The sequence below is a fragment of the Methylobacterium sp. SD274 genome (assembly GCF_017355285.1).
In the GTDB taxonomy this organism is placed as follows: Bacteria; Pseudomonadota; Alphaproteobacteria; order Rhizobiales; family Beijerinckiaceae; genus Methylobacterium.
Genome location: NZ_JADIJP010000003.1, coordinates 1 through 55,380 on the forward strand (window position 1 = coordinate 1; position 55,380 = coordinate 55,380).

General features: G+C 67.8%; 55 protein-coding genes and 3 pseudogenes (1 of these 58 only partly in view). 24 read left to right on the top strand and 34 right to left on the bottom strand.

Features of this window, described 5'->3' with window-relative positions; all coding sequences use genetic code 11:
* Positions 1–162, bottom strand: a pseudogene (locus IPV08_RS24420) (oxalate/formate MFS antiporter); the annotation flags it as partial.
* A gap of 329 nt (positions 163–491) precedes the next feature.
* On the opposite strand from IPV08_RS24420, the gene IPV08_RS03445 reads away from it, so the two are divergent.
* The 3 genes from IPV08_RS03445 (at position 492) to IPV08_RS03455 (ending at position 2,224) form a co-directional block, all read left to right on the top strand.
* A complete protein-coding gene (locus IPV08_RS03445; protein WP_056251411.1) occupies positions 492–704 on the top strand; it encodes a CsbD family protein in 213 nt (70 codons plus the stop codon).
* Positions 705–921: 217 nt separating this feature from the next.
* Complete coding sequence (locus IPV08_RS03450; protein WP_207410782.1) at positions 922–1,359, top strand: CsbD family protein; 438 nt, start codon at positions 922–924, stop codon at positions 1,357–1,359.
* Between the two features lie 88 nt (positions 1,360–1,447).
* Positions 1,448–2,224, top strand: a complete 777-nt coding sequence (locus IPV08_RS03455) for a creatininase family protein (RefSeq protein ID WP_207410783.1) — start codon at positions 1,448–1,450, stop codon at positions 2,222–2,224.
* A 16-nt stretch (positions 2,225–2,240) separates the two neighbouring features.
* Here IPV08_RS03455 and IPV08_RS03460 read toward each other — a convergent pair whose 3' ends face one another.
* On the bottom strand, positions 2,241–2,762 hold the full coding sequence (locus tag IPV08_RS03460) for a YcgN family cysteine cluster protein (protein WP_156467750.1): 522 nt from the start codon (positions 2,760–2,762) through the stop codon (positions 2,241–2,243).
* Between the two features lie 312 nt (positions 2,763–3,074).
* Between IPV08_RS03460 and IPV08_RS03465 the strand changes: the two genes are divergently transcribed.
* From IPV08_RS03465 to IPV08_RS03485, 5 genes are all read left to right on the top strand, one after another.
* Positions 3,075–5,303: a PBP1A family penicillin-binding protein gene (locus IPV08_RS03465; RefSeq protein WP_207410784.1), complete on the top strand. Its 2,229-nt coding sequence runs from the start codon at positions 3,075–3,077 to the stop codon at positions 5,301–5,303.
* Between the two features lie 73 nt (positions 5,304–5,376).
* A complete protein-coding gene (locus IPV08_RS03470) occupies positions 5,377–6,024 on the top strand; it encodes a DUF1214 domain-containing protein (RefSeq protein ID WP_082470592.1) in 648 nt (215 codons plus the stop codon).
* Positions 6,012–6,623: a hypothetical protein gene (locus IPV08_RS03475; RefSeq protein ID WP_200919079.1), complete on the top strand. Its 612-nt coding sequence runs from the start codon at positions 6,012–6,014 to the stop codon at positions 6,621–6,623. The genes IPV08_RS03470 and IPV08_RS03475 overlap by 13 nt, the downstream gene beginning before the upstream one ends.
* Before the next feature lie 109 nt (positions 6,624–6,732).
* Positions 6,733–7,437, top strand: a complete 705-nt coding sequence (locus IPV08_RS03480; RefSeq protein WP_207410785.1) for a YafY family protein — start codon at positions 6,733–6,735, stop codon at positions 7,435–7,437.
* An 86-nt stretch (positions 7,438–7,523) separates the two neighbouring features.
* Positions 7,524–7,898: a VOC family protein gene (locus IPV08_RS03485; RefSeq protein ID WP_207410786.1), complete on the top strand. Its 375-nt coding sequence runs from the start codon at positions 7,524–7,526 to the stop codon at positions 7,896–7,898.
* 25 nt (positions 7,899–7,923) lie between these two features.
* Here IPV08_RS03485 and IPV08_RS03490 read toward each other — a convergent pair whose 3' ends face one another.
* Entirely contained in the window at positions 7,924–8,742 is an 819-nt protein-coding gene (locus IPV08_RS03490; RefSeq protein ID WP_246747768.1) for a hypothetical protein, read from the bottom strand.
* Between the two features lie 72 nt (positions 8,743–8,814).
* On the bottom strand, positions 8,815–8,991 hold the full coding sequence (locus tag IPV08_RS03495) for a hypothetical protein (RefSeq protein ID WP_200919078.1): 177 nt from the start codon (positions 8,989–8,991) through the stop codon (positions 8,815–8,817).
* Between the two features lie 602 nt (positions 8,992–9,593).
* On the opposite strand from IPV08_RS03495, the gene IPV08_RS03500 reads away from it, so the two are divergent.
* Positions 9,594–9,884 (top strand): hypothetical protein, encoded by a 291-nt coding sequence (locus IPV08_RS03500; RefSeq protein ID WP_056426933.1) that lies wholly within the window; start codon positions 9,594–9,596, stop codon positions 9,882–9,884.
* 219 nt (positions 9,885–10,103) lie between these two features.
* Complete coding sequence (gshB, locus tag IPV08_RS03505; protein ID WP_207410787.1) at positions 10,104–11,051, top strand: glutathione synthase; 948 nt, start codon at positions 10,104–10,106, stop codon at positions 11,049–11,051.
* An 84-nt stretch (positions 11,052–11,135) separates the two neighbouring features.
* On the opposite strand, the gene IPV08_RS03510 is transcribed toward gshB, so the two are convergent.
* The 4 genes from IPV08_RS03510 to IPV08_RS03525 form a co-directional block, all read right to left on the bottom strand.
* Positions 11,136–11,645 (bottom strand): OsmC family protein, encoded by a 510-nt coding sequence (locus IPV08_RS03510; protein WP_056426926.1) that lies wholly within the window; start codon positions 11,643–11,645, stop codon positions 11,136–11,138.
* Between the two features lie 91 nt (positions 11,646–11,736).
* Positions 11,737–12,510 carry an ABC transporter ATP-binding protein gene (locus IPV08_RS03515; RefSeq protein ID WP_056426923.1) on the bottom strand — a complete coding sequence of 258 codons (774 nt, stop codon included), beginning with the start codon at positions 12,508–12,510 and terminating at the stop codon, positions 11,737–11,739.
* A 37-nt stretch (positions 12,511–12,547) separates the two neighbouring features.
* The gene (locus IPV08_RS03520) at positions 12,548–13,288 is read right to left on the bottom strand and encodes an ABC transporter permease (protein ID WP_210348203.1); all 741 of its coding nucleotides are present in this window, start codon (positions 13,286–13,288) and stop codon (positions 12,548–12,550) included.
* A 156-nt stretch (positions 13,289–13,444) separates the two neighbouring features.
* Complete coding sequence (locus tag IPV08_RS03525; RefSeq protein WP_246747792.1) at positions 13,445–14,359, bottom strand: aliphatic sulfonate ABC transporter substrate-binding protein; 915 nt, start codon at positions 14,357–14,359, stop codon at positions 13,445–13,447.
* A 242-nt stretch (positions 14,360–14,601) separates the two neighbouring features.
* On the opposite strand from IPV08_RS03525, the gene IPV08_RS03530 reads away from it, so the two are divergent.
* The 3 genes from IPV08_RS03530 to grpE all read left to right on the top strand — a co-directional run bounded on the left by IPV08_RS03530 (position 14,602) and on the right by grpE (position 18,230).
* The gene (locus tag IPV08_RS03530) at positions 14,602–17,391 is read left to right on the top strand and encodes a [protein-PII] uridylyltransferase (protein WP_207410790.1); all 2,790 of its coding nucleotides are present in this window, start codon (positions 14,602–14,604) and stop codon (positions 17,389–17,391) included.
* A 111-nt stretch (positions 17,392–17,502) separates the two neighbouring features.
* A complete protein-coding gene (locus tag IPV08_RS03535) occupies positions 17,503–17,640 on the top strand; it encodes a hypothetical protein (protein WP_207410791.1) in 138 nt (45 codons plus the stop codon).
* Positions 17,637–18,230, top strand: a complete 594-nt coding sequence (grpE, locus tag IPV08_RS03540; protein ID WP_207410792.1) for a nucleotide exchange factor GrpE — start codon at positions 17,637–17,639, stop codon at positions 18,228–18,230. Before IPV08_RS03535 ends, grpE begins: the two co-directional genes overlap by 4 nt.
* Positions 18,231–18,304: 74 nt before the next feature.
* On the opposite strand, the gene IPV08_RS03545 is transcribed toward grpE, so the two are convergent.
* From IPV08_RS03545 to IPV08_RS03565, 5 genes are all read right to left on the bottom strand, one after another.
* Positions 18,305–19,276, bottom strand: coding sequence for a hypothetical protein (locus tag IPV08_RS03545; protein ID WP_207410793.1), 972 nt, complete (start codon positions 19,274–19,276; stop codon positions 18,305–18,307).
* A 309-nt stretch (positions 19,277–19,585) separates the two neighbouring features.
* Positions 19,586–20,224 (bottom strand): 2,3-bisphosphoglycerate-dependent phosphoglycerate mutase, encoded by a 639-nt coding sequence (locus tag IPV08_RS03550; RefSeq protein WP_056143159.1) that lies wholly within the window; start codon positions 20,222–20,224, stop codon positions 19,586–19,588.
* A gap of 105 nt (positions 20,225–20,329) precedes the next feature.
* A complete protein-coding gene (dapB, locus tag IPV08_RS03555) occupies positions 20,330–21,127 on the bottom strand; it encodes a 4-hydroxy-tetrahydrodipicolinate reductase (RefSeq protein WP_207410794.1) in 798 nt (265 codons plus the stop codon).
* A 120-nt stretch (positions 21,128–21,247) separates the two neighbouring features.
* Entirely contained in the window at positions 21,248–21,937 is a 690-nt protein-coding gene (locus tag IPV08_RS03560) for a MarC family protein (protein ID WP_056426902.1), read from the bottom strand.
* 59 nt (positions 21,938–21,996) lie between these two features.
* Complete coding sequence (locus IPV08_RS03565) at positions 21,997–22,731, bottom strand: class I SAM-dependent methyltransferase (RefSeq protein ID WP_056426899.1); 735 nt, start codon at positions 22,729–22,731, stop codon at positions 21,997–21,999.
* Between the two features lie 195 nt (positions 22,732–22,926).
* Here IPV08_RS03565 and gloB point away from each other — a divergent pair, with 195 nt between their 5' ends.
* From gloB to IPV08_RS03610, 9 genes are all read left to right on the top strand, one after another.
* Positions 22,927–23,706 carry a hydroxyacylglutathione hydrolase gene (gene gloB / locus IPV08_RS03570; protein ID WP_207410795.1) on the top strand — a complete coding sequence of 260 codons (780 nt, stop codon included), beginning with the start codon at positions 22,927–22,929 and terminating at the stop codon, positions 23,704–23,706.
* A gap of 169 nt (positions 23,707–23,875) precedes the next feature.
* Entirely contained in the window at positions 23,876–24,526 is a 651-nt protein-coding gene (locus IPV08_RS03575; RefSeq protein WP_244478182.1) for a TetR family transcriptional regulator, read from the top strand.
* 290 nt (positions 24,527–24,816) lie between these two features.
* Positions 24,817–25,779: a malate dehydrogenase gene (gene mdh / locus IPV08_RS03580; protein WP_018045796.1), complete on the top strand. Its 963-nt coding sequence runs from the start codon at positions 24,817–24,819 to the stop codon at positions 25,777–25,779.
* Between the two features lie 114 nt (positions 25,780–25,893).
* Positions 25,894–27,090, top strand: a complete 1,197-nt coding sequence (gene sucC / locus IPV08_RS03585) for an ADP-forming succinate--CoA ligase subunit beta (protein ID WP_207410796.1) — start codon at positions 25,894–25,896, stop codon at positions 27,088–27,090.
* Between the two features lie 8 nt (positions 27,091–27,098).
* On the top strand, positions 27,099–27,983 hold the full coding sequence (gene sucD, locus IPV08_RS03590) for a succinate--CoA ligase subunit alpha (RefSeq protein WP_056426894.1): 885 nt from the start codon (positions 27,099–27,101) through the stop codon (positions 27,981–27,983).
* A gap of 183 nt (positions 27,984–28,166) precedes the next feature.
* The gene (locus IPV08_RS03595; RefSeq protein ID WP_056426891.1) at positions 28,167–31,154 is read left to right on the top strand and encodes a 2-oxoglutarate dehydrogenase E1 component; all 2,988 of its coding nucleotides are present in this window, start codon (positions 28,167–28,169) and stop codon (positions 31,152–31,154) included.
* 56 nt (positions 31,155–31,210) lie between these two features.
* Positions 31,211–32,536, top strand: a complete 1,326-nt coding sequence (gene odhB / locus IPV08_RS03600; RefSeq protein ID WP_207410797.1) for a 2-oxoglutarate dehydrogenase complex dihydrolipoyllysine-residue succinyltransferase — start codon at positions 31,211–31,213, stop codon at positions 32,534–32,536.
* Positions 32,537–32,650: 114 nt separating this feature from the next.
* Positions 32,651–34,051, top strand: coding sequence for a dihydrolipoyl dehydrogenase (gene lpdA / locus IPV08_RS03605; RefSeq protein WP_207410798.1), 1,401 nt, complete (start codon positions 32,651–32,653; stop codon positions 34,049–34,051).
* A 145-nt stretch (positions 34,052–34,196) separates the two neighbouring features.
* Positions 34,197–34,919, top strand: coding sequence for a glutathione S-transferase (locus IPV08_RS03610; protein ID WP_207410799.1), 723 nt, complete (start codon positions 34,197–34,199; stop codon positions 34,917–34,919).
* On the opposite strand, the gene IPV08_RS03615 is transcribed toward IPV08_RS03610, so the two are convergent.
* The gene (locus IPV08_RS03615) at positions 34,873–35,820 is read right to left on the bottom strand and encodes a tyrosine recombinase XerC (RefSeq protein WP_246747793.1); all 948 of its coding nucleotides are present in this window, start codon (positions 35,818–35,820) and stop codon (positions 34,873–34,875) included. The two genes, IPV08_RS03610 and IPV08_RS03615, sit on opposite strands and share 47 nt — an antisense overlap.
* A 249-nt stretch (positions 35,821–36,069) precedes the next feature.
* Here IPV08_RS03615 and IPV08_RS03620 point away from each other — a divergent pair, with 249 nt between their 5' ends.
* Entirely contained in the window at positions 36,070–36,654 is a 585-nt protein-coding gene (locus tag IPV08_RS03620) for a histidine phosphatase family protein (protein ID WP_207410801.1), read from the top strand.
* Positions 36,655–36,702: 48 nt separating this feature from the next.
* On the opposite strand, the gene IPV08_RS03625 is transcribed toward IPV08_RS03620, so the two are convergent.
* From IPV08_RS03625 to IPV08_RS03670, 10 genes are all read right to left on the bottom strand, one after another.
* Entirely contained in the window at positions 36,703–37,416 is a 714-nt protein-coding gene (locus IPV08_RS03625) for a hypothetical protein (RefSeq protein WP_207410802.1), read from the bottom strand.
* A 97-nt stretch (positions 37,417–37,513) separates the two neighbouring features.
* Positions 37,514–38,530 (bottom strand): nickel transporter, encoded by a 1,017-nt coding sequence (locus tag IPV08_RS03630; protein WP_207410803.1) that lies wholly within the window; start codon positions 38,528–38,530, stop codon positions 37,514–37,516.
* Positions 38,521–39,225: a DUF1007 family protein gene (locus tag IPV08_RS03635; protein WP_207410804.1), complete on the bottom strand. Its 705-nt coding sequence runs from the start codon at positions 39,223–39,225 to the stop codon at positions 38,521–38,523. Before IPV08_RS03635 ends, IPV08_RS03630 begins: the two co-directional genes overlap by 10 nt.
* A 123-nt stretch (positions 39,226–39,348) precedes the next feature.
* Positions 39,349–41,028: a methyl-accepting chemotaxis protein gene (locus tag IPV08_RS03640; protein ID WP_207410805.1), complete on the bottom strand. Its 1,680-nt coding sequence runs from the start codon at positions 41,026–41,028 to the stop codon at positions 39,349–39,351.
* Between the two features lie 171 nt (positions 41,029–41,199).
* Positions 41,200–41,559: a hypothetical protein gene (locus tag IPV08_RS03645; RefSeq protein ID WP_207410806.1), complete on the bottom strand. Its 360-nt coding sequence runs from the start codon at positions 41,557–41,559 to the stop codon at positions 41,200–41,202.
* 305 nt (positions 41,560–41,864) lie between these two features.
* The gene (locus IPV08_RS03650; protein WP_246747769.1) at positions 41,865–42,332 is read right to left on the bottom strand and encodes a cytochrome c-type biogenesis protein; all 468 of its coding nucleotides are present in this window, start codon (positions 42,330–42,332) and stop codon (positions 41,865–41,867) included.
* Positions 42,329–44,338 (bottom strand): heme lyase CcmF/NrfE family subunit, encoded by a 2,010-nt coding sequence (locus tag IPV08_RS03655; protein WP_207410807.1) that lies wholly within the window; start codon positions 44,336–44,338, stop codon positions 42,329–42,331. The genes IPV08_RS03650 and IPV08_RS03655 overlap by 4 nt, the downstream gene beginning before the upstream one ends.
* Before the next feature lie 31 nt (positions 44,339–44,369).
* A complete protein-coding gene (ccmE, locus tag IPV08_RS03660) occupies positions 44,370–44,891 on the bottom strand; it encodes a cytochrome c maturation protein CcmE (RefSeq protein ID WP_056426855.1) in 522 nt (173 codons plus the stop codon).
* A gap of 205 nt (positions 44,892–45,096) precedes the next feature.
* A complete protein-coding gene (ccmI, locus tag IPV08_RS03665; RefSeq protein ID WP_207410808.1) occupies positions 45,097–46,611 on the bottom strand; it encodes a c-type cytochrome biogenesis protein CcmI in 1,515 nt (504 codons plus the stop codon).
* 165 nt (positions 46,612–46,776) lie between these two features.
* Positions 46,777–48,192 (bottom strand): ATP-binding protein, encoded by a 1,416-nt coding sequence (locus IPV08_RS03670; RefSeq protein WP_207410809.1) that lies wholly within the window; start codon positions 48,190–48,192, stop codon positions 46,777–46,779.
* A gap of 92 nt (positions 48,193–48,284) precedes the next feature.
* Between IPV08_RS03670 and IPV08_RS03675 the strand changes: the two genes are divergently transcribed.
* Positions 48,285–48,506 carry a type II toxin-antitoxin system VapB family antitoxin gene (locus IPV08_RS03675; RefSeq protein WP_207410810.1) on the top strand — a complete coding sequence of 74 codons (222 nt, stop codon included), beginning with the start codon at positions 48,285–48,287 and terminating at the stop codon, positions 48,504–48,506.
* A 36-nt stretch (positions 48,507–48,542) separates the two neighbouring features.
* Here the strand turns inward: IPV08_RS03675 and IPV08_RS03680 are convergent.
* From IPV08_RS03680 to IPV08_RS03725, 10 genes and pseudogenes are all read right to left on the bottom strand, one after another.
* Positions 48,543–49,016: pseudogene (locus IPV08_RS03680) on the bottom strand (RES domain-containing protein); the annotation flags it as partial.
* A complete protein-coding gene (locus tag IPV08_RS03685) occupies positions 49,013–49,465 on the bottom strand; it encodes an antitoxin Xre/MbcA/ParS toxin-binding domain-containing protein (protein WP_207410812.1) in 453 nt (150 codons plus the stop codon). The pseudogene IPV08_RS03680 and the gene IPV08_RS03685, both read right to left, overlap by 4 nt.
* 77 nt (positions 49,466–49,542) lie before the next feature.
* Positions 49,543–50,220, bottom strand: a complete 678-nt coding sequence (locus tag IPV08_RS03690) for a response regulator transcription factor (RefSeq protein WP_056143225.1) — start codon at positions 50,218–50,220, stop codon at positions 49,543–49,545.
* 68 nt (positions 50,221–50,288) lie between these two features.
* The gene (locus tag IPV08_RS03695) at positions 50,289–50,663 is read right to left on the bottom strand and encodes a PepSY domain-containing protein (protein WP_056426845.1); all 375 of its coding nucleotides are present in this window, start codon (positions 50,661–50,663) and stop codon (positions 50,289–50,291) included.
* Between the two features lie 143 nt (positions 50,664–50,806).
* Positions 50,807–51,013 carry a hypothetical protein gene (locus IPV08_RS03700; RefSeq protein WP_207410813.1) on the bottom strand — a complete coding sequence of 69 codons (207 nt, stop codon included), beginning with the start codon at positions 51,011–51,013 and terminating at the stop codon, positions 50,807–50,809.
* A gap of 72 nt (positions 51,014–51,085) precedes the next feature.
* The gene (locus IPV08_RS03705; RefSeq protein ID WP_207410814.1) at positions 51,086–51,436 is read right to left on the bottom strand and encodes a hypothetical protein; all 351 of its coding nucleotides are present in this window, start codon (positions 51,434–51,436) and stop codon (positions 51,086–51,088) included.
* A gap of 406 nt (positions 51,437–51,842) precedes the next feature.
* Positions 51,843–52,367, bottom strand: coding sequence for a hypothetical protein (locus IPV08_RS03710; RefSeq protein WP_207410815.1), 525 nt, complete (start codon positions 52,365–52,367; stop codon positions 51,843–51,845).
* A gap of 42 nt (positions 52,368–52,409) precedes the next feature.
* Positions 52,410–53,105: a lysozyme gene (locus IPV08_RS03715; RefSeq protein WP_207410816.1), complete on the bottom strand. Its 696-nt coding sequence runs from the start codon at positions 53,103–53,105 to the stop codon at positions 52,410–52,412.
* Positions 53,106–53,184: 79 nt separating this feature from the next.
* Positions 53,185–54,750, bottom strand: coding sequence for a DUF2793 domain-containing protein (locus IPV08_RS03720; protein WP_207410817.1), 1,566 nt, complete (start codon positions 54,748–54,750; stop codon positions 53,185–53,187).
* Between the two features lie 25 nt (positions 54,751–54,775).
* Positions 54,776–55,380 (bottom strand): annotated as a pseudogene (locus tag IPV08_RS03725) (glycoside hydrolase/phage tail family protein); it runs 3,296 nt beyond the window's last position.

The window sequence follows — 55,380 nt, forward strand, 5'->3', positions numbered from 1 at the left end:
CGGCACGAAGAACGTCCAGCCGTATTGCAGGTTGGCGATCATCACCATGCAGATCACGCCGATCACCAGCTGACCCCAGCGCCCGAAAGGCGGTGCGGACGCCGTGCCCAGGGTCGGATGGGTGGTCCCGCCCGAACGTGGGATGGCGGCGCGAACGGTCATGACCGTCTTCCTCGGTGTCTCGTCTGTTGTTTGCCGAGTTCTAGCCGGGAATATTTTGAATTCAAGAAACTTTGCTGGCAATGGCGTCGCAAGCCGAAACAAAAAATTTGGATCACGCGTATAAAAAATTCAAACTCTTGCTGCGGAGGCCTTTAACTTCACGTCAGTGCTCAGCTGCGGAGTTCCTCACCCGGATCAGTCGGGAATCGTACAATTCCATGGCCTCGAATCGGAACATTTCAGCAATTGTTATCGTTCGGCCTTCGACTTCGCGGTGCCCGGCGCATGCCGCGTCCCGGCCTCCCCGAGCGATCATGAGGATCATTTCGATGAGCAGCACCACCGACAAGATCAAGGGTCTCGCCAACGAAGCCGTCGGCAACATCAAGCAGGGTGTCGGCTCGGCCACGGGCAACGAGAAGCTGCAGGCCGAAGGCAAGGCGCAGGAACTGAAGGGTGAAGCCCAGAAGACTGTGGGAGACGCCAAGGACGGGATCAAGGGCGCGGCTCAGAGCGCCGCCGACGCCGTCAAGAAGATCTGACGATCCGGCCCGATGGCCAGTCCGGTGAGGGGAGTTTCCGTCCCCTCACCGTAGATCGACGTCCATGCGACGTCCGGCTGAGACAGAATCAAAGACCGAACAACGATTCCGAGGGCCGGGACCGGGACCCCGATTCAGGGCCAACGCCCGGATCGGTGCGACGGCAGGATGGATCGGGCCCACGCCCTTCCATCGGCTCGCGAATGGAGATGTGTCCATGAACAGAGATCATTTCGACGGTGGCGTCCGTAATCTGCAGGGTCGCGGCAAGACGGCCATCGGCGCTGTGACGGGCCGCGCGCGCCAGCAGGTCGAAGGCGCATACGATCAGGCCGCCGGCGCAGCGCAATACGCGTATGGCGAAGCACGCGACACCGTGAACGACCTGCGCCGCGATGGCGAACGCTTCATCGGTGAGGCGAGCTCCCGCGCCCATGCCCTGGCCGACGAAGCCGAGCAGCGTCGCCAGGCGATCGCCGACCGTGGGTATGCGCTCGCCGACGAAGCTCAGCGCCGCGGCCGTCACTACCGGGGTGAAGCTGTGTGGCACGGCCGGGCGGTGGCGGCTCGGGCGGACGAGAACAAGGCCGTCACGCTCGCTCTCGTGGCGGCGGCAGCCTTCGGGCTCGGATGGCTGTTGCGCCCCTCGCGCTGAGTCCGAGATCCGGACACCCTTCTTGTGAGGGCCTATTCGGCCTAGAAGACCACCCTGGCGGCGCGGGGCCGCAAGGGACACGACGACCATGGCGGTGCGGAACTGGTTCGATCTCACGACCGGCGAGATCGAATCCGCCATCGGCCACTCCATCGCCATCCTCCCCGTGGCGGCAGTGGAGCAGCATGGCCCGCATCTGCCATTGTCCACCGATGTCACCATCGCCGAAGGCTATCTCGCCAAGCTGGCCGAACTCGATGCGAGCGACCTCGACATCCTGGTCCTGCCGGTCCAGAGCGTCGGCAAATCGGACGAGCACGACGCGTTTCCCGGTACGCTCACGTTAACGGCCGAGACGGCCCTGCGAGCCTGGGGCGAGATCGGCCGCAGCCTCCATCGCGCCGGATGCGGCAAGCTCGTCATCGTCACCTCCCATGGCGGCAATAGTGGTCTCATCGACCTCGTGGCGAGCGATCTGCGCAGTCTCGGCATGCTCGCCGTCACCACGGCCTGGAGCCGGTTCGGCTACCCGCCGGGCCTCTTTCCCGAAGACGAAATCAGACATGGCATCCATGCCGGCGCCGTCGAGACGGCGCTGATGCTGGCGCTGAAACCCGATGCGGTGCGTCGGCAGGCCATAGCCGATTTCGAGCCTCGCTCAGTCGCGATGGAGCGCGACTTCACTCACCTGCGCGCCGGCCGCCCAGCCGCCTTCGCCTGGAAGTCGCAGGACCTCCATCCTTCGGGTGCCATCGGCAACGCGACTCTCGGCACGCGCGAAGCCGGCCTCGCGGCCCTCGATCACGGTGCGCGAGCCTTCCTCGATCTCCTGCGCGACGTGGATCGCTTCCGTCTCGATCCGTGAGGCGCCTTCGCGGCGCCTAATCCTCGTCCTCGGTCTCCGGGGTGCGGCCGGGCCAGGTGACGATCTGGTCGAGGAGTTCGTCGGTGGTGAACTCCTCTTCGTTGCCCGAGATCCGGCCGCGCACCGAGATGCCGGCTTCGTGGACGCTGGCCTGACGGCCTGAGACGAGGGGATGCCACGGATAGAGATCCTGGCCGTCTCGCACGAGGCGATAGGCGCAGGTCGGTGGCAGCCACGGGATGGTGCGGACCGCCTCCGGCGTCAGGCGGACGCAATCGGGCACCCGTCTCTGGCGGTTGACGTAATCGCGACAGTTGCAGGCGAGCCCGTCGAGAAGGGTGCAGCCGACATCGGTATGGTAGACCTCGCCGGTATCGTCATCCTCGAGCTTGAGCAGGCAGCACCGGCCGCAGCCGTCGCACAGGCTTTCCCACTCGGACGACGACATTTCGTCGAGGGTCTTCTCCCGCCAGAACGGCTTCGATGGCTCGGGCGCCATTGGGTCCGGGGCAAGGAGGGGGGATGTGCGGTCCCTCATCGGGAGCACCTTCGGGGTTCGAAACGGAGGGCGGAGCGCGCAGGCTCCTTGACGCATGTGGGCCTGATCGGCAAGCCGCGCCACCTCCGCGCCCCATTCCCGGATCAAGGTTGACGAAGGGTTATTCTCGCCGACGTCGCGACGTTTTCGCTTTCCGACGCATTATGGTGCGGACCGTCCGCGTTCTTCCCCTGCCGAAGGGCGGGTGGTGTGGATTGCCGGGCCTCGCGAAGACGCGCGGAGCTTGGTAGTGCTTGACCTGCGGCATCGGTGAGCGGTGCCGGCCGTGCGTTGAGGGACAGAGATCACGTCGTGCGCCTGCCCAAAGCCACCTCGCTTCTGACGCGCCTGAAACACGCCGCCCTCGGCTTCGATGCCTGGGTGAATGCGAGCCTGTACGACAGCGGCCGCTCCACCGCCGAGACCTACGAGCGTTTCCAGGAACGCATGCAGATCTTCTCGGTGCGCGGCTGGAAGCGTGTCGCCCTCGATCTCACCAGCGAAGCGGTGACGCTCGGGACCGGCGGCGCCGTTCTGATGCTGGCCCTCGCGCAACCCGCCTTCAACCTCACCAGCGAGAACTGGCTGAAGCAGCAGGATCTCGCCGTCACCTTCCTCGACCGCTACGGCGTCGAGGTGGGGCGGCGCGGGATCAAGCACGACGACTCGCTGAAGCTCGACGACTTTCCCGACAGCATGATCAAGGCGCTGGTCTCCACCGAGGACCGGCGCTTCTACGAGCATTGGGGCATCGACCCGATCGGCACGGCGCGCGCGCTCGTGTCGAACTCGCGCGGCGGCGGCAACACGCAGGGCGGCTCCTCCATCACCCAGCAGCTCGCCAAGAACCTGTTCCTCACCAACGAGCGCTCGCTGGAGCGCAAGGTGAACGAGGCGTTCCTGGCGCTCTGGCTGGAGAGCCATCTCAGCAAGAACGACATCCTCAAGCTCTATCTCGACCGCGCCTATATGGGCGGCGGCACCTTCGGCGCGGTGGCGGCGGCCGATTATTATTTCGGCAAGCCCCTGAAGGACGTGAGCCTCGCCGAGGCCGCGATGCTGGCCGGCCTGTTCAAGGCGCCGACGAAATACGCGCCGCACGTCAACCTGCCGGCGGCCCGCGCCCGCGCGGTGGACGTGCTCCACAACATGGTGGAAGCTGGCTTCGTCACCGAAGGCCAGATCCAGACGGCGTTGCGCAACCCGGCGACGCCGGTGACCCGCACCCGCGACATCACCGCCGATTACTACCTCGACTGGGCCTTCGGCGAGATCAAGGGCATGGCGGATGCCGGCAAGCTGCGCGGCGATCGCGTGCTGATCGTGAAGACGCCCCTCGACATCGGTATCCAGAAACGTGCCGACCAGGCGGTGGAGAACATCCTGCGGCAGTACGGCGACCAGTACGACGTGGACGAGGCTGCCATGGTCATCCTCGATCCGGACGGGGCGCTGCGCGCCATGGTCGGCGGGGCCGATTACGGCGAGAGCCAGTTCAACCGGGCCACCGATTCCCTGCGCCAGCCGGGCTCGTCGTTCAAACCCTACGTCTATGCGGCGGGTCTCGCCGCCGGCCTCTACAGGCCAGACACCCGGGTCGTCGACCGGCCGATCTGCCTCGGCAATTGGTGCCCGCAGAATTACGGCCGCTCGTTCTCCGGCGCCACCAACCTCACCGTGGCGGTGGCGAAATCCATCAACACGATCCCGATCCAGATCTCGGTCGCACTCGGCAAGGCCATCGGCATCAAGGGCGACTTCCCCGCCGCCAAGGCCGGACGCGCCAAGATCATCGACATGGCCCATCGCATGGGCATCACCACCCCGCTCACCGATTCCGTCTCGCTTCCCATCGGCTCGGCAGAGGTGAACGTCATCGATCAGGCGGCGGCCTATGCGGTCTTCGCCAATGGCGGCCGCAAGGCCAAGCCCTACGCGGCCATGGAGGTGAAGAACTCCTCCGGCGAGGTGATCTACCGCCATGCCGACGAGAAGCCCGAGCAGATCCTCTCCCCCCAGGTGGTGGCCGACATGAACTTCATGTTGAACAAGGTGGTGGAGGAGGGGACCGGCCGTCGCGCGCAGCTCGACGGCATCAAGGTCGCGGGTAAATCCGGGACGACCAACGCCTACAAGGATGCCTGGTTCGTGGCCTATACCGGCAATTACGTGGGCGCCGTCTGGTTCGGAAACGACGATTCCACCTCCACCAACAAGATGACCGGTGGCTCGCTGCCCGCCATGGCCTGGCACGACGTGATGGAAACGGCTCACCAGGGCATCGAGTTGAAGGCGATGCCGGGCCTCAAGGAGAACACGCGGCCGGTGGCGCAGGCCGGGTCGTCCTTACCACCCAACGCCGCCGCCAGTGCGGCCGGCAAGCTCTCGCGGCGCTCGTTCGAGGTCATCGGCAGCATGAACGGACTGTTCCGCACCGTGGAGGCGGGGACGCCCGCCGGCGCCCGCGCCGCCGCTGGGGAGACCACGGGCGCCGTCGCCGATGGCGCCCGCCCGGTCGGCGGCCGCATTGGCATCCCGTAGCGACGGTGTCCAACGGCCCCAGGATGTCAGCCGCCGCATGAGCACCACAGATCACCCTGCCCGGTCCGGCGCGATGCCGGGCATCGCGGGCGTCGCCGGCCGGGGAAGCCGCGCCTTTCGGGCCGTCCTGCGCCGGACGTCCCGCGTCGGGCTCGTCTTCTATACGCTCGCCCTCGGCGCGGGCTTGGGGTTGGCGACGGCAGATTATGCCACGCGGGGCGGCTATCCGTTCGGCGGCGTTTCGGTGGGGAGCTGGATCGCCTGGCCGCGCACGGGCTCGCTCGGCGCCGATCCGTATGCCCGCGCGGTGAATGCCCGGCGCGGTGAGATTCCCCTGGCGGTGGGGGAAGGCCTGCTTCTGACCGCCTCCCAGGACGACGAGGGCCGCGCCCTCAATGCCGCCTGCACCTACCGGATCGCCGGCGCGACGCCTCCTGCACGGGCCTGGACCATCACCGTCGCCGGGCGCGGCAAGCGTGACCCCGACCGGCCTGTGATGCGCGAAGGCTTCACCTCCACAGAGGTGCTGCGCGACGTGGACGGGCGCTTTTCCATCGTCCTCGCCCCGGACGTCCAGCCCGGCAACTGGCTGCCCATGCCGCGCGCTGCCGGCCCGGTGCGGCTGGCGCTCCGCCTCTACGATACGCCGGTGGCGGCCAGCGCCGGCACGGTGGAGCGATCCGCGGTTCCCACGATCTCCCGCACGGAATGCGCGGAATGAACCCGACCGGCCGTTTCCTTCTCGCGACCCTCGCCGGCCTCGTCCTGGCCGGGCTGGTGCATATCGTCGTCGTGCTGGCGATCCCGAGCCTGTCGGAATCCGACGCGCTGACGAAGGCACGCACCAGCGAGACGCTCGATCACGCGATGCCGGTCTACACTCTGGCCACCGGCATCAACCCGGCTCCAGCCGAGGCGTGGCTGCCCATTCCCGATCCCTCCGTCGCCGTGGGGATCTGCGCCTACAACCTCGCCGAGGGTCCGATGCGCGTCTCGGCACGGACCGGCGCGCTGATGCTGTCCCTGGCCGTTCATGGCCGGCGGGGGGCCTTCTACGCCGTCACCGACCAGGCGGCGGTGCGCGGCGCCCTCGACCTCGTGATCCTCACCCGCGCCCAATACGACGAAGCCTTGGCCAACGAGGACGAGAACGATGTGAGCCGCGACGTGCGGATCGTCGCCACAGAGCGGGAGGGCTTCGTGGTGGTGCGCGTGGTCGCGGCCCTTCCGAGCCAGCGGCAGGCGGCGAACGAGGCGGTTCAGGCCGTTTCCTGCACCATCGACAGCCCGACCGAGGACGCTGCGAAATCCGGCGGCTGAAAGCGTCCCGGCTCTCCTCGTCCGGCAAGGGCTCGAACGCGAGGCGTGTGAACGGGTAATAGAGGGTATCCCGCCGCTGTCCGGCGTCCGGTTGGAGAGTGCGTACTCGATGTCTCGAGCCGAACGTCTCTTTGATCTGCTCCATGCCCTGCGCCGGCATCGGCGGCCAGTGAGCGGCAGAGTGCTGGCGGACGAGATCGGCGTCAGCATCCGAACGCTTTATCGCGACATCGCCAGCCTTCAGGCACAGGGAGCGACGATCGAGGGAGAACCGGGCGTCGGCTATGTCCTGAGGCCCGGCTTTACCCTGCCGCCTCTGATGTTCCCCATCGAAGAGATCGAGGCACTCGTCCTTGGTTCCCGCTGGGTGGCCGATCGAGCGGACGATCGGTTGCGTGATGCGGCGCAGAGCGCGCTCGCACGGATCGCGGCAATCCTCCCGCCCGACCTGCGGGACGATCTCGACGCCTCGACCCTGCTGATCGGGCCGGGCACCGGTATGCCCTGCGATATCGTAGATCCTGCGCTGCTGCGCAGGGCGATCCGCGCCGAGCTCAAGCTGTCCCTGTCCTATCGCGATGCGACCGGCACGATCTCGCAACGCACTGTCTGGCCGTTCGCTCTCGCCTTCTTTGACTCCGTCCGAATCCTGGTCTGCTGGTGCGAATCGCGGCAGGCCTTCCGTCATTTCCGTACCGATCGGATGATCGCGGCCAACCTTGCCAACGGCCGCTATCCAAAGCGCCGGCACGCGCTGGTTCGGGAATGGCGCGAGGCGCAGAGGATGCCAGAAGCTTCGAACTCGTCGATATAGCGCTTCCGTGCCCAAGGTTGCTGCCATATTCCGGCAGCATGTCGCCGTAGCGTTCGCCCTGTTCACTCATGGACAGGAGAGTCGGCATGACCGAAACCAACACCGTGTTCCTCTACGTGTCGGACGCACCGGCGAGCGAGCACTTTTATACCCGCCTCCTTGGCATCGAGCCGGTGACGGCAAGCCCGACCTTCGTGCTGTTCGTGCTTCCTTCCGGCCTCGCGCTCGGATTGTGGAACAGGGATGGCGTGGAGCCGGCCGCCATCGGTACGGGAGGCGGCGGAGAGATCGGCTTTAAGGTGAAGCGCACGCCGCAGATCGACGCCATCCACGCCGATTGGCAGGCCAAGGGTGCGACCATCGCCTGCCCGCCGACGGACCTCGACTTCGGTCGCAGCTTCGTTGCCCTAGATCCGGATGGGCACCGCCTTCGCGTCTACGCGGTCACTCAGGACGGCTGAGTGCGACGCCGGGCCATCGGCCCGATCAGTATTTCGCGACGATGGGTCGGGCGGCCTCGGCCTCCGGGGCCGCCACCAATCCGCAGCGCGCCTCGGCCTCCGCCGGAAGCAGCGGGTCGAGCATCACCCGGCGTCCGTCGAGGCCGGCGAGGCTGCGCTCGACCGAGACGGCTTCGACCGAGGGGACCTCCACGAGGAGATGCTGCAGGGCATAGCGGTAACGTTCCGCGCGAACCCCCGTCTCCAGCCGGACCCAGGCCACGAGGCAACGGTTCTCGGCGACCCGCATGGCGGCCTGCCGAATGCTCTCGTCGTCCAGGCTCTTCACGAAGGGCAGGCTGCGCAGGCGCAGGGTATCGGCATTCGCCACCCGCGTGGCCGTAGCCACGAAGAGTGGGATCAGGCGCCCATCCGCCGTGATGTCGTCCGACAGGCGACGATAGCGCGAAACGGGCGAGCGGAAGGGCTCCGCGACCAGAGCCGCGTGATAGCTGGCGTCGTCGTCGTTACGCCAACTCGGCGGCAGCACGCGGGTGCGGGTGAGATTGGCCAGGGCGTCGGTGAAGGCCTCGTTCTCGGCTGCCGGCATCAGGAAGCGCCAGGCCCGGTCACGCAGGGTGCGCTCGTCATCCGTGAGCGGGAAATACGAGGCCGGCTCGTTGCGGTAATGCGCGGCCACGGTGCCGGTGGATGCCACGAGGCTGTTCCACGCGCTCGGGGCCGGACGGCCGAAATCACCCTTCTGGGCGCAGCCTCCCAACAGCAGAAGCGCGGCGGCGGTTGCGGTTGCGGTTGCGGTCCGGACCGGGCGTCGGGTGGAGCTGACGGAATGGGACGCCGGCATCGCGCTTCCTCGGAGTGACGGTGCTGCTCGGCTCGCGGTGACCGGAGGCGGGGTCTCAAGAGGCGTGGGGCGTCAGGAGCGTCGGCGCTGGCGGGGGGCGGGCAACGCCGGGTCGGGCATGCGCTCGTAGCGGACGCCGGTGAACAGCAGGATCTCTCCCGCCATGCCGTCTGCGCTGTCGTCTTCCCTGCGGAAGCGGCGGACGGCGCTCTGGCGGAACGGCACGACGCTCGCGGTCGGGCGCGTCATCGAACGATCCCCCCGGTCGCCCGAAGGCTCTCCGGTATGTAGGTCGGCTTTCTGGGACTTGCGGTCAGGCGTCATCGCTGGCGATCCCATCGATCCTCGATCCGCACCACCCGAACCTGTCGGAAGCGTCCACTCGAATCCCGTCGGGGCCTGGCCCCGTCGAATTCTCAATCCATCGTGATGCAGAGCGGAGATCATCACGGGGTAGTTAACGAAAGGTTTCTGCACTCCTTCAATTCGAAGGGTAGCGCGGGACGGCTGACCTGGGGAACGCGGTCGCGTGGCAATTTCGCCGCAGCGACGGGGCCCTCCGAATAGCAGTTGGAAACGAGCCCTGGCTTGCTCCTTGCTTCGCTCTTCGCTGCCCATGGCGGGCGTTTCCTCCCTTGTACTCGGCCCCGCTCCACCTGTGAGCGGGGCCATTTTCATGACCCGTCTCGCGGTGCATCGAGCAAAAAGTGTGACCGGCACGACACGCTCACCGTCCGCCTCCGTGTCCGATGAGCCTTGGCCGGAACAAGGACGGCATCCCGCGCGCTTGCTAACCCATGGCAGCGGCAGATATGCCGCCTCAATCCGATCCGAGCGAAGGACAACGCAGAATGCGCGTGGCGACCACACGATCCTCCAGCCTCTCGAAGGGCCTGTCCGTGGCTCTGAAAGCCGCTCCCTTCGCGCTCCTTCTCCTTGCGGCCGGCCCAGCCCAGGCCCAGCGTGAAGATCAGGGCCTGCAGCTCGGCTGCGCCAACGACTACTTCCGCCTCTGTGCCGGCGTCGACCCCAACAGCAACGAGGCCGAGAAGTGCATGGAGCGCAATCGCCCTCGTCTCTCTCCCGAATGCCGCAACGCCATCGGCGACTACGACCGTCGCACCGGCGGCAAGTCCCGCTGAGAGGATAGGTCCCGCTGAGAGGATAGGTCCTGCTGAGGCGGGACCACGGAGACAAGTCTCGCCGACAGGGGAAAGTCACCCCTCGGCGACGCGTCCCGGTAAGAAGTCTGTCGACGCGAGCCGGGCCGTCGACTAGGCCTGCTGCGTCCGACGAAGACTGGGGACGGGCGGGTCCCCGAGCCTTCGCCGATGCTCGAACGTGAATGAGGCTCGTGCGCCATGGCTCTGACCGTCGCGGTTCAGATGGACCCGATCCAGGCGATCAGGATCGCCGGTGACACCACCTTCGCCCTGCTCCTCGAAGCGCAGGCGCGAGGCCACGACCTTCTGTTCTACACGCCGGACCGCCTCTCCATGCAGGGGCAGGTGGTGACCGCGCGGGTCGAGCCCCTCCGGGTCCAGGATGTGGAGGGCGCTCACGCGACCCTCGGTGCCGTGGAGCGTGTCGACTTGGCCGATGTCGACGTGGTGCTGATGCGCCAGGATCCGCCCTTCGACATGGCCTACATCACCGCGACCCATATGCTGGAACGGATCCATCCTCGGACCCTGGTGGTGAACAACCCGGCCGAGGTGCGCAACGCGCCCGAGAAGCTGTTCGTCCTCGATTTCCCGCAGCTCATGCCGCCGACCCTGATCACCCGCGACAAGGCGGAGATCGAGGCATTCCGCGCCGAGCACGGCGCCATCGTCATGAAGCCCCTGCACGGACATGGCGGCGCGGCGGTGTTCCGGGTGCTGCCGGAGGACGCCAATTTCGGTTCGATGTTCGACCTCTTCTCGGTGACGTTCCGCGAGCCCTGGGTGGTCCAGCGCTTCCTTCCCAAGATCACCGAGGGCGACAAGCGCATCATCCTGGTGGACGGCGAGCCGATGGGCGCGATCAACCGTGTCCCGGCGCTCAACGACATCCGCTCCAACATGGTGCGCGGCGGGGCGGCGGCGGCCTCCGACCTCACCGAGCGCGAGCGGGATATCTGCGCCACGATCGGTCCGGAGCTCCGCCGGCGCGGCCTCATCCTCGTCGGCATCGACGTGATCGACGGCAACCTCACCGAGATCAACGTCACCTCTCCCACGGGCATACGCGCCATCAAGCGGCTCGGGGGACCGGATCTGGCGGTCTCGGTCTGGGACGCGATCGAAGGGCGAATCGCGGCAGCCTGAGCGCATCTTTCAGGGCCAGGCCACGCTCCCCTTTTCCGGCGCGAGGGCTGAAGGCGCCAACCGGGACGCCTTCACCTTCGCCAATCAGCCTTTCGACGCGTGGACCGCGAGTTCGGGCTTGTGGTTCAGGGTCTGGAACACGACGCAATAGCGCTCCGTCAGCTTGAGGAGCTGGTCGAGCTTCTCCTGCGGCGCATCGGTGTCGAGGGCGAAGTTCAGGCGGATCGCACGAAAGCCCACCGGCGCTTCCTTGTCGACGCCGAGCGTGCCACGGAAGTCGAGGTCGCCCTCGGCGCTCACCGTGCCGGCGCGCAGATCGATCTCGAGGGCGGTCGCCACCGCTTTGATCGTCACCCCGGCGCAGGCGACCAGCGCCTCGAGCAGCATGTCGCCCGAGCAGAGTTCGAGGCCGGACCCGCCGGTGGCCGGGTGAAGGCCGGCGACTGCAAGCGCCCGCCCGGTCTCGACCTTACAGGCGATGGAGGTGTCGTCGAGGGTGCCCTTGGCCTTCAGGGTGATGACGGCCGATTCCGGCGTATTGCGGTACTGGTCCTTGAGAGGGGCCTGGAGCGAGCGCAGGGTGGTGGCGTCCATCGGGTGTTTCCTCGATCGTCTTGGTGCGATTGTCGTCTTGGTCTTTGCCTCGGCGTCTAACCTGGGATGCGCCCGGACGCCAGGGAAGGGCTCACCACCATTGCGCCGCCTCGGTAGGCGCCGCCGCTTGAGCCGGCTTCAGCGAGCGGTCCAGGGCAGCGAGGATGCGGCGGGTGGCGGCCTCGCTATGCGGCGAGGCCGGATCGCGCGGCCGGGCCAGCGCCAGGGGAATCGCATCGTCGAGCCGGCCGGGCTTGGGGCGCATCACCACCGCCCGGTCGGCCAGCGCCACTGCCTCCCCGACATCGTGGGTGACGATGAGGATCGTCGGCTTCGTCTCCTGCCAGAGGGCGAGGAGATGGCCGTGCAGGTCCTTGCGGGTGAAGGCGTCCAGCGCCGAGAACGGTTCGTCGAGGAGGAGCACGCGCGGGTTCGCCACGAAGGCGCGGGCGATGGAGACGCGCTGCTGCTGCCCGCCGGAGAGTTCCCGCGGCCAGCGGCCCGCATGTTCGGCAAGCCCTACCATGTCCAGGGCATGGGTGATGCGTGCCTTGCGCTCCGCCCGGGGCAGGTGGCCGAGGCCGAAGCCGACATTGTCGGCGACATCGAGCCAGGGCAGCAGGCGCGGTTCCTGGAAAACGAGCCCGACGCCCGGATGCGGCTCCGCGATTCGCTCGCCGTCGAGGACGATGCGGCCCTCGCTCGCCCGGTCGAGCCCCGCGACGAGCCGCAGCAAGGTGGTCTTGCCGCAGCCCGAGCCGCCGATGAGCGCGACGATCTCGCCCTGGGGCACGGCGAGGTCGATGCGCTCCAGCGCCCGCGTGCCGTCGGAATAGGTCTTGGACAGGCTATCGAGGGTGAGCATCGCGGGGCGCCAGCCTTCTTCGATCCGGTGAGGGGACCTACAACGTCTCCCGCGCCGTGTCCTGCCAGCGCGTGAGAGGCCGGGTCACGGCGACGAGGACGGCATCGGCCAGCTTGCCGAGGATGGCGAAGGCGATGATCGCCGCCAGGATCTGGTCGGCCTTGCTGAATTGCTGACCGTCGATGAGGAGGTAGCCGAGCCCTTCGGAGGCTCCCATCAGCTCGGCGGCGACCACGAACAGGAAGCCGAGGCCGAGGCCGGTGCGCAGGGCGGTCAGGGTCGCAGGCAGGACGGCGGGAAGCAGGATACGCCGGGCGAGCTGCAGCTTCGACAGCCGGAAGATGCGTCCGACCTCGATGAGCTTGCGGTCGACGGAGGCGATGGCTCCCGCCACCCCGATATAGACCGGGAAGAACACCCCCACGGCGATGAGCGCCACTTTCGGCGTCTCGAGAATGCCGAGCCAGAGGATGAAGAGCGGCACCCAGGCGAGGGACGGCACGGCACGCAGTGCCTGGAGCGTCGGGTCGAGGATATGGCGGGCTGTGGGAAGCGCCCCGGTCAAGGCGCCCGCCGCGATGCCGGCCAGGGCGCCGAAGGCGAAGCCGAGGGCGACGCGCACCAGCGTCGCCTGGACGTGCATCCACAGGTCGCCCGAGGCGGCAAGGTCGTGGAGGGTCGCCGCGATCCGGCTCGGCGGAGGCATCAGCCGCCCCTGGGCGAGGCCGGTGCGGACGGCGAACTCCCACCCGATAACCAGGGCCAGGGGCAGGATCAGGCCGAGCGCGAGGCGGCCGCCCCGGTGCCAGAAAGTGTCCCCCCGTGGCTTGGGCGACGCCGTCCCGTCAGCCGCGTCGTGCGCGGCCGACACCACGGAGGCGGTCGCAGCGGGCTCGATCACAGCGCGCTCGGTCGCAGCGGACTCGTTCACGGATCAGCGGGCGGCGGGTGCGAATTGCGGATCGATCAGCCCGTCCACCGCCGCCTTCACGTCGGTGCCGGCGGGGATCACTCCGGCCTGCTGCAAGGCGATGCCGGCGGCGGTGATCGACTCCACCTGAGCCTTGCCGATGGCGGGTCGGGTGAGGTCGGTCCGCTCGATCTGGCGGGCGATCACCGTTTCCGGCAGTTTCGTCACCGTGACGAGGGCGCTCTTCAGGGCGTCCGGATTCTTGATCGCGTAGTCGCGCGCGGTCTCGTAGGCGGCGATGACGGTGCGGACGAGGTCCGGGTTCGCGGCGGCGAAATCCTCGCGCACGTCGAGCACGCCCCAGGTATTGGCGGCGGCATCGCGGTGGAACAGCACGTCGTCGTTCTCGATCTCGGAGGCCGCCATCATCGGGTCGAGGCCGGCCCAGGCATCGACGTCGCCCCGGTCGAGGGCGGTGCGCCCGTCGGCATGCTGAAGCAGGACGAGCTTGGCGTCTTTCTCGGTCAGACCGGCGCCCTGCAGCGCGCGGATGAGGAAAATATGCGGGTCGGTGCCGCGGGTCACCGCGATGCGCTTGCCCTTGAGGTCGGCGGGCTTGGTGATGCCGCTGTCCTTGCGGGTCACCAGTGCGGTCCATTCCGGGCGCGAGAAGACGTAGACCGCCTTGATCGGGTTGCCGTTGATCCGGGCGAGCAGAGCCGCGGCCCCCGCCGAGGACCCGAAATCGATGGCGCCGCCATTGAGGAATTCCAGCGCCTTGTTGGAACCCAGCGACTGGGTCCATCGCACCTTGATGCCCTTGTCCTTCAGGGCCTCTTCCAGGAAACCCTTGTCCTTGAGGATCAGGCTCACCGGGTTGTAGGTTGCCCAATCGAGGCGGATCTCCTTGACCTCCGCCGCCTCGCCGTGGCGCGGCATCAGCAGAAGCGACGCGGCGCCGCAGATGACACTCAGGATGGCGCGACGAGACAGTGTCATCGGTCAATGGTCTCCATGGTCCCGGCAGCGGCGCGGGGTTTCCGAGGTAGCCAGGACCGTTCGTTTCGTCAAACAAATTTTCCGGCACGTAGAACGACATCATGCCGAGTGCCCATCACATCTACGCCTCTGCCTAGCGTTGTCTCTGGTGTCCGACCGGGAACATGATAACGGGTTTGCGCATGTTCGACGCCGCCGACGCCCTCAAGACGGTCCTCACCACTCTCGACCGCGACGTGCGCGAGGCGACGCAGCTGCGCGCGCTTCTCGTGCCGCAGCTCCGCCGCATCATCGAGCTCGGACATGCCGATGCCGAAGCCCGGCTGATGGAGGAGCGCAACGGCACCGCCTGCGCCCAGCGGATCAGCAACCTCACCGATGCGGTGATCCGCACGATCCACGATGCGGTGGTGTGGCGGCTCTACCCCAATGACAATCCCTCCACCGGCGAGCAGCTCGCGGTGGTGGCCACCGGCGGCTACGGCCGTGGCACGATGGCGCCGGGATCGGACATCGATCTCCTGTTCCTGCTTCCCTACAAGCAGACCGCCTGGTCCGAGAGCGTCGTCGAGGCGATGCTCTACGTGTTGTGGGACCTCAAGCTGAAGGTCGGCCACGCCACGCGCTCGGTGGAGGAGTGCCTGCGCGAGGGGCGGGCCGACATGACGATCCGCACCTCCCTCCTCGAGGCGCGCTACCTATTCGGCGCGCGGGCGCTGTACGAGGAGCTGGTCACGCGGTTCGACACCGAGCTCGTCATGTGGACGGCGCCGGAATTCGTCGAGGCCAAGCTGCGCGAGCGCGATACCCGCGTCTCGAAAGCGGGAGCCTCGCGCTACCTCGTCGAGCCCAACGTCAAGGACGGTAAGGGGGGCTTGCGCGACCTCAACACCTTGTTCTGGATCGCGAAATACACCTACCGCGTCCGCGACCAGAGCGAACTCGTCCCCGCCGGCCTGTTCACGCCGGAGGAGTACCGGGTGTTCGAGCGCTGCGAGGAACTGCTCTGGCGCGTGCGCTGCCACATGCATTTCGTCACCGGACGGTCCGAGGAGCGTCTCTCGTTCGGCCTGCAGCCGCGGATCGCCGAACGCTTCGGCTACGAGCCGCGCGGCGGCCTGTCGGGCGTCGAGCGCTTCATGAAGGCCTATTTTTTGATCGCCAAGGAAGTGGGCGATCTCACAGCCATCGTCTGCGCGGCTCTCGAGGCGCGGCATGCCAAGCGCACGCCGGTCCTCGACCGCTGGATCGGTCGTTTCCGTGATCGTTTCCGCGCCACCGCCATCGAGGCGGAGGATTTCATCGACGATCATGGCCGGATCAACCTGCGCACCGCCGACGCCTTCTCGCGCGATCCGGTGAACCTGATCCGCCTGTTCTGGCTCGCCGATCGCCACAACCTGCCGATCCACCCGGATGCGACCCGGGTTGCCACCCGTTCGCTTCGGCTCATCGGCCATTCGCTGCGCTCCGATACGGAGGCCAACGCCCTGTTCCTCGATGTGCTGACGTCGAAGAACTCGCCGGAGACGATCCTGCGGCTGATGAACGAGGCCGGCGTGCTCGGCCGGTTCATCCCGGATTTCGGCCGCATCGTCGCGCTGATGCAGTTCAACATGTACCACCACTACACGGTGGACGAGCACCTGCTGCGCTCGATCGGCGTGCTGGCGGCCATCGATTCCGGCACGGTCTCCGAGGACCACCCCATCGCCACGCGGCTCATCGACACGATCAGCCACCGCCGCGCCCTTTACGTCGCGGTACTGCTGCACGACATCGCCAAGGGGCGACCGGAAGACCATTCCATCGCCGGCGCGGCCATTGCCGAGAAGATCGGCCCGCGCTTCGGCCTCACCCAGGCCGAGACCGAGATCGTGGCCTGGCTGGTCGAGCACCACCTGCTGATGTCGATGACGGCTCAGAGCCGCGACCTCTCCGACCCGAAGACGATCCAGAAATTCGCCTCCGTGGTGCAGACCATGGAGCGGCTGAAGCTCCTGATGATCCTCACCGTCGCCGACATCAAGGCGGTGGGGCCGGGCGTGTGGACCGCCTGGAAGGGGACGCTGCTGCGCACCCTCTACGACGAGACCGAGGTGCTCCTGTCGGGCGGTCATTCCGAGATCGCCCGGACCGACCGGGTCCGCCTCATCCAGATGGGCTTGCGCGAACAGCTGGCGGATTGGGATCCGACCTTCTTCGATACCTATGCCGCCCGGCACAACCAGGCCTATTGGCTGAAGGTCGACGCCGTCCGGCAGTTCAAGAATGCGGGGTTCGTGCGCGGCGTCATGGAGGATGGCCGCACCGTCGCCACCGTCTACGAGACCGACCCGACGCGGGGCGTGACCGAGATCACGGTCTATTCGCCCGACCATCCGCGTCTCCTCGCCATCGTCACCGGGGCTTGCGCGGCGCTGGGCGGCAACATCGTCGACGCGCAGATCTTCACCACGACCGACGGCTTCGCCCTCGATTCGATCTTCATCTCCCGCGCCTTCGAGCGGGACGATGACGAGTTGCGCCGCGCCAAGCGCATCACCACGGCGATCGAGCGGGCGCTGAGGGGCGAGATCCGCATCGCCGATCTCGTGGCCGACCGGCATCCGCCGAGCAACCGCTCCAACACGTTCCTGATCCCCCCCGACATGGCGATCGACAACGCCCTGTCGAGCCGGGAGACCGTCGTCGAGGTCACCGGCCTCGACCGGCCGGGCCTGCTCTACGAGCTGACGACCGCCCTCGGGCGCCTCAGCCTCAACATCACCTCCGCCCATGTGGCGACCTTCGGCGAGCGGGCGGTGGACGTTTTCTACGTCACCGATCTTACCGGCACCCGGGTGATCCAGCCCGACCGGCAGGCGGCGATCCGCAACGCGGTCATGGAGGTGTTCGCCAGCGATGTCGCTGCCCTGAGGGCGGAGGGGTTGGAAGCGCTGGTGGAGTCGCCGCCTCCGCGGGAAGCCTGAGCCCCCTGCAGGCATGAATCACGCAGGGGGCTGAGGCGGGAGACGGCACCAGGGCGGCGCTCGGCTTGATTTCATCCTCTGCGCGTCTGATATCACCTCCGATCCCGGAGCATGATGCCGACCCCCGTCGAGCGGGTCTCGGCGTCGTGGCCCGACCCCATTCCGATCGACCGCGTGCTGTGGGTCGCCGGCGACAATGACCGGCGACCGGTGCGGGACGAGCAACCTGCGATCGACGAAGAGCGATGATGGCGAACGACATGGAGCATGATGGGCAGCGCGCCGACGCGGCGGAAGCCGGGGCGAAGACCGATGCGCGTGCGGAGGACAACGCCGAGGCTTTGGCGGGCCTGATCGCCGAGCGCGACGAGTTGAAGGATCGCGTCCTGCGTACTCTGGCCGAGATGGAGAACTTGCGCCGGCGCACCGAGCGCGAGGTGGCCGATGCGCGGACCTACGCCGTGACGAATTTCGCGCGCGACATGCTGAACGCGGCCGACAACATCCGTCGTGCGTTGGAGAGCGTGCCGGCTGAGGCAGCCTCGGCTGCCGAGGGGCCGTTCAAGGCGCTGATCGACGGGATCGAACTGACCGAGCGCGATCTGGCCAAGACCCTGGAGCGTCACGGCGTGAAGCTCATCGAGCCGCAGGGCCAGCGCTTCGATCCGAACCGCCACCAGGCGATGTTCGAAGTTCCCAATGCCGAGGTCCCGAACGGCACGGTGGTGCAGGTGATGCAGTCCGGCTACATCATCGGCGACCGGGTCCTGCGCCCGGCCCTGGTGGGTGTCGCCAAGGGTGGACCCAAGGCCGCCGCCAATCCGGCGGACGCGGCCTGACGCATCGGCCGAACATCAAATGATGACCGCAGCCTCGTCCCGGACGATACCTCCCGGGCGAGGCTGCCACCCGGCTATTTCACTTCGACGCTGTCGATGACCTCGCGGAACTTCGACAGCATGGCGCTGCGCTGGTCGGCCCGCACCACGCCGAGCGCGCGGAGGTAACCGTCCGGCGCGAATCGGATGGTTTGCGAGACCACCACCGGCGTGTTCGAAGGGCCATCCACTGCGCGGGCAACGATCTCGTGCCAGTCGACGCCGTTCTGGCGGTAGGTCTGCGAACGCTCGACCGCGAAATCCTTCATCGTCTGGTTCGAATAGAGCGCGGCACGGGCGAAGGCATCGCGCTGCTCCGGCTGCGGCGGCTGCTGGACGGCCTGGGCCAGGACCAGGATGGGCTGTTCGAGATTGAGCATCTGGTCCTTCGGACCTTGCGTCATCAGGACCGAATTACCCGCGAGCACCCGGACGGGACGGAAGCCGGCCGATTCACGGATCCGGAACGGCAGCGCGGCGACCTGTTCGTCCAGGGTGAGTTCCGGCCGGATCTTCACGCTGGTCAGCATGTTCCGCATGGTTTCCGGCGTTTCGGCATCGGGCACGGTCTGGGCGATGATGATGCCCGTGACCGTGGTGTCACCGACGAGCAGCAGCCATTTCTTGATGGCTGGGGTGTTGGCGCCTTCCGGGGCTGGCTGCTCCCCCGTGAAGAGCACGGCATCCACGTCACCCGCGACCTTGATGGCTTCCCGGGTCGCGACGACGAACCCTTGCGTACGGAGGTTCTCGTCGGTGAAGCTCTTCTCCAGGTCGACGAAGGCCGTCGACGGCAGCTCGACGATGGAGAGCGTCGCGCCGCCTTCCATCCGCTCGAATCCGGAGAACCGCTTGGACAACGTCATGTCCGAGGCCGGCGTGAAGCCGAAGCGCGAACTCGGCGGGAAGATCGCATCGGCAGCCCAGGCCACGGAGATGGCGCCTGACGAGAGCCCGGCGATCAGGGCCAGTGCCGCGACCGGACGGACGAGATTACGCAGACGCATCGGATCGGTTCTCCGCGACGGAGCCGCCTGTTGCGGCTCCGGTTCAGGTGTTCGGACGCGAGACGACTCCGGTCAAGGCGAAGGGCTCGCGCGGCCTTCGTGAGGAAGGCTCGCCGACGATGGGTCGGCCCACACCTTGCCGCTGTCAAGCGTTCCGGTCGGCCTGCGGCGGGGCCGTGGCTCCACGCCGCTGTCGGCCCGCCTCCCGGGCGGAGCCACGTTCGGCGGAACGAGGGAGCATAGGCGTGCCGGATGTCTGTTCGGGAACCGCGCACCGATGCCCGGCGCGGCTTTCACCGCGCTTTGCCGTCAAGCGTCGTGGTCGATGTCCCGCTCAAGGACGGCCTTGCTCTCCACCGTGGTGTCGGATTTGAGCTGATAGACGAGGGGGATACCGGTGGCGATCTCGAGACTCGCGATGGTCTTCGTGGTCATCCCGTCGAGCACCATCACCAGCGCACGCAGCGAATTGCCGTGGGCGGCCACCAGGACGCGCTCGCCGGCCATGACGCGCGGCAGGATGGTCTGAATGTAATAAGGCAGCACGCGCGCCGCGGTGTCCTTCAGGCTTTCCCCGCCGGGGGGCGGAATGTCGTAGGACCGGCGCCATTGATGGACCTGGGCATCGCCCCAGCGCTCACGGGCATCGTCCTTGTTGAGGCCCGACAGATCCCCGTAATCCCGCTCGTTGAGCGCCTCGGACCGGACCGTCTCGATGCCGCCCTGGCCCATCTCCTCCAGGATCAGTGCGCAGGTATGCTGTGCCCGCTGAAGGTTGGAGGTGAAGGCGACGTCGAAAGCGTACCCCTGCTGCTTCAGCCAGCGGCCGGCGGTCCTGGCCTCGGTGATGCCGAGCTCGGTGAGTTGCGGATCGCGCCAGCCGGTGAAAAGCTTCTTGAGGTTCCATTCGCTCTGGCCGTGGCGAGCGAGGACGAGCAGGCGCTCCATCAGACGTCCATCCTATTTCTCGGTGAATGGTGCGACGCAACAGAATCTGCGCCTGCGGGGCTGGTGTACCGGCCGACCTGAACAGTCAATGACCGGGCGCTCGTATCAGAGACCGAGGACGTCGGCCATGCCGTAGAGGCCTGGAGGTTTGGCATGGGCCCACAACGCCGCTCGTACGGCGCCACGGGCGAAGATCGCCCGATCCTCGGCATGGTGGCTGATGGTGATGCGCTCGCCGGGTCCGGCGAAGGTCACGCTGTGGTCGCCCACCACCGTGCCGCCACGCAGGGTGGCGAAGCCGATATCGCCGGGCCGGCGCGCGCCGGTATGGCCGTCCCGGGTGGAAACGCGCGTCTCGGCGAGGTTGACGCCGCGCCCCTCCGCAGCCGCCTCCCCGAGGAGGAGGGCCGTGCCGGAGGGCGCATCCACTTTCATGCGGTGATGCATCTCGACGATTTCGATGTCGAAATCCTCGCCCAAAGCCGCAGCGACCTTCCGCACGAGGCCGGCGAGCAGGTTCACGCCGAGGGACATGTTGCCCGAGCGCATGATCCGGGCATGGTGCGCTGCCGCAATGAGCTTGTGGATATCCGCCTCGGCGAGGCCGGTCGTGCCGACGACATGGACGATGCGGGCTTGGGCGGCGAGTTCGGCGAAGAAGGTCGTGGCCGACGGGGCGGTGAAATCGAGGACGCCGTCGGTGGCCGCGAAGACCGTGAGCGGATCGTCGGTGACGCTGACGCCGAGCGGCGGCAGGCCGGCGAGGGTCCCTGCATCCTGGCCGAGGGCGGGCGAGCCCTCGCGCTCGACGGCGCCGCTCAGGGTGCAGCCCTCGGTCTCCGTCACCGCCCGGATGAGCATCCGCCCCATGCGCCCCTCGGCACCGACCACTGCGAGCCGCATCCTGTCGTCCTTCCACGAGAATTCGCGCCTGCGGTACAGCCTCAAACGGGCGATGCCAAGGCGAGGTTGGCCAAGGCGAGGTTGGCCAAGGCGAGGCTGTCGGTGTGCGGGCCTGTCCGCTCAGCGCTTGCCGGCGGCGAGGATCGGTCCGAGGACGTCGGTGACGCCGTTCACGGTGATCTGGGTGCCGATGCACAGGAGCAAGAAGGCGAAGAGCCGGCCGAGAACCCTTGCGCCGACCGGGCCGATGGCGGTCACCACCCTGTCGGCCGAGCCGTAGGTGAACCTGACCAGGAGCGCGATGGCGAGGGCCGCCAGCGACATGCCGAGATAGAACCCGATCCGGTCGGGCCCCGGAACGGGCCGGTTCGAGCCGAGGGCGATCGCGACGGCGATGGTGCCGGGGCCCGTCGTGAAGGGTAGGGTCAGGGGGAAGAACGCCACGTCGGCGACGCTGTCGGGAGCATCATGGGTCGCCTCGGCATGTTTCCGTGCCTCACGAGCCTCGGGTGCGCTGAGCAGGGTCCAGGCGGAGGCGGCGACCACGAGACCGCCTGCGATCCGCAGGGCACCCAGCGACACGCCGAAGAAGTTGAGGATCGGCGCCCCCGCCCATAGGGCCGCGAGCATGATCAGCGCTGAGTAGAAGCCGATGCGCTTGGCGATCTCCACCCGTTCCGGATGGGAGTTCTGCGCGGTGATCTGCGAGAAGATGAGGGCCGACCCGACCGGATTGACGATCGAGAAGAGGCTCGAGAACGCGAAGATGAAGCTGTGGAGCGCCGCTTCCGGGGCGATGAGGCTGAACATGGAAACGGCTGCCTTTGGTCTGGAGCCTTGGTCGGATGCCTGAATCGAGTGGCCTCGGTTCAGCCCGGGGAGGGGGTGGGAACCAGTACTCTCGCCGGAGCGAGGCGGGTTGCCCGTTGCACCTTGCGGACCGCCACCGGACGATAGAGCTGCTTCGTGGCGTCGATGACGTGCAGGCCCGCGAAGGGAAGGGAGAGACCGGTCCCGACCTTCTCCCAGGCGCTGGCCGTCCGCAGCCAGAGCCGGCTGTTCACCGGGGGCATGTAGAGCGCCTCGGCCCATCCTTCCGGCGAGAATTGGGTGGTCCGCATCAGCCGCCCGAGCTGCGAGCGGCTATACGGCTGGCCATGGCCGAACGGCGTTGCATCGCGACGTGCCCAGACGCCGCGCCGATTGGGCACGACGAGGATCATCCGCCCCCCCGGCGTCAGCACGCGCCACACGTCCTGGAGCAATTCGGTCGGGCTTTCCACCGATTCGAGGGCATGGACCAGGATCACCCTGTCCACCGCCGCTTCCGGCAGGGGCATCATCGTGGGGTCGGCGAGGGCCGAGCAGGAGCGTCCGCCGCCGGGCCAGTTCACGACTCCCTGCGTGGCCGGCATGAAGGCAAGCGTCCGCTCGGCGATGACGTGGATCGGCCCGAGATAGGGGGTCGCGTAGCCCAGGCCGAGAACCCTCAGGCCCGAGACAGAGCCGAGGAATCCATGGATCGCCCGCCCGACGATGCGATGGGTCACGCCGCCGAGGGGGCTGGCATAGAAGGCGCGCAGATCGGTCACGTCGAGGCGCATGGGCGGCTTGCTCCGGCGCGGCCGGACGTTTTGAAGTTACAGGGTTCTTTGACGCAGGCTAGGAATCGGATCAATGGGGACGAGGCCGCTCGCCCACAACCCGCAACGTCCGCCGCAACGTCCGGATGCCGGAACTCCTCGCCGCCGCGTCCGGTTCTTGCTTAGGTTCACCGCGCCACCAGAGAGGAACGCCTCTTGACCGTTTCCCGCCCCGAGATCCGCACCTTCCTCTGCCGGAGCGACAATATCGGCGTGCTGATCCGAGATCCCGCGACGGGCGCCTGCGCCGCCATCGACGTGCCGGAAGCGGCTCCCGTCCTGAAGGTGCTCGACGAAACCGGTTGGACGCTCACGGATATCCTGGTGACGCACCGGCATCTCGATCATATCGAGGGAATCCCGGAGGTGAAGCGTCGCACCGGCGCGCGGGTGACCGCGCCGCGCAAGGCCGGGGCAGATGTGCCGGATGTGGATGTCGCCGTCGCCGAGGGGGATCTCGTCCGGGTCGGCGAACTCGAAGCGCAGGTCTGGGAAACGCCGGGCCATTGCAATGACCACGTCAGCTACTGGTTCTCCGGAGCGCGGATCGTGTTCGCCGGCGATACCCTGTTCACCCTCGGATGCGGGCGGGTTGTGGAAGGCCGGCCGGAATCGCTCTGGCGGTCGCTGGAGCGGTTTCTCCCCCTGCCGGACGACACCGAGGTTTTCAGTGGGCACGATTACGTCCTCTCCAATGCCCGTTTCGCTCTCGCCGCCGATCCCGACAACGTGGCGTTGAAGTCTCGTATGGCGGAGGCTCAGGACGCAAAGGCCGCTGGCAGATTCCTGGTTCCGACGACGATGAGGCATGAGCGCGCAACCAATCCTTTCCTTCGTTCCACGGAGCCTTCCCTCGCTAAAGCAGTGAATCTTTCTGCTAATTCACCGGCGGAACTAGTGTTCACTGCATTAAGGGCCTGGAAGAACAGCTTCTGACCGGCTATGGGCCTCTGGCTGTCTCGATCTCAGCGAGACATGCGGGGGCGACGCCGACTCCGGATACGGCCCGCCCTCCTTATCAGCGCCGGCTGGAGTATCGATGGAGACGGCAGGTACGTCCTTTGTGGTCGGCTATGATTCGGTCGGCAGCGATGATGCTACACCCATGACGGGTCTCCGCCCGCCCGACAGGCCCAAGGCCCGAATTAGCCGGGCCAGCCCCACGCCGCTCTCGGTGGATGCGCGCCTCCTGGCGATCGCGACGGAGCATCTCGCCAGGCTCGGGCACAAACGGGTGACGGTCGTCGCGGTGGCCGCCGAGGCCGGCATGACCCACGCCAATGTCTATCGGTATTTTCCATCCAAGGATGCCCTTCTGGATGCCGTCGCGGGCCGCTGGCTCCGAGATGTGGAGGCGGAACTCGCCCGCATCGCCGATGCGCCCGACCCCGCAGACGACAAGATCGAGCGCCTTCTGATGGCCCTGGCGAGCGCGCAGCGCGAAGTCCTGGCACGGGAGCCCCACCTGTTCGCGGTCCATCTCGATGCGACGGTGGCGGCACGGCCCATCGCCCGGCGTCACCGGGTTCGCCTGCGCAGTCTCGTAGAGCGTGTGGTGGAGGAGGGGATCGCTGCGGGAGCCTTCGTGGCTCGTGATCGCGAGCGGGCCATCGCCTACATCTTCGATGCGAGCTACCGCTTCACCCATCCGCTGGCGATGCAACACGATTCCGATCTGCCCGTCGACCTGATCCAGGCGCGCTTCGGAGCCGTCATCCAGGCGATCCAGAAAGTGCTGCGGATCGGCGCACTTTAAGCGAAGTAACAATATTTTGGACCTGTCACCGAAGCTTTGCCGTCGAACCGGAGAGGGGTTCGTTGGTCTAAAATGCTCCGGCGAAAGACTTTTTTGGAAGGCATCCTCCAGCGTCGCGGTACGTCTGTGGCCCGAACTCTGCTTAGCGCCGACCACGTCGGGTTGAAGCATGGGGACTTTTCCGCCACACCGTCGCGGCGAAATCAACGTGCGATCGCGACCTCGGCAAGCAGCCCGTCCGTCGGGACGGAGCATCGCGGATCGGCACTGATACTGGAGGTTCGTTTTCCATGGCACGCAGCAAGATCGCGCTCATCGGCGCCGGGCAGATCGGCGGAACCCTCGCGCATCTGGCGGGCCTGAAGGAACTCGGCGACGTCGTCCTGTTCGACATCGTCGACGGCGTTCCCCAGGGCAAATCCCTCGACATCGCGGAATCCGCTCCGGTCGACGGGTTCGATGCGACCTATACGGGCGCCAGCGATTATTCGGCCATCGCCGGAGCCGACGTGGTGATCGTCACCGCCGGCGTGCCGCGTAAGCCCGGCATGAGCCGCGACGACCTGATCGGCATCAACCTCAAGGTGATGGAAGCCGTCGGCACCGGCATCAAGGAACACGCTCCTGACGCGTTCGTGATCTGCATCACCAACCCGCTCGATGCCATGGTCTGGGCCCTGCAGAAGTTCTCGGGCCTCCCCACCAACAAGGTCGTCGGCATGGCCGGCGTGCTCGATTCGGCGCGGTTCCGCCACTTCCTGGCCGACGAGTTCAAGGTCTCGGTTGAGGATGTCACCGCCTTCGTGCTCGGCGGCCACGGCGACGACATGGTCCCGCTGGTTCGCTACTCCACCGTCGCCGGCGTGCCGCTGCCGGACCTCGTCAAGCTCGGCTGGACCACCCAGGAGAAGCTCGACGCCATGGTCGAGCGCACCCGCAAGGGTGGCGGCGAGATCGTGAACCTGCTCAAGACCGGCTCGGCCTTCTACGCCCCGGCCGCATCCGCCATCGCCATGGCCGAGAGCTACCTGCGCGACAAGCGCCGGGTGCTGCCCTGCGCCGCCTATCTCAGCGGCGAGTACGGCATCGACGGCATGTATGTCGGGGTCCCGATCGTGATCGGTGCGGGCGGTGTCGAGCGTGTCCTCGAGGTGGAATTCAACGCCGACGAGAAGGCCATGTTCGACAAGTCGGTGGGCGCCGTGAAGACGCTGATCGAAGCCTGCAAGACCGTGAACCCGGCGCTGGCCTGAAATCTCACAAGAAGCGTCGCGCGCCGGCGGGTGTCCCGTCGGCGTGAACGAGGCCGGTGTGTCGTGTCTTCCAATCCCGCGCGCTGCCGCGGGACGAGGCGAGGAAATGTCCTAATGAACATCCATGAATATCAGGCGAAGGCGGTGCTCAAGGAGTTCGGCCTGCCCGTCTCCCGCGGCGTTCCGATCTTCAAGCCGGAAGAGGCCGAGGCTGCCGCCAAGGAGCTGGGCGGTCCGGTCTGGGTGGTGAAGTCGCAAATCCATGCCGGCGGACGTGGCAAGGGCACGTTCAAGGGCGCGCCCGCTGGTGCCAAGGGCGGCGTGCGCGTCACCAAATCCATCGACGAGGTCAAGCAATTCGCCGGCGAGATGCTGGGCGAGACGCTGGTGACGATCCAGACCGGCGAAGCCGGCAAGCAGGTCAACCGCCTCTACATCGAAGAAGGCGCGCAGATCGCCGCCGAGTTCTACCTCTCGATGCTGGTGGACCGCGAGACCGGGCAGGTCGCCTTCGTCGTCTCGACGGAGGGCGGCATGGATATCGAGACCGTGGCCCACGACACGCCCGAGAAGATCATCACCTTCTCGGTCGATCCGGCCACCGGGATCATGCCCCATCACGGCCGGGCCGTCGCCAAGGCTCTCGGCCTCACCGGTGCACAGGCCAAGGAGGCGGGCGACCTCACCACCAAGCTCTACGAGGCGTTCACCGCCAAGGACATGAGCATGCTGGAGATCAACCCGCTGGTCCTCACCGGCGATGGCCATCTCAAGTGCCTCGACGCCAAGATCTCGTTCGATTCGAACGCGCTCTACCGCCATCCCGACATCCTGGCGCTCCGCGACGAGACCGAGGAGGACGCCAAGGAGATCGAGGCCTCGAAATACGACCTCGCCTATATCGCGCTGGATGGCACCATCGGCTGCATGGTCAACGGTGCGGGCCTCGCCATGGCCACCCTCGACATCATCAAGCTCTACGGTGAGGAGCCGGCGAACTTCCTCGATGTCGGCGGCGGCGCGAGCGAGGAAAAGGTGACGGCGGCCTTCAAGATCATCACCGCCGATCCGCAGGTGAAGGGCATCCTCGTCAACATCTTCGGCGGGATCATGAAATGCGACGTGATCGCGAACGGCGTGATCGCGGCGGTGAAGGCTGTGGGCCTCGAAGTGCCCCTGGTGGTGCGTCTGGAAGGCACCAATGTCGAGAAAGGCAAGGAGATCATCCGGAATTCCGGCCTCAACGTGATCCCCGCCGATGACCTCGACGATGCCGCGCAGAAGATCGTCGCCGCCGTGAAGAAGGGCTGAGAGTACCCATGTCCATCCTGATCGACGCGAACACCAAGGTCATCTGCCAGGGCTTCACTGGCAAGAACGGGACCTTCCATTCCGAACAGGCGATCGCCTACGGCACCAAGATGGTCGGCGGCACCTCGCCCGGAAAAGGCGGCGCGACCCATCTCGGCCTGCCGGTCTTCGACACCGTGGCCGAAGCCCGCGAGGCCACCGGCGCGACCGCATCGGTCGTCTACGTGCCGCCGCCGGGCGCGGCCGACGCCATCTGCGAGGCCATCGCCGCCGAGATTCCCCTCATCGTCTGCATCACCGAGGGGATCCCGGTCCTCGACATGGTGCGGGTGAAGCGCTCCCTCGAAGGCTCGAAGTCGCGCCTCATCGGGCCGAACTGCCCGGGCGTGGTCACGGCCGGCGAATGCAAGATCGGCATCATGCCCGCCAACATCTTCAAGCCGGGCTCGGTGGGCATCGTCTCGCGCTCCGGCACGCTGACCTACGAGGCCGTGTTCCAGACCACGAATGCCGGTCTCGGGCAGACCACGGCAGTCGGCATCGGCGGCGATCCGGTGAAGGGCACCGAGTTCATCTCGATGCTCGAACTGTTCCTGGCCGACGACAAGACCGAATCGATCGTCATGATCGGCGAGATCGGCGGTTCCGCCGAGGAAGAGGCGGCACAGTTCATCGCCGACGAGGCCAAGCGCGGCCGTCGCAAGCCGATGGTCGGCTTCATCGCCGGGCGCACGGCTCCTCCGGGCCGCCGCATGGGCCATGCCGGTGCCATCATCTCGGGCGGCAAGGGCGGAGCCGAGGACAAGATCGCCGCGATGGAAGCGGCCGGCATCCGGGTATCGCCGTCTCCGGCGCGCCTCGGCAGCACGCTGGTCGACGTCCTCAAGGGGTGAGGTTCTCGGGAATCTGTCACTTGTGTTGCGGTGCAAAATGGCTCCGCAGCATCTATCTAGGAAACGGCGCGGCTTGATCGCCGCGCCGACACGAACATCCCCATCGAAGCGCCCGTCGGCGCCATGGGGAGCAGGGGGCCGCCGCAGGGGCGGCCACTCCGCCAAGCGGTAGGATGATCGAAGATGGCTCGCCAGGACGCGCTTCTCGAAACCTCGTTCCTCACCGGCGGAAACGCCGCCTATCTCGAGGAATTGCAGGCGGCCTATGCCCGCGATCCGCATTCGGTCGATCCGCAGTGGCAGGATTTCTTCAAATCCCTCGGTGACGAGAGCGGCCTCGCCGAGAAGAACGCCGCCGGCGCCTCATGGCAGAAGCCGAACTGGCCGGTTCATGCCAACGGCGAGATGGTCTCGGCCCTGGACGGCAACTGGGCCACCGTCGAGAAGGCGGTGGGCGAGAAGATCCGCGCGAAGTCTGACACCGCGAAGATCGATGGCGCCAAGGCTGCCAACGGCGCGGCCGTCGTCGCCGCCAGCGGCGTCTCGGTCGAGCAGGCGACCAAGGATTCCGTCCGCGCGATCATGTTGATCCGCGCCTACCGCATGCGCGGCCATCTCCACGCCAAGCTCGATCCCCTCGGCCTCGCCCCGCGCGGCGACCACGAGGAGCTGCACCCCCAGCATTACGGTTTCGAGGAGAAGGATTGGGACCGTCCGATCTTCCTCGATAACGTGCTCGGCCTCCAATATTCGACCATCCGCGAGATCGTCGAGATCCTGGAGCGCACCTACTGCCAGACGCTGGGCGTCGAGTTCATGCACATCTCCAACCCGGAGGAGAAGGCCTGGATTCAGGAGCGCATCGAAGGCAAGGGCAAGGAGATCTCCTTCACGCCCGAGGGCCGGCGCGCGATCCTGAACAAGCTGGTGGAAGCGGAGGGATTCGAGAAGTTTCTCGACCTCAAATACACCGGCACCAAGCGCTTCGGCCTCGACGGGTCGGAATCGATGATTCCGGCGCTGGAGCAGATCATCAAGCGCGGCGGCGCGTTGGGCGCGAAGGAGATCGTGCTCGGCATGGCCCATCGCGGCCGGCTCAACGTGCTCTCGAACGTCATGTCGAAGCCGTTCCGGGCGATCTTCAACGAGTTCAAGGGCGGCTCGGCCTCTCCCGCCGAAGTCGAGGGCTCGGGCGACGTGAAGTACCATCTCGGTGCCTCGTCGGACCGTACCTTCGACGACAACAACGTCCACCTGTCGCTGACCGCCAACCCGTCCCATCTCGAGATCGTCGATCCGGTGGTGCTGGGTAAGGTGCGCGCCAAGCAGGACCAGCGGGCCAAGCCGAATGTCCAGCGCACCAGCGTCGTGCCGCTTCTCATCCACGGCGATGCGGCCTTCGCCGGCCAGGGCGTGGTGGCCGAGTGCCTCGGCCTGTCGGGCCTCAAGGGGCACCGAACCGGCGGATCGATCCACTTCATCATCAACAACCAGATCGGCTTCACCACCGATCCGCGCTTCTCGCGCTCGTCGCCCTATCCGTCCGACGTCGCCAAGATGGTGGAAGCGCCGATCTTCCACTGCAACGGCGACGACCCGGAGGCCGTGACCTTCGCGGCCAAGATCGCCATCGAGTACCGCCAGAAGTTCGGCAAGCCCGTCGTCATCGACATGCTGTGCTACCGCCGCTTCGGCCATAACGAGGGCGACGAGCCGGCTTTCACCCAGCCGAAGATGTATCAGCGCATCCGCAAGCACCCGACGGCGCTGGAGACCTACGCCAAGAAGCTCATCGCCGAGGGCGTGCTGACGCAGGAGCAGTTCGACGCCCGTAAGGCCGAGTTCCGCGCCATGCTCGACGGGGAACTGGAAGTCGCCGGCAACTACAAGGCCAACAAGGCCGACTGGCTCGACGGGCGCTGGTCCGGCTTCAAGGCCGTGCGCGAGGATGTGGACGATCCGCGCCGTGGCAAGACCGGCGTGCCGGCCGATATCCTGCGTGAGATCGCCCAGCGCATCACCACGCCGCCGCCCGGCTTCCACCTCCACCGCACGATCCAGCGCTTCTTCGACAACCGCGCCAAGGCCGTCGAGACGGGCAAGGGGATCGACTGGGCGACGGCCGAGGCCCTGGCCTTCGGTTCGCTCCTCATCGAGGGGCATCGGGTCCGGCTGTCGGGCCAGGACGTGGAGCGCGGGACCTTCTCGCAGCGCCATGCCGTCGTGATCGATCAGGAGAACGAGCAGCGCTACACCTCGCTCAACTCCATCCGCGAGGGGCAGGCGAATCTCGAGGTCATCAACTCGATGCTCTCCGAGGAGGCCGTGCTCGGCTTCGAATACGGATACTCGCTGGCCGACCCCAATTCCCTGGTTCTGTGGGAGGCGCAGTTCGGCGATTTCGCCAACGGCGCGCAGGTCGTCATCGATCAGTTCATCTCTTCGGGCGAGCGCAAGTGGCTGCGCATGTCCGGCCTGACGCTGCTGCTGCCGCATGGCTACGAGGGGCAGGGGCCGGAGCATTCCTCGGCCCGCCTCGAACGCTTCCTGCAGATGTGCGCCGAGGACAACATGCAGGTCGCCAACTGCACGACCCCGTCGAACTACTTCCATATCCTGCGCCGTCAGCTGAATCGCGAGTTCCGCAAGCCGCTGGTGCTGATGACTCCGAAATCGCTCCTGCGGCACAAGCGGGCGGTGTCGAACCTCGACATGCTGGCGGAGGGATCGACCTTCCACCGCGTGCTCTGGGACGATGCGGAGCACGAAGACGACACGATCAAGCTCGTGAAGGACGACAAGATCCGTCGCGTCGTGCTCTGCTCGGGCAAGGTTTATTACGACCTCTACGACGAGCGCGAGAAGCGTGGCGTCAACGACGTCTACCTGATGCGCGTGGAGCAGCTCTATCCGTTCCCGCTCAAGGCGCTGGCCAACGAGATGGCGCGCTTCCGTAATGCGGAGGTCGTCTGGTGCCAGGAGGAGCCCAAGAACATGGGCGCCTGGTCCTTCGTCGATCCGTATCTCGAATGGGTCCTCGGCCAGGCTCAGTCGCAGGTGAAGCGGGCGCGCTATGTCGGCCGCCCCGCCTCGGCCTCCACGGCGGTCGGCCTTCTTTCCAAGCATCAGGCCCAGCTCCAGGCCTTCCTCAACGAGGCGCTGGCGGTCTGACGACCCCGGTATCCCCTTCTCCGACGCGACCAAACCATTCGGGCGGACAGAGCACCATGGCAACCGACATCCTCGTTCCTACGCTGGGCGAATCCGTGAGCGAGGCCACCATCGGCCGCTGGTTCAAGAAGCCGGGCGACGCGGTGGCGGCGGACGAGCCCCTTGTCGAGCTCGAGACCGACAAGGTCACCCTCGAAGTCAACGCGCCCGCTGCCGGTGAACTCGGTGAGATCCTCGTGAAGGACGGCGAGACCGTAGAGCCCGGCGCCCTGCTCGGCTCCATCGTCGAGGCCGGCGCCGGCGGAGGCGCCAAGGCTCCCGCCGCCAGGAAGACCGAGACCAAGGCCGACACCCGCACCGAAGAGGCGACGCCGAAATCCGAGGGCGCGGACAAGGCGCCCGCCGAGGAATCCTCGGCGGCCTACGGCAACCACGGCGAGGCCGCGGCGCCGAAATCCGATCGTCAGGCCGGCGATAACGGCCCCGCCGTCGCCAAGATGGCGCGGGAATCCGGCATCGACCCATCGACGGTGAACGGCACCGGCAAGGACGGTCGCGTCACCAAGGGTGACATGATCGAGGCGACCTCCAAGGCGCCCTCCGCCCCGGCCCCGGCTCAGGAGCCGGCCCGGCAGGCCAAGGCTCCCTCGCCGCCGCGCCCCGCCTCGAAGCCCGACGATGCCGCGCGCGAAGAGCGCGTGAAGATGACGAAGCTGCGCCAGACCATCGCGCGCCGGCTCAAGGACGCCCAGGACACGGCGGCGATGCTGACGACGTTCAACGACGTCGACATGTCGGCCGTGATGGCCATGCGCGCCCAGTACAAGGACATGTTCGAGAAGAAGCACGGCACCAAGCTCGGCTTCATGGGCTTCTTCACCAAGGCGGTGATCGGAGCGCTCAAGGACGTGCCGGCGGTCAATGCCGAGATCGACGGGACCGACCTCGTCTACAAGAACTACTACCATATCGGCATCGCCGTCGGCACCGATAAGGGCCTCGTCGTGCCGGTGGTGCGCAATGCCGACGACCTCTCCATCGCCGGCATCGAGAAGACGATCTCCGGTTTCGGCAAGAAGGCGCGGGACGGCAAGCTGTCCATCGAGGAGATGCAGGGCGGCACCTTCACCATCACCAATGGCGGCATCTACGGCTCGCTGATGTCGACCCCGATCCTCAACGCGCCGCAATCGGGCATCCTCGGCATGCACCGCATCGAGGAGCGTCCGGTGGTCCGCGCCGGCAAGATCGAGGCGCGGCCGATGATGTATCTCGCGCTCTCCTACGATCACCGCATCGTCGACGGGAAGGAGGCCGTGACCTTCCTCGTGCGCGTCAAGGAGGCGCTGGAGGATCCGGCACGCCTCGTGCTGGACCTCTGAAACAACCCGGCAGCTGCCGTCCGCCGGCCGCCGCAGGGCGGCCGGACGCTTCCGCGTGCGTGAACTTCGATGGTGGGGCCTGACCTGCCGAACCTTCAAGCGAGTCACCAGCCTATGTCCTACGATCTCGTCGTCATCGGTACCGGCCCCGGCGGCTATGTCTGCGCCATTCGCGCCGCCCAGCTCGGACTCAAGACCGCCGTGGTGGAGAAGCGGGCGACCCATGGCGGCACCTGCCTCAATGTCGGCTGCATCCCGTCGAAAGCCCTGCTTCACGCCTCCGAGGCGTTCGAGGAGGCCTCGAAACACTTCGCCGACATGGGCGTCATCGTCAGCGCGCCCGAACTCGACCTCAAGAAGATGATGTCGTTCAAGCAGGACGGCGTCGACGGCAACACCAAGGGCGTCGAGTTCCTGCTGAAGAAGAACGGGATCGACGCCTATCACGGCCTCGGCCGGGTCGCCGGTGCCGGCCGCGTCGAGGTGCTGTCCGAGGATGGCGGCAACCAGATGCTGGAGACGAAGAACATCGTCATCGCCACCGGCTCCGACGTGACGAAGCTTCCCGGCGTGACGATCGACGAGACGATCGTCGTCTCCTCCACCGGCGCCCTCGAGCTTCAGTCCGTGCCGAAGAAGCTCCTCATCATCGGTGCCGGCGTGATCGGCCTCGAACTCGGCTCCGTCTGGCGTCGCCTCGGCTCGGAGGTCACCGTGGTGGAATATCTCGACCGCGTCCTACCCGGCATGGACGGTGAGGTCGGCAAGCAGTTCCAGCGCATCCTCGGCAAGCAGGGCATCGTCTTCAAGCTGTCGTCGAAGGTCACCGGCGTCGAGGTGAAGGACGGCACCGCCACCGTCTCGGTGGAGCCGGCAGCCGGCGGCGAAGCCGAGAAGCTCGAAGCCGACGTGGTGCTGGTGGCCATCGGCCGCGTGCCCTACACCGAGAAGCTGGGTCTCGAAACCGTGGGCGTGCAGCTCGACAACAAGGGCCGCATCCAGACCGACAGCCACTACGCCACCAACGTCACCGGCATCTACGCCATCGGCGACGTGATCGCGGGGCCGATGCTCGCTCACAAGGCCGAGGACGAGGGTGTCGCCGTTGCGGAACTCCTCGCCGGGCAATCGGGCCACGTGAATTACGGGGTGATCCCGAACGTGGTCTACACCTATCCGGAAGTCGCCTCGGTGGGGAAGACCGAGGAAGAGCTGAAGAAGGACGGTATCGCCTACAATGCGGGCAAGTTCCCCTTCACGGCGAACGGTCGCGCCAAGGTCAACCACACCACGGACGGGTTCGTGAAGATCCTGGCCGATGCCAAGACCGACCGGGTGCTTGGCGTTCATATCGTCGGTGCGGATGCGGGCAACCTGATCGCGGAAGTGGCCGTCGCCATGGAATTCGGTGCCAGCGCCGAGGACGTGGCCCGGACCTGCCACGCTCACCCGACGCTGACCGAGGCGGTCAAGGAAGCCGCCCTCGCCGTCGGCAAGCGGGCGATCCACATCTGAGACGGGCTACCGCCCCCGTCTTGGCAATGAGCCGGAGGGCGGGTTCGACGTAGGCCGCCGTCCGGGAACGTCGCATCGCTCGGCACCCCGGACGGGGTGCCCGTGTTGGAACAGGTGTCTCACACCTTCCGCAGCGGAGCGCCGGATGCCCTACGAACTCTATTACTGGCCGACGATCCAGGGGCGCGGTGAGTTCGTCCGCCTCGCTCTGGAGGATGCCGGGGCGGAGTATGTCGATATCGCCCGCGGGCGAGAGGCGGAGGGTCAGGGCCTCGGCGCCATGACCGCTTTTCTCGGCGATCCCTCGGTGGCGCGGCCGTCCTATGCGCCGCCCTTCCTCCGAGATGGCGACGTCGTGGTCGGACAGACGGCGGCGATCCTGCTCTATCTCGGTCCCCGGCTCGGCCTCGCGCCGTCGGACGAAGCCGACCGCATCTGGACCCATCAGATCCAGCTGACCATCGCGGATGTGGTGGCCGAGGCACACGACACTCACCATCCCATCGCGGTGAGCCTCACCTACGAGGACCAGAAGCCGGAAGCGCTTCGGCGAGCGAAGGACTTTCAGGCGAACCGGATTCCGGAATATCTCGCCTGGTTCGACCATGTGCTCGGCCGCAACGACGACCGCCATCTCGTCGGCGGGTCCACGACCTACGCCGATCTGTCCCTGTTCCAACTCGTGGACGGGTTGCTCTACGCGTTCCCCCACGCGACGGAGCGGACCCTCGCCGAAAACCGCCACGTCGCCGCCCTTCACGACGCGGTGCGGCAACGGCCCGGGATCGCCGCCTATCTGGCGAGCTCGCGCCGCATCCCCTTCAACCAGCAGGGGATCTTCCGACGCTATCCCGAACTCGACCTGTAGCGCGCGCACCCGCACGCGGATGGGCCTGCTCGAACGCATCCATCAGGCGGGCGGCGTCGACCTTGGTGTAGAGCTGCGTCGTCGAGAGCGAGGCGTGGCCGAGCAATTCCTGGATCGCGCGCAACTCCCCCTGGCGGCCGAGGAGGTGCGTGGCGAAGGAGTGCCGCAAGGCGTGGGGCGTGGCGCTGTCCGGCAGGCCGAGGGCGCCGCGCAGGGAGGCCACCGCATATTGGATGATCCGTGGGGAGAGCTTGCCGCCTTTCACGCCAACGAAGAGAGGCCCTTGCGGATCGAGCGCATGGGGGCACGCCGCGAGATAGGCCGCCACCGCCTCGGCCACCACGGGAAGGATCGGCACCATCCGCTCCTTGCCGCCTTTGCCCATCACCGTCACCGACTCCACTCCCGGTACGGGCGCATCGCGCCGGGTGAGGCCGAGGGCTTCGGAAATGCGGAGGCCGGAACCGTAGAGGAGAGCGAGAACGGCGGCGTCACGCGCCAGAACCCAGGGCTCGCGGGATTCCCCAGCGCGGATGTCGATATCGGTCAAGGCGCGGGCGGCGGCGATGGGAATCGGGCGCGGCAAGCGCCGCTCGACCTTGGGCGAGCGGATCGCCCCGAGGGCCGACACGCTGCCGTGGCCGTCCCGTTCGAGGTGCCGCGCGAAGGAGCGAAGGCCCGCGAGCGCGCGCATCAGCGATCGACCGCTCACCGTCTCGGCCCGGCGCGCTGCCATGAATCCACGGATGTCGCGGGGCTTCAATGCGACGAGCCCGGCGATTCCGACCGTGCCATGCCGGCTCTGCAGGTGGTCGAGGAACTGCCGTAGGTCGCGGGCATAGGCTTCCACCGTGTTCGCGGCCATCCGGCGCTCGCGCAGCAAACTGTCCTGCCAGGCCATGGCGACGGACCGGACTGCCTCGTCGCCGGGAAAGGCGATGGCGCTGGCAGTGGCAGGTGAAGGCGGGACGTGGAGCATCGCGCGGTGATCCGGGAGCGAAAAGCCCACTCAACGCCACCGAAGTTGACGGAGCGTTGCCGACGGGGCGAGGAGATCGTGGCGGTGGTCGGCTGTTTCACGGAACGGCGCAGCGGCTCAGCGCTTGATCATCGCATCCTACCCCTGTCGTCCCTCCCGATCCGAGCCCGCATGCCCGAGACACGCATCGTCTGCATCCGCCACGGCGAATCCACCTTCAACGCAGCCCATCGCCTGACCGGGCGCGATCCCGGCCATATCGATGCCCGGCTGACGGAGCGGGGCCTTGCCCAGGTCGCGGCGGCACGGGAGCGGCTGCGGGACATTCCGTTCGATCTGGTGGTGACCTCCCCGCTCACCCGCGCCATTCAGACCACCGCCGGCATTTTCGGCGATCATCCGGCCAAGCCCGAGATCCTGGTGGAAGTGCTCCATCGCGAATGCCAGGAGAGCAGCTGCGATGTCGGGCGCGCCGCCTCCGTGCTGAAGGCGGAATTCCCGCATCTCGATATCGATCACCTGCCGGAAATCTGGTGGCATGCCGAGGGCGAGCCGATCGCAGAGGGCGTCCATGTGGAGCCGCGCCACCTCTTCGATCGTCGCGTGGCGACGTTCCGCGACTGGCTGACCGAGCGGCGCGAGCGGACCATCGCCGTCGTCGGCCACGGCACGTTCTTCTTTCACCTCACCGGCATCTGGCTCGACAACTGCGCCACCACCGAACTCGACCTCGCATCGGGGCCGGTGGCCGTCTGAGCCGACGCGGCGGAGATCACCCGCCTCGTCGAACCTGTCGGCCCAGGCTCAGGACGCGCTCGCCCGCGCCGCATCCAATCGTTCCTGCGCCTGAACGAGATCGATGTCCGGCGCCTGCCGTCCGATGGTCAGGGCCTCGTCGAGGATGGTCGCTGCGCTGTCCCATACGCTCTCGGCAAAAGGAGCCGAACCTTCCGCGACCTCGGCCGCTGACCGGGCATCGGTGACCGACTTCACTGCGGCCACCGCGCTGCGAGCGATGGCGGAGGCGAGGGCGCCCCGTCGCCAGTCCCGCTGCTGCGACGCGGCCTGGGCCACGGTCCCACCGCGCCACGCAGCGGCCTGCGCAGCCAAAAGACCCGCCTCGAGATCCTGGGCTTCGTCGCAGCGAGCGGCGAGATCAGCAAAACCTGCCCGGTCGAGGAGAGGCGGCAGAATCCGACGAATGCTTTCCAGGGCGAGGAAGCGGGTGCGTTGCTCCTCGATCTCCGCCGTATCAGCGGAGCCGGAGAGGCGCAGGACGAAGGCCATCAAGCGAGAGCGCTGGTGATCCGGCATCGCGTCGTTGAGGCCGAGCGCGTAGGCGGCGAGGGGTTTCGAGAAACACGGCGGACAATCCGAAGAGGAGCGGATTGACCGGTAGGGTAGGCCGGCCGCGACGGCCGCCGCCTCGTTGATGCAGGTCCCGCCATCTGGGCCGGGGAAGGGGTGCGAGCCGGACAGCAACCGCCAGTGAAGGATGTGCTCGAAACCTGATGCCATGCGGGCCGGCTCCGTCGGTTTCACGGGAAAACCCAGCCGCGAACCGGCGGGTCACCCGAAACCTGCCACAGGACGGCAATCCGTGACGAGGAAAATCTTATCCGCCCACGCCCACGGCGAGCCCGGCCAGCATGGCGATGCCGAGCACGAGGACGAAAGCGCCGGCCAGCAGTTCGAGCCCCCCTACGGCGATGGCCCCCGTGGACCCGCGCCCTCCCGCGAGACGCAGGGCCAGGGCCTTGGCGAAGACCGCCAGGCTCGCCAGCACCCCGGTGGTCAGGGCCGTGCCCAGGGCCATGGCGAACGTCGCCGCGATGCCCGCCGCCAGAATGCCCTGCGACGCGGAGAAGACCAGGATCAGGATCGCGCCGGCGCAGGGGCGTGAGCCGGCCGCCAGCACGACGCCCGCCCGCTCGCGCCAGGAATCGAGGCGGCCGATGGCGGTGGCGTCGCTGAGGTGGACATGCCCGCAACCGGGCGCGCAGGCGGCCGCGTTACCGCCGTGGACGAGTCCCGCCAGTCGTCCGGCCTTCCGCCACGTCACCGTGAGGCCGAGGAGGGCCACGAGGGCGAAGCTCACCGTCTCGATCACCGTGCCGGCCCGCGTCATCCCGGCGGCGGTGGCGTTGAGGAGGAGGTTGCCGATGGCAACGATGGCGATGGCGACGAGGGCCTGTAGCAGGGCCGCGGCGGTGCTGAGCGAGAAGCCGCGCGCCAGCGCCCGCTCCCCGGCCATGATGTAGCCGGCGATCACCGCCTTGCCATGGCCCGGTCCAGCGGCGTGGAACACGCCGTAGCTGAAACCGATGAGGATCATGGGCCCCCAGCTTCCGCCCTGCTTGATGGCGGCGACGGTGGCTTGCAGGCTGCGCGAGAAGCTCGATTGCATGGCGAGCAGCCAGCCGCCGATCCCGGTTGCCGAGGGCGCCGCCTCGCGAAATCCCACGCCAAATGGGGAGCGCGGCGGCGGTGGAGCCACGCTGGAGCCGAGGAGCCACGACAGCGCCGTGAGGACGAGGGCGACACAGGCGATCGCTGCGAGGGCCAGGGCGATCCGTAAGGCGATCCGGCCGCGCGGATGATCGGCCCATGCGGCGGCCACGCCTACGGACATGCGACGATGATCCGGTTCGCGAACTGGACGCCGTAACTCGAGGCGTTGGTCAGCGCTTCGAAGAACGCTTCCGACAGACCCGGCTTGGCATCGGCAGTCTTGGCATCGGCGGTCTTCGCCTGCTCGGATTTGGGCCGCGTGATCGTGGCGGCGCAACCGGCCGGCGAGCCGACGAGGCGCGCGGTGTCCGCATCCTCCGAGAGGCTGAACGCGACGAAATAGGTCGGATCGAAGACTTCCAACGCCGCGACTCCGCGCCCCTGCGCCACCGGCGATTTCAGCGGCAGAAGAAAGCTGAGGGTCAGCCTGTCGCCGTCCATTCTCATGCTCGGCTCGATCGGATCGGCGAAGGTCTGCTCCTTGCCGCCGATCTTGAGCTTCGTGAAATAGGCGAATTCCGCGAGATTGGCGGTGTTGTCCGTGGCGAGGCCCGCGAGTTCGTCGGGGGAGACCGTGCCGTCGCCGTTCGCATCGAGCCCCTGGATCGCCGAGGCCGAGTAGCTCGCATCGAAGGTCCAGGCGTGACGAATGCCCGTCACCTTGCCGCCCTCGCCGTAATCGATCTCCGCCTTCGACGTTACCCAGACATGCGGATGGGCCGATGCCGGAGCGGCAGCCCCGAGGCTGAGGGCGAGCGCCGCCAAAGAGGACGCGACGAAGGAGCGAGCGGAGAGGAGAGCGGTCGGCGAAGCCATGCTGGACGCTCGCGAGTCAGGGTAAAGAAAGTCTGAACGGGTGCTGCGACGGGGGCCGGGAGTCCGGCCGCCGCCTCGATCTCCTCCGATTTCAGTGGGGCGAAAGCGAGGCGCGACCTTCCGTCAAGCGGCCCGGACGCTGGCGAGAAACCCCGCAATGCTTTCGTCGAGGGCGAGGCTCGCCGCCGCCACGCGGCCGGCGACACTCCTCACCGATTCGGCGGCCTGTGCGCTGGACGCGGCGGCTTCCTCGACCGTGGCGATGCCGCCGGACACGGCGTCGGCGCTGGCTTCGGCATCGGCGACACTGTCGGCGACGCGAGCGCCCGCGATCCGCTGAGCCTCGAGAGCGAGGGCAACGGCCGCATCTGCGCCCGCCATCTGATCCATCGTTCCACCGATCGCTTCGACCGCCCGGAGCGTGTCCTGAGCCGCGCCCCGCATCGCCTCGATCTGTCCTTTGATCGCCTCGGTGGCACCGGCCGTCTGGGCGGCGAGTGCCTTCACCTCGCCGGCGACAACCGCGAAGCCCCGTCCGGCCTCACCCGCGCGCGCGGCCTCGATCGTGGCATTGAGGGCCAGGAGATTGGTCTGCGCGGCGACGGTGGCGATGGTCTCGACCACGGTGCCGATCTCGCGCCCCGCTTCGGTGAGGAGGGCGGCGGCGCGGCGCGTCGCGGTGACCTCGCGGTGTGCCAGGGCGCCCAAACCGTCGCGGATCCGCGATTGCCGGTCGATCGCCTCGCCACCACCCGCGACATCCGCACTGGCTGCCGCGGCCCTGCGCACCTGTTGCCCCGCACCGGCCGCACCTTCCGAGACGATGGTGGTCTGATCCCGCGTGAGCCGCACGGCGTCCGACACCGCCTCCGCCGCGCCCGCCATGGCAGTGGCGGCGCTCGACAGATCCTGCGCCACCCGCTGAGCTTCCTCCTCGAAGGCCTGAGCGGCTGCCTCAAGGCGCGCGGCCCGCTCGGCTTCGAGAGCGGAATGAGCGAGCGCACGCGCATCGCCTTCGACCTTGTCGACGATGACGGTCCGCAGCACCGCAATGGAGCGGGCCATGGTTCCGATCTCGTCGCGTCGTTCCAGCAACGGGATGGCCCGGGTGAGATCCATGGCCGCAAGGGCATCGATCGCCGATCCGAGGCGGGCCAGCGGCTGGCGGATCTCCTTGAGGACGAGCCAGAGTGCGAAACCGAAGGTGAAGAGGATCACCGCCCCGGAGGCCACGAGGCTGATGATGCGGGTCTGCTCGATCTCCGCCACGGTCTCCGCGCGTTCGCTGCCGAGACGCGTGAGCGTGTCCTTGCCGATGCGTGTGATCGCGGACACCATCCTGGCGCGGCTCGCCACGGTGGCCTCGTCGGTGCCCTGGATGAGCGCGGCCTTCGGTGAGATGGTGAGGCCGAGTTCCGCCGTATCGGTCTGATAAGCCAGGAACTCCTTCAGCATCAGATCGAGCTTGAGGCGATCCGCATCGGGAACCTGCCCGGCGATCCGGCTCAGGAACACGTCCTTCTGCTCGCCGACTTCGGCGAGGGCGGTTTTGAGGCCACCGAACTTGGTCTTGGCGTCATCGGTATCGTCCGCCGTGTAGACCGCGCCCGCCGCCACCACCGTCCGTTCGATGGCGAGGGCGAGGCTTTGCGCCGCCAGGGCCTGTTCCCAGACCGAGTCCATTTCGGCCGCCCGCGCCTGCTGATGCAGCACCACGCGGTCGTTGAACAGGGACAGGGCGCAGGCACCGAGTGCCAGAAGCCCCATCACCGCCGCGAGTTTGTTGCCGAGGGAAAGGCGCATCGATGTGTTCCGTCATCTAAAGCTATCGTGAAGCTGATGACGCCCGAACCTTGCCGGGAGTTTAAATCGAGGCGGCTAACAAATTGAAAGTATTGGATTAAACGCCCGGGGCCGTCCGTGAGGGAGCGTCCCCAGGCATCGATGGATACGGATGACCGAGGAAAGGGCCGTTCAGTAGGCTGTCGAATCGGCCGAGGCGACATCAACCCTGTCGCCGGTACGCGAGAAGGCGATGGTGGTCTCGCGTCCGTCGGAGCCAAGCGTGCCCGGCACCGAAAGGTGGACGGTCTGTTCGGGATTCAGGGTCGTCACGAGGCGGATGACCTGGGGCAGATCATGGCCGGAATTGACGCTGGCGAGGGTGGCGACCACGCGGTAGCGGCCATTCTCGACGGTGTAATAGGCCGAACCTCGATAGGTGCCGAGGTCGACGCTCTGGGCGCTCGCGGGCGAAAGCTCGGCCGCCTGGGAGGCCGTAGCGGAGGCGAGGGTGAGCGCGGCGGCGAGGAGGGCTTTGGACGAGATGCGCATGATGAGGGAACCTGTGCGGTTACTGTCCGCCGGGAGTGCCCGTTCGGAGAGCCGGTTGCACCGGGAGACCGACATATGCCGATTTTATGCTGCGCTGCGAAGAGACGAATGTTGCAGTGCGTCAATGCTTGAATTGCATGACTCGGCAAAAAATATCTCGATGCATGTCAAAATTACATAGGTCGAAAGTGTGAGCGATCGAAGCCGCTACTCTTCAGCCAGGATATGTTCGTTAAGGCGCGAGGCGATCCCGTCCGCGCTTGAGGTAAAAGCATCCTATGCTGCAATGCAGCACGAGAGCTCTATCAGTCGCGCCGCGTGAGGGCAGCGATCTCGGCTTCTTCCGCTGGACTCAGCTTGGTCTCGTGATCCGCGCGCCGGCGGGACAGACGCCAGAGGCCGAAAACCCCGAGGCCGAGGGCCATCAGGGGCGTCAGCCAAAGCAGCAACGTGTGCAGGGCAAGGACCGGGCGCAGCAGGACATACTCGCCATAGCGGCCGACGACGTAATCCTGCACCTGCCTGTCGTCGTCGCCCGCCTTGAGCCGCTCGCGCACGATCAACCGCAGGTCGCGCGCCAGGGGCGCGTCGGAATCGTCGATGGACTGGTTCTGGCAGACGAGGCAGCGCAGGCCCGAGGAGATATCTCGCGCCCGCGCTTCGAGCTTCGCGTCCGGCAGGACTTCGTCCGGCTGGACGGCCAGGGTGGTGCCCGTCGAGCCGGCGAGAAGCGCCAGGGCGACGAGCAGGCGGGAAAGACGAGCCGCGCTCATTCGGCGGGGGCCATGGTGCCGGGCATGGTCTTGGCCTTCTCCTTGGCCCGTGCGGGCGCTCCCACCCGCATCCTGCGGTCGGTGAGGGACACCGCCCCGCCCAGCGCCATGACGACGGAACCGAGCCAGATCAGCAGCACCAGGGGCTTGTAGTAGAGCCGCAGGCCGATGGCCCCGCCGGGGACCATCTCGCCGAGGCTGGCATAGACCTGACTGACCCCGACGGTGAGCAACCCGGATTCCGTCACGTTCATCTTGCGGCTGGGATAGAAGCGCTTGCCCGTCTCCACGGTGCCGATGAAGTCACCGGCCGTGTTGCGGATGGTGAGGAAGGCCGTCGTCTCCTCGTAATTCTCGCCCGTTCGCGGGCCGACCCGGTCGAGGGTCGCCACGTAGGGGCCGGAGGTGAGGGACTCGCCCGGCTTCACCGTGCTCAGGGCCTCCGTGGCCCAACCCTGCGCCGCGATGCCCAGAACCACGATTCCGACGCCCGCATGGGCCAGCGCGGTCCCCCAGGCCGAGCGCGGCAGGCCGATGGCCCGTCGCATGACGGCGCTGACCGTCCGTGCCCGGCTGTTGCCGTAGCCGCGGGCCCGCGACACGATCTCCATGGCCGAGCCGACGACCAGGTAGGCACCGAGGCCGATGCCGATGGGCGCCATCATCGGGCCGCCCCAGGTCCAGGCGAGCACGGCGAGGCCGACGGCGAGGGCGACACCCATGGCGGCGAACAGGCGCTGCGAGGCCGCGTGCACGTCGCCGCGCTTCCAGGCCAGGGTCTGGCCGAAGGGGACGATGAGGAGGAGCGGAATCGCCAGCGGGATGAAGGTGTAGTTGAAGAAGGGCGGCCCCACCGAGATCTTCTCGGAGGTCAGGGATTCGAGCAGCAGCGGGTAGAGCGTGCCGACGAAGACGGTGGCGCAGGCGGCGGCGAGGAACAGGTTGTTCATCACCAGGGCGCCCTCGCGCGAGATCGGCGCGAACAGGCCGCCCTGCCGCAGCATCGGCGCCCGCCAGGCGAAGAGGCTGAGCGAGCCGCCGATGAACAGGATCAGGATGGCGAGGATGAAGACGCCGCGCGTCGGGTCGGTGGCGAAGGAATGCACCGAGGTGAGGACGCCCGAGCGGACGATGAAGGTGCCGAGCAGCGACAGCGAGAAGGTGAGGATGGCGAGCAGCACCGTCCAGACCTTGAGCGCGTCGCGCTTCTCCATGACCACGGTGGAATGGAGCAGCGCCGTGCCCGCGAGCCAGGGCATCAGCGAGGCGTTCTCCACCGGATCCCAGAACCACCAGCCGCCCCAGCCGAGTTCGTAATAGGCCCAGTACGAGCCCATCGCGATGCCGAGGGTCAGGAAGCTCCAGGCGATCAGCGTCCAGGGGCGCACGGCGCGGGCCCAGACCGCGTCGATGCGGCCGTCGATCAGCGCCGCGATGGCGAAGGCGAAGGTGATCGAGAAGCCGACATAGCCGACGTAGAGAAGGGGCGGATGGATCGCGAGGCCGAAATCCTGCAGCAGCGGATTGAGGTCGTTGCCCTCGATCGGCGCTGGGCTCACCCGCATGAACGGGTTCGAGGTCGTGATGATGAACAGCACGAAAACGAAGGTGACGAGACCCTGGACCGCCAGGGTGTTGGCGCGGAGCACCGGCGGAACCGAGTTCCGGGACACCGCGACCAGGGCGCCGAACAGGGCCAGGATGAGGACCCAGAGCAGCATCGAGCCCTCATGGTTCCCCCACACGCCCGAGAGCTTGTAGAGGAAGGGCTTGGCCGTGTGCGAGTTCTCGATCACGTTCTGGACCGAGAAGTCCGACGTGGCATGCGCGTAGGTGAGTGCCCCGAACGAGAACAGGATGCAGGCGAAGGTGCCGAGCGCCGCCGGAGTGGCCACGGCGCGCAGGGCCGCGTCCCCCGAGCGGGCGGCCCAGACCGGCATCACCGCCTGGACCAGGGAAAGCGCCAGCGCCAATGCCAGCGCGAAATGTCCGACTTCGATCAGCACGTCGGATTGTCCTTCCTCAGGGTCATACCGGTCATCGTTCGCTGCGTCGTCCGAGCGTCGGCTCGCCGTCGGCGGTCTTCACGCCCTCGGCGGCTTTCCCGGCGGGGGCTGCCTTGGAGCCGCCCTCCTGCCACCGCCCCTGCGCCTTGAGCGCATCGGCGACCTCGCGGGGCATGTAGGATTCGTCGTGCTTGGCCAGCACGGTGTCGGCGCGGAAGATGCCGCCCGGCTCGAGCCGCCCTTCGGCGACGATCCCCTGGCCCTCGCGGAACAGGTCGGGAAGCAATCCGCGATACTGCACCTGGACCGTCGCGTTGGTGTCGGTCACGGCGAAATCGATGTTCTGGTCCGGGCCGCGCTGGAGCGAGCCTTCCTTGACCAGTCCGCCGAGGCGGAAGCGGGTGCCCGGCGCCACGCCCTGCGCGGTCACCTCGGTGGGTGACCGGAAGAACACGATCGACCCGCTCATGGCGGACAGGATCAGGCCGAGGGCCAGCGCGAGCACGGCACCGCAGGCGGCGATCAGGATCAGGCGGCGGCTCTTGCGAGTCACAAGTTTCGTCCCGTTTCTGTTCCGGCGCCTCGTGAACGGGCGCTCGGTCGGCGCGGAAGGGCAGATCCGGCTGTCCTGTCGTCTGGCCAGTGGTCCGGTATAATTTAGGTTTCTGGCGTAACTCGGGTTTCGGCCCCATGACAGTCCGGGTCAAGGGCCGTGGCCGGGGCGGATTGTCAGGGGGCGTCCTTCGTCGCAGCCCGGATCACGGCTTGTCGTTGCCTCCGCGCAGGCCGAGTTCCTGGGCCAGGATGTCGAGCTTTTCCATGGCGCGGGCATCCGGGCTGAGGGCCATGCGGCCACGGTCGAGGGCATGGCTCGCCTGCTGGCGTTCACCCAATACGCTGTACGAACGCACGAGACGCAGCCAATCATCCACCGTGCCGCCCTTCGAGGCGAGCCGCCGGTCGAGGCCGGCGACCATGCCGCGGATGGCGGCGTCCCGCTCGGGCGCCGGCATCGCCTTCACGGCAGCCACGGCGGCATCCGTCCCGGCGCGCTCTGCCGCATCGGCGGCGGTCACCGGCGGAGCCGCCGGTGCCGTGGCGAGGCCGAACTCGCGTGCGAGTTCATCGAGCTTGGTCCCGGCGCCAGCTTCGCTGCCGACCGCGTTCCGCGCCCGGTCGAGGGCCGCTTTCATCTTTTCGCGATCTCCCAGCACGCCGTAGGACCGGACGAGGCGGACCCATTCGTCGGCGGTACCTCCCTTCTCGGTCAGGCGCCGGTCGAGCCCGTCGACCATGCCCCGGATCGCCGCGTCGCGATTGGCGGCGGGCATCGCCTGCAGGTCCGCCGCAGCGCTGGAATCGGGAGCCTTGGCGGCAGGACCGGGCTTGGCGGCCGTGGCCGGCGCCTCGCCGTTCAGGCGGGTGAGCGTCTCGCGCACCAGGGGCAGCCAGGGCGCATCGGCCGGGGCGCTCTCCATCAGGGTGGTCAGCTGGCGGACCGCGCCGGGGATGTCGCCCTCGAGTTCGGCGGCGCGCGCAAGGTAGAAACGCGGCTTGGCGGCGCCGGCATCGAGGCTCGCCGCGCGTTCGAAGATTTCCTTCGCCCGGGGCGTCACGGTCCCGTTGGCGCCGGCGACGAGGGCCTCGCCCCAATCGGAGAGGCGCTGCGGCGACTCGCCGAGCAGGCGGGTCGCGGCCTCGTAGGCATGGGCCGCATCGTCGAACCGTCCGAGGCGGACATAGACCGGCGCGAGTACCGACCAGCCGCGGCCGTCGCTCGGATCGCTGGCGAGCCTCGCCTCGATCTGCCCGATGGCCTTCAGCATGTCCTGCCCGCCGGACTGCACCGCCTGCCGGTCGGAGGCCGTCTGGGACGGCATGTGAGGCGAGCCGTAGAGCCCGTAGGCGATGAGCGCCACGAGCGGGATCGTCGACAGTGCGAAGGCCGAGGCCGCGCGGCGCTGGCGCAGGGCGGGCTCGGCCATCCCATCGGAGACGGCTTCGGGGTTCTCCCGGCGGGCACGAAGGAGGCGGCGGGCCGCCTCGGTGCGGGCTGCGTCGGCCTCTGCGGGCGCGATCAGCCCGCGCGTCAGGTCGCGCTCGATCTCGCGGAGCTGGTCCTCATAGAACGCGGTTTCGGTGGACAGCGCTCCGGCCGGAGGCGGGGGAGCGGCCTCCGCCCGCCGTGCCTTGGACCATAGCGACATCGGCCAGAGCAATGCCAGCACGGTGCCCCCCGTCATCACCGCCAAAATGAACCAGATCGCCGTCATCGCACCCCAAACTCGCAGCATCGCATGTAAGCGCCGGACGAGCCTGAACGCAGGGACCGGTTCGGCGACACGGTGTCACGTGAACCTGTGCCGTGTCGGAAGTCGCCGACCCGAGGGGCACGCCCGTCTGAAACACCATTCGGGGCGTTTCGCATAGTCCGGCGCTCATCCGGCGCTGGCATTCGGTGCGTCTCCGGGCACCTCGATCACGGCCCGGACGCCGCCGAGCTGGGCTTCTTCCAGGCGGAAACGGCCACGATAGAGGGCCGCCAGATCGGCCACGATGGAGAGGCCGAGGCCCGAGCCGGGTTTGGTCTCGTCGAGCCTCTGTCCACGGCCCAGCACCGCCGCCCGGTCTTCCGGCTGCAGGCCCGGCCCGTCATCCTCGATGGAGACGAGAAGGTGGGGATAATGGTGCTCGCTCACCGTTTCCGCCCGGATCGAGACGCGGCTGCGCGCCCATTTCGAGGCGTTGTCGACGAGGTTGCCGATCATCTCCTCGAAATCCTGGCGCTCGCCGCGAAAGCGCAGACCCGGCGGGACATGGACCTCGTAGGCGATGTCCTTGTCGCGGTAGATCTTGCCGAAAGTGCGCACGAGGCCTGCGAGCGCCGGCTCCACCTCGGTGGAGGTGCCGAGGGTGCCGGCCAAAGCCGCCGCCCGCGCCCGGTCGAGATGATAGTTCACCTGGTCGCGCATCACCGCCGCCTGCTCGCGGATCTTCGCGGCGAGGTCGTCCGACGCGTCGCTGGCGCCGACCTCGTTGACGATGATCGATAGCGGCGTCTTCAGGGCGTGCGCGAGGTTGCCCACCTGCGTGCGTGCCCGCTCCAGGATCTCGCGGTTGGTCTCGATCAGCAGGTTCACCTCGCCGGCGAGAGGGGCGATGTCGCGGGGATACTCGCCGCCGATCCGGTCGGCCTCGCCCCGGCGGATCGCGCCGAGGGCCGTGCGGAGCTTGGCCAGGGGCGCCAGGCCGAAGCGGATCTGCAGCAGCGTCGTCAGCGCCAGGAACAGGCCGAGCAGGCCGAACGTCACCATCAGCGAGAAGCGGAAGCGGCCGACATCGTTCTCGATCTCGTCGGCGGGGCCGGCGACGCGCACGGTGTAGCGTCCCTCCTCGCCGAGATCGACGTCGCGCTCGATGATGCGTAGCGGCCGGTCGTCCTGGGCCTTGCCGTAGCCCTGGCGGATCTGGCCGATCCCGGCATTGTTGTCCGGCGTGCCGGCCGGCTTCAGCGGCACGCCGACGAGGGAGCGCGAGGTGCGCAGGTCGCGCGGGCGCGCATCCGGCCGCCCCACCTGCCAGTACCAGCCCGAGAGGGGCAGGTCGAAACGCGGGTCGCTCAGGTTGAAGGAGCGGCTCTCGGGATCGTTGGGGGAGACGAGATCGGTGGCGAGGTTGTTGGCATAGACGAGGAGCCGGCTGTCGAAGGAGCGCTCGGTGTTCTCACGGTAGAGCGTGGTGAGGATCCAGGCCGCGATCAGCAGGATCGCCGAACTCGCGATCAGAGCCGAGCCCGCCAGACGCACGGCGATGGAGCGCCGCCGGAACGGCAGCCAGGAGGGAAAGGCGATCACACTCGTCTCGTCGTCATGATGGGGCGGCGGTCTCGCTCTGGTTGAAAGACGTGTCGTACCGTCTGTACCATCATCCGAATGGAGATGCGGCGATGGCCTTCGACATCGATGATCCCGAGACCGAACTGCTTGTGAGAACCCTGGCGGAGCGCTGGGGCGTTTCGTCCGACGAGGCGATCAGGCGTGCGGTTGCCCGCGAGTTACAAGAGACGTCACCGCAAGAGACGTCACGGATCCAGGGTCGGACCGTCGCCGAACTCGCCGATAGCGGAGAGGGCGTCGTGCGGCCCGGCGGATTGGACCGGCCGCGATGAGGCCGTTGGTGCCGAAGCAGGGCTGCCCGGCCGCTCGAACAGGCGGTTGTCCCACCAGCATGGCTGATGAAGCCCCACCGTAATGCTGCCGAAATCCGGATGGTCCGGGTTGATGAGGATATTGGTGCTCACGCGCGCCACGACGCTCGGGACGAACAGAAGCAGCGACCGGCGAGAGCGGTGCCAAGTTTCGCCGAAGGTCCGCGACGCGTTGCAATCGGGATGATCCCATCCCGGCACCGCAGGTTGGGACAGCACCTCGTAGGAGAGACCGGCCGACAGGAGGATCTCGACGTAGTGCTGGTTGGGTGGAAGCCGTCCGCTGCCGTGGACGAGCTTTTCGAGCATGGATGTGGAGTAGTCGGCCGACGCATAGATCATCGGGCTTGCCGGTGTGTTCCATCGGCCGGGGAAAAGGCGTGACCCCGTCGGATCGAAGATTGCGTGCTCGCCGTCGGGATCCCCGATTCGATAGGCCTTCTGTGCCTGCGCGAGCGTCTGACCGCTCACGCAGCGGAGCCATATTTGAGCCGGCCGAGGACGGCCTCCACGCGTGGTCCGCCGAATTCGGATTCCAGCGCGACTTCGAGGGGCGGCCGGTTTTCGAGGAGAGGATGAGGGCGGTGTAGGAAGTCCCGCGCGGCGTCATCCGATTTCCAGACATCACGGGCCATCGCCCAGACCTTCGCCAGACGCACCACCTTCGCACTCTCATGCGGGGTCAGCCTCGCCTTCGCCTCGGCGCGGCGGCGGTTGAGCGTAGCGCGTGCCACGAAGTTGAAGGCGAATGTCCGATCGTCGGGAGCGACAGCGGAGGCGAGCCGATCGACGGAAGCCACCGGCAACCCCGCCGTGACCTGCGCGATGACATTCGCGTCCGTGCTTTCGCCGGACCTCGGTCCCTCGAATCCCAGAACGTCGGCGACGGCTACTCCGCTGGGCATGTCGTAGCTCGCCATGTCTTGCTCCCATCTCAATTGAGCTGATTATAAGGCTCATGTGAGATAGTGGCAAGAGAAGCCGAAGTTCTACCCCCCTACACCCGCGGCGCGGGCTGGTTCGGGTCGACGAGGTAGCCGAGGCCGCGCACGGTCTGGATCAGGTCCACCGCGAGCTTCTTGCGGAGACGCCCGACGAAGACCTCGATCGTGTTGGAATCCCTGTCGAAATCCTGGTCGTAGAGGTGCTCCGTCAACTCGGCGCGGGAAACCACGCGGCCGGTATGGTGCATCAGGTAGGCGAGCAGGCGGTATTCGTGGCTCGTGAGCTTGATCGGGTTGCCGTCCACATAGACGCGGCCCGAGCGGGTATCGAGCACGACGGGCCCGCAGGAGATCTGGCTCGTGGCGTGGCCGGTGGCGCGGCGCAGGAGCGCGCGTACGCGCGCCATCAGCTCCTCCATGTGGAAGGGCTTGGTCACGTAATCGTCGGCCCCGGCATCGAACCCGTCGACCTTGTCCGACCAGCGGTCGCGGGCGGTGAGGATGATGACCGGCGTCTTGATGCCGGCGCGGCGCCATTTCTGCAGCACGGTGACGCCGTCCGCCTTTGGCAGGCCCATGTCGAGGATGATCGCGTCGTACGGTTCGCTCTCGCCGAGATAGGCGCCCTCTTCGCCATCGAAGGCCTTGTCGGCGACGTAGCCGGCCTCCTCGAGCGCGCTGACCACTTGCCGGTTGATGTCCCGGTCATCCTCGACGACGAGCAGACGCACTGCGATTCACTCCCAAGATGAGGCGGCGGTGAAGCCCCCGTCGCGGAGAACGATAGGCGCCCCCGCCTTTATTTGCCGATAACCCGTCCGGTGGTGGCATCCACCAACACGTGGACGAACTGTCCGTCCCGGCGCAAGGCCGTCAGGAGATAGGCGAGGCCCTCCCCGTGCCGGCAGAGCCGGGCGCGCTGGATCTCGGCCCGGGAGATCACCGTCCTGGCGGCGCGGATCGCGGCCACCGGCTCGATCACCCGCTTGTCCGCCACCGCCTCGCGCAGGTCCGCCGGGCTGAGACAGCTCTCGCTCGGCGGGACCACGTGCATCGGCGCCGAGACCTCGGCCGTACCGGGCGTCATCGTCTCTTCCGCCAGCGTGCGAATCGGCCCCGTCGCGAAAGCCGCGACGGTCAGGCCGATGAACAGCAGGGCGAGGAGGATGCGCATGGGATGAGTCAATGGTCTTCGGGCACTGAATGCGCCCTGAATGCGGGTTCGGCCGGGCCCCGATCCCGAAGGATCGGATCGTGGCGCGGCGGGATGAGAGCGGGCAAGCCGATCGTGCCCACTCCGGTTCCCGAAACGGGCGGTCACGAGCGGCCTTCGCCGTGGAGAACCGGAGGTTGCAGGCTCGCCCGCAAGGCGATGCCGAGGAGGCGGTGGCAATCGACCTGCTCAAGGGCGGCCCTGCGCAGGTCGGTCATCGAGAGCTCGAATCCGGTCTCCGCCGCCCGGAGGCGCCCGGAGGCGGCGCGCAGGCGTGGGGAGGGCGGGAAGAAGCGGGCGAGACGGTTCATCGGGGTGATCTCCTACCACGGGCAAGGGGCACGAGGCGCGATGAGCGCCGCGCGGAGGGGAAAGCCTGGGCGTCATCGGCCCTCGTGGCGGGGTTCCGAGAGGCGGCGCAGGATCTCGTCGAACTTCTCCCGCGCACGCTCGTCGCCGCGATCGACACCGCGCGAGATCTCGCCGGCCAGCCGGGACAGGTCCTCGAGCACGCGCGTGCGGCTCTCGATGGCCAGAGCCACGGCCGAGTTCGCCTGCGAGGCCCGTTCCAGAGCCGTCGCCGTGGCGCCGGCCTCGCCGATCCGGGCTTCCTGCGCCCGGCCCACCTCCCGGTAGAGATGCAGGCAGGCGAAGCCGAGAAGGGCGGCGACGATCCAGCCCGCGCCCTCCTCCGAGAACAGCAGTCGGGCGGCTTCGAGTGCGATCCTGTCCATGGGAATCTCCCCTCCGCTGCCCCGAATGGGCTCACCCATCTGCTCGACGGCTGTTCGCTCTTTCCAAGCAGGTCCGCGACCTAAGGCGCGCCGGGTGCCCTCTCCTTCCAGGCAGGGCGACCGCATATGCCGATTTGCCTGTTAGAAACCCGCTGGCACCACCCCGTCATCCCGGGTCCGCGCAGCGGAGCCCGGGATCCAGAAACACAAGTGGTGCAGGACTTTACACTGTCGGCGGCTCTGGATTGCACGCCTCTAGCGCGGCCCTCCGGGTCCGGGCTCGCCTGTGGCGACCCGGAATGACGGCGTGGTATCATATGCCATCGCCCTGCCTTCCAGGAGAGGGCTCGCCAGCACAGCCCGCGAGATGTGCGGATGTCGTAGCCCTCGGTCCACGGAACGCAGCTCAGACCGGGGACACCGTGCCCTGTCTCGCCCGCAGGGCGTCGAGGGCGGGGGGCAGGGTGTTGCCCGTCGTGGCCTCCTCATCGAGGGGCAGGCTGCGGAAGACCTTCTCCGCGAGCCCCTCCGCCCCGCCCGCCGCCGTCACCAGCCAGGCCGGCGCCTGGTCGAGGGCCCGTTGAACCGCGCGCGCGATCACGGCCGAGCCCACCGGCACCGACAAGGTCCGCCCGCGTACGGCGCCGGTTACGGCATTGATCGCGTAATCGCCGACATTGCGCACGAGACGCTCGACCAGGGTGGTCGTGATCAGGACCTGCAACGGGCCGGCGATCCGCGCCAATGCGGCGGTCGCCGCGGTGATCGCCAGGGGCACCAGGAAGGCGGTGACGATCTGGGCGAGGGCGATCGCGGCATCGCCCCAGGGCAGGAGGATGGCGGTTTCCGCCGTCGCCGCCATGCAGGGCGAGGCGGCGCAGGAGGAGAGCAGCACGGCAAGGCCGCCGAGGACGAGGAACGAGGGTTTCATGACGATCTCCGGGATGCGGCAGGGGGAGCGGGCTTTTCGGGATCAGGCCCCTGGGCCGAACAGGGCCCGGAGGGACGCCGTGAACTGAGCCCAGGCACTGGCGGGCGCGACGCTGCGCTGCGGCGGCGCGGTCCGAATCGAGGGCGTGCGGGGGAGGGGGCGGCGCTCGGAGCCGACGGCCGGGCCCGTCACGAGTCCCGGCCCCGCTTCGGGTTGCTCCCGCGCCGGGCTCGCGGGCAATGCGGTCGTCTCGGCCGGGCGCGGGATGACGGCGGGATCGGTGGAGCGGGCGCGCGGCAGGGAGGTCGCGTAGGGCGTGCGGAACTGGTCGTATTCGGCCCTCCGGCGCGGGATCAGGGAGGCAGGCCGGTTCCACATCAGGATCGCCTCGGCGGCCCCCGCGCGGTCCCCGGCCTTCAGGCGGCGCACGACGGTCGAGCGCCGGAACGCGCCTTCGCCGATGTTGAAGCAGAGGGAGACCAGGGCGTCGAAGGCATGGTCGGGCAGATCGCTTGGCACCACCGCCGCGACGGTGCGCACGAAGCGGCCGACATCGCGGGCGAAGACGGCGTCGCATTCCGCCGCCGTCAGACGCAGGCCCTGGGTCACCACGGGCGGCCCCGCCGCGCTGGTATGGCCGATTCCGATGGTCCAGATGCCGACGGAATCGCGATAGGCGTCGAGGCGGCGGCCTTCGCGGGCGACGAGCACGGCACTACCGATGGCGCTGAGGTCCATGGTTCACTCCGGGTCTGGAACGGGGGAGAGGCGTCGTCCGGCGACGCGCGATCCGGGAGGGCACCGCCTCCCGGGCGGTTCAGGGCACGGAGAGGCCCCAGAACGTCGTGTCGGCGGCGAGGATGCCGCCCTCGGCGCCGGTGAACTGCGCGAACACCTCCACGGTGTCGCCCGCCGCCAGGGCGAGGGTCGCCGTGAGAGCGAGGGTCGAGACGCCGTCGACCAGGCCGGTCACGCCCGCCCGGTGGCGCGGGGACGCCGCGCCGTTGCGGTAGAGCCGGGCCTGGAGCGCGGTGGGCGCGGCGTTGCCGCTCTTGCGGAAGGCGAGGCCCGCGCCGAACGTGTAGGTGCCGGCCTCGGGGGCGACGAACCGGTTCGTCGCGGGCACGAACGCGCCCTGGTCGTTCACCTCGGCGGTGTTGAACGCCACCTTCGCCCAGGCGCCCGCCGGAATCGTCATGTCGGCGGCCATGGCGGCTGCGAACCGGGGCAGGTCGGTGAGGCGGGACCAGCGCGTCCCGTCATAGACCTTGAACGCGGTGGCGGTGCCGTCGAACAGGATCTGCCCGGGTGCGAGCCCTGCGCTCGGCGTGCCGGTGCGGGGGATGAGTTCGAGGGCGCCGTTGCCCCTGAACTTGACCACGGACCGGCGTGACCTCGTGCCGATGTCCGTCGTCTGGAAATCGACGAACGTGCCCTGCGCCGTGGCGGTGAAATCCTCTTCGGCGACACCGTTGAAGGTGACCATGTTGCCGGAGAACCCGCCCGCCGCATGGTAGCCACGGCCGAAGAAACCGAAGAACCGGTCTCCCGCGAGGATGCCCGTCGGGGCGGCCGGGGTGCCGCGGGCGATGCGCGTCGTGATGTTCACCACCGGCGCGCCCGGGCTGTAGCATTCGAGCTGGATCAGGGCGGCACTCGACGAGCCCGAGACGGAGACCGGAGCACCCGGCACCGGGCCGCCCGGCGACGCAGCCGAGCCGAAACCGACGAAGCCGTTATTCGCCTGGGCCCGCCAGGCATGGGCCCAGTTCGTCCCATCCGCCGAGACTTTCACGGACAGGCCATCGTCGGCGATCAGGCCGATCTCGGCGCGCGCCGAGAATCCGGTCTGGAGCAGCAGCGACAGGACGTTGGCCGTGGCCGCCTTGTTCAGGGCGAAGCGCAGGTCGCCGGTGCCGCCCTCCGCCGTGCCGCGCGCCGTCCACAGGGCCTTGTTGAGCTTGGCCGCGAACGGGTTCTCCGCATCCGCCTCGGTGCCGAGGCCGAGCAGGGCGAGGCTCTGCAGGGCCGAGATCGTGCGGGAGAGGGCGATCCAGGCGGCGCCGTCGAAACCATAGAACGCGTCCTCGTCGGCCAGATAGGCGAGCCACCCGGCCCTCGGCGCGAGGCCGTTCCAGACGCCGTCATGGAAATGGACGATGTGGCCGGAGAGGCCGGTCCAGGCGCCGGTGGGCGCGGCGTCGGCGACGAGGTAGCGGTCTCCCTCGGCGGGTGAGGCGGGCGGGGACGTCAGGTCCTTGTCGAGGCAGGCGAGCTGCACGAGCCTGTCGAGCGCCACTAGAGCCTCGTTATGGGTCACGTGCTTTCCCGCCTGCCCCGCCGCGATCAGCGGCAGGGCGAGGTTGGCCGTCATCTGCGACATGGTGGAGCTCCGGATCGGTGGGCGCTCAGGCGGAGCGCACGGGCAGGATGGCGCGGCGGCCGGGGCCGGGGCCGGTGAGCGCGCCGATCTGGGCGACGCTCACGTCGAGGTGGGTCTGCGTCGCGCCGAAATCGGCGCTCTCGTCGGAGCCGAGGTAGAGGAGCACCGGCTCGGTCGTCCGAACGGTCCGGAGGGGCGAGCCGTCCGGCGCATGGATCGCGACCTCGTAGGTCTCGCCCGCCTCGTCATGCGGGATCTCCACCGGCTCCCAGCCATCCGCGTCCCGCCGCGCCCGTCGGATCCAGGCGAGCCGGATCCCGTCCGCTTCGCGGCGCGCGGTCAGGTGCACCGGCGCGAGGGGCCGGAGCGGCAGCAGGCCGGCGCTCGCCTGCAGCTCGACATAGCTCGGATCGCCGGGGTCGCGGCCGGCGGGACCGATCCGGTAGCGGAAGGGCCGGCCGGCCTCGTCGAGCCGTTCCACCAGGGGGACGACCGCCCCGTCGTCGAGGCGCACGACGAGGCAGCCGGCCGGATTCGCACGCCGGCTGAGATCCTCGCTCCCCATCAGGCCGCGCAGCAGGCGGCTGAGGCGGTAGGTACCGGGACCGATCAGTTCGGCGCCGGCCGCCG

What these genes read in the sequence shown, in the direction of transcription:
- IPV08_RS03480 (WP_207410785.1), top strand. Translation starts at nt 6,733, where the DNA reads ATGTCTCGAGCCGAACGTCTCTTTGATCTGCTCCATGCCCTGCGCCGG.
- odhB (WP_207410797.1), top strand. Translation starts at nt 31,211, where the DNA reads ATGGCAACCGACATCCTCGTTCCTACGCTGGGCGAATCCGTGAGCGAG.
- IPV08_RS03515 (WP_056426923.1), bottom strand. Translation starts at nt 12,510, where the DNA reads ATGCTCACCCTCGATAGCCTGTCCAAGACCTATTCCGACGGCACGCGG.
- IPV08_RS03610 (WP_207410799.1), top strand. Translation starts at nt 34,197, where the DNA reads ATGCCCTACGAACTCTATTACTGGCCGACGATCCAGGGGCGCGGTGAG.
- IPV08_RS03530 (WP_207410790.1), top strand. Translation starts at nt 14,602, where the DNA reads ATGTTCGACGCCGCCGACGCCCTCAAGACGGTCCTCACCACTCTCGAC.
- IPV08_RS03510 (WP_056426926.1), bottom strand. Translation starts at nt 11,645, where the DNA reads ATGGACGCCACCACCCTGCGCTCGCTCCAGGCCCCTCTCAAGGACCAG.
- IPV08_RS03645 (WP_207410806.1), bottom strand. Translation starts at nt 41,559, where the DNA reads ATGCGCATCTCGTCCAAAGCCCTCCTCGCCGCCGCGCTCACCCTCGCC.
- IPV08_RS03475 (WP_200919079.1), top strand. Translation starts at nt 6,012, where the DNA reads ATGCGCGGAATGAACCCGACCGGCCGTTTCCTTCTCGCGACCCTCGCC.
- IPV08_RS03470 (WP_082470592.1), top strand. Translation starts at nt 5,377, where the DNA reads ATGCCGGGCATCGCGGGCGTCGCCGGCCGGGGAAGCCGCGCCTTTCGG.
- IPV08_RS03525 (WP_246747792.1), bottom strand. Translation starts at nt 14,359, where the DNA reads ATGCCGCGCCACGGCGAGGCGGCGGAGGTCAAGGAGATCCGCCTCGAT.
- IPV08_RS03560 (WP_056426902.1), bottom strand. Translation starts at nt 21,937, where the DNA reads ATGTTCAGCCTCATCGCCCCGGAAGCGGCGCTCCACAGCTTCATCTTC.
- grpE (WP_207410792.1), top strand. Translation starts at nt 17,637, where the DNA reads ATGATGGCGAACGACATGGAGCATGATGGGCAGCGCGCCGACGCGGCG.
- IPV08_RS03705 (WP_207410814.1), bottom strand. Translation starts at nt 51,436, where the DNA reads ATGGACAGGATCGCACTCGAAGCCGCCCGACTGCTGTTCTCGGAGGAG.
- IPV08_RS03485 (WP_207410786.1), top strand. Translation starts at nt 7,524, where the DNA reads ATGACCGAAACCAACACCGTGTTCCTCTACGTGTCGGACGCACCGGCG.
- IPV08_RS03640 (WP_207410805.1), bottom strand. Translation starts at nt 41,028, where the DNA reads ATGCGCCTTTCCCTCGGCAACAAACTCGCGGCGGTGATGGGGCTTCTG.
- IPV08_RS03615 (WP_246747793.1), bottom strand. Translation starts at nt 35,820, where the DNA reads ATGGCCTGGCAGGACAGTTTGCTGCGCGAGCGCCGGATGGCCGCGAAC.
- IPV08_RS03565 (WP_056426899.1), bottom strand. Translation starts at nt 22,731, where the DNA reads ATGCGCCTCGACGTGACCGATCTGCGCGCCTTCTATGCCAGCCCCCTC.
- dapB (WP_207410794.1), bottom strand. Translation starts at nt 21,127, where the DNA reads ATGCGGCTCGCAGTGGTCGGTGCCGAGGGGCGCATGGGGCGGATGCTC.
- sucC (WP_207410796.1), top strand. Translation starts at nt 25,894, where the DNA reads ATGAACATCCATGAATATCAGGCGAAGGCGGTGCTCAAGGAGTTCGGC.
- IPV08_RS03595 (WP_056426891.1), top strand. Translation starts at nt 28,167, where the DNA reads ATGGCTCGCCAGGACGCGCTTCTCGAAACCTCGTTCCTCACCGGCGGA.
- IPV08_RS03500 (WP_056426933.1), top strand. Translation starts at nt 9,594, where the DNA reads ATGCGCGTGGCGACCACACGATCCTCCAGCCTCTCGAAGGGCCTGTCC.
- IPV08_RS03535 (WP_207410791.1), top strand. Translation starts at nt 17,503, where the DNA reads ATGATGCCGACCCCCGTCGAGCGGGTCTCGGCGTCGTGGCCCGACCCC.
- IPV08_RS03635 (WP_207410804.1), bottom strand. Translation starts at nt 39,225, where the DNA reads ATGGCTTCGCCGACCGCTCTCCTCTCCGCTCGCTCCTTCGTCGCGTCC.
- sucD (WP_056426894.1), top strand. Translation starts at nt 27,099, where the DNA reads ATGTCCATCCTGATCGACGCGAACACCAAGGTCATCTGCCAGGGCTTC.
- IPV08_RS03715 (WP_207410816.1), bottom strand. Translation starts at nt 53,105, where the DNA reads ATGGACCTCAGCGCCATCGGTAGTGCCGTGCTCGTCGCCCGCGAAGGC.
- IPV08_RS03625 (WP_207410802.1), bottom strand. Translation starts at nt 37,416, where the DNA reads ATGGCATCAGGTTTCGAGCACATCCTTCACTGGCGGTTGCTGTCCGGC.
- IPV08_RS03445 (WP_056251411.1), top strand. Translation starts at nt 492, where the DNA reads ATGAGCAGCACCACCGACAAGATCAAGGGTCTCGCCAACGAAGCCGTC.
- ccmI (WP_207410808.1), bottom strand. Translation starts at nt 46,611, where the DNA reads ATGACGGCGATCTGGTTCATTTTGGCGGTGATGACGGGGGGCACCGTG.
- gshB (WP_207410787.1), top strand. Translation starts at nt 10,104, where the DNA reads ATGGCTCTGACCGTCGCGGTTCAGATGGACCCGATCCAGGCGATCAGG.
- IPV08_RS03620 (WP_207410801.1), top strand. Translation starts at nt 36,070, where the DNA reads ATGCCCGAGACACGCATCGTCTGCATCCGCCACGGCGAATCCACCTTC.
- IPV08_RS03675 (WP_207410810.1), top strand. Translation starts at nt 48,285, where the DNA reads ATGGCCTTCGACATCGATGATCCCGAGACCGAACTGCTTGTGAGAACC.
- IPV08_RS03710 (WP_207410815.1), bottom strand. Translation starts at nt 52,367, where the DNA reads ATGAAACCCTCGTTCCTCGTCCTCGGCGGCCTTGCCGTGCTGCTCTCC.
- IPV08_RS03700 (WP_207410813.1), bottom strand. Translation starts at nt 51,013, where the DNA reads ATGAACCGTCTCGCCCGCTTCTTCCCGCCCTCCCCACGCCTGCGCGCC.
- IPV08_RS03455 (WP_207410783.1), top strand. Translation starts at nt 1,448, where the DNA reads ATGGCGGTGCGGAACTGGTTCGATCTCACGACCGGCGAGATCGAATCC.
- IPV08_RS03460 (WP_156467750.1), bottom strand. Translation starts at nt 2,762, where the DNA reads ATGAGGGACCGCACATCCCCCCTCCTTGCCCCGGACCCAATGGCGCCC.
- IPV08_RS03550 (WP_056143159.1), bottom strand. Translation starts at nt 20,224, where the DNA reads ATGGAGCGCCTGCTCGTCCTCGCTCGCCACGGCCAGAGCGAATGGAAC.
- IPV08_RS03650 (WP_246747769.1), bottom strand. Translation starts at nt 42,332, where the DNA reads ATGAGCGCGGCTCGTCTTTCCCGCCTGCTCGTCGCCCTGGCGCTTCTC.
- IPV08_RS03685 (WP_207410812.1), bottom strand. Translation starts at nt 49,465, where the DNA reads ATGGCGAGCTACGACATGCCCAGCGGAGTAGCCGTCGCCGACGTTCTG.
- mdh (WP_018045796.1), top strand. Translation starts at nt 24,817, where the DNA reads ATGGCACGCAGCAAGATCGCGCTCATCGGCGCCGGGCAGATCGGCGGA.
- IPV08_RS03495 (WP_200919078.1), bottom strand. Translation starts at nt 8,991, where the DNA reads ATGACGCGCCCGACCGCGAGCGTCGTGCCGTTCCGCCAGAGCGCCGTC.
- IPV08_RS03450 (WP_207410782.1), top strand. Translation starts at nt 922, where the DNA reads ATGAACAGAGATCATTTCGACGGTGGCGTCCGTAATCTGCAGGGTCGC.
- lpdA (WP_207410798.1), top strand. Translation starts at nt 32,651, where the DNA reads ATGTCCTACGATCTCGTCGTCATCGGTACCGGCCCCGGCGGCTATGTC.
- IPV08_RS03630 (WP_207410803.1), bottom strand. Translation starts at nt 38,530, where the DNA reads ATGTCCGTAGGCGTGGCCGCCGCATGGGCCGATCATCCGCGCGGCCGG.
- IPV08_RS03720 (WP_207410817.1), bottom strand. Translation starts at nt 54,750, where the DNA reads ATGTCGCAGATGACGGCCAACCTCGCCCTGCCGCTGATCGCGGCGGGG.
- IPV08_RS03545 (WP_207410793.1), bottom strand. Translation starts at nt 19,276, where the DNA reads ATGCGTCTGCGTAATCTCGTCCGTCCGGTCGCGGCACTGGCCCTGATC.
- IPV08_RS03575 (WP_244478182.1), top strand. Translation starts at nt 23,876, where the DNA reads ATGACGGGTCTCCGCCCGCCCGACAGGCCCAAGGCCCGAATTAGCCGG.
- IPV08_RS03695 (WP_056426845.1), bottom strand. Translation starts at nt 50,663, where the DNA reads ATGCGCATCCTCCTCGCCCTGCTGTTCATCGGCCTGACCGTCGCGGCT.
- IPV08_RS03490 (WP_246747768.1), bottom strand. Translation starts at nt 8,742, where the DNA reads ATGCCGGCGTCCCATTCCGTCAGCTCCACCCGACGCCCGGTCCGGACC.